The organism is Bradyrhizobium sp., from assembly GCF_035935975.1.
Classification (GTDB): domain Bacteria; phylum Pseudomonadota; class Alphaproteobacteria; order Rhizobiales; family Xanthobacteraceae; genus Bradyrhizobium.
On sequence record NZ_DASYWN010000024.1, the window covers coordinates 341,683 to 390,158 of the forward strand.

Consider the following 48,476-nt stretch of genomic DNA (forward strand, 5'->3'; position numbering starts at 1 on the left):
TTAATCCGAAATCGTAGTTGAGGTGAAAATAGTCGCTCTCCACCATGCGACCATCCGGCGCACGGCCGGCAGGATGACGGACAAATTCGCGGATCAGGCTGTCCTTGACGCCGAACACCACGTCGCTGTCGAGATATTTGTCGCCGGCGACGAACACGTGCGTCACGAGCTGCTCGAAGCCGGGCGCCGAGATCATGAAGTGCACATGCGCGGGGCGCCAGGGATGGCGGCCCTGCACCTCGAGCATGTCGCCGACAGGGCCGTCATGCGGAATGGGGTAGGCAGCCGGCTTGATCGACCAGAAATGGAAGCGGCCATTGGCGTCGGTGTGGAAGCGCGCCCGCATTGCGAGATCGCCGATGTCGTCGAGTTGCTGCACGTCGTAATAGCCGTCATCGTCGGAGTGCCAGACATCGACGGTGGCGCCCGCCAGCGGCTTGCCGTCGACCGTGGATACCGAGCCGGTGACCAGCATCGGATCGCCCTCCATCGGGCCGGAGATATCGGCGCCGCTATCCTTCTCCGGCGCGGCCTGGACGAAGAACGGGCCGAGCACGGTGGTCTCGGTCGCGCCCTCCGGTACCGGATGGTTGATCGCGTCGACCAGCATGGAGACGCCGAGCGTATCCGACAGCAGGATGAACTCCTGGCGCTTGTCGTCGCACATGTGCCCGGTGCGGGTCAGGAAGTCGATGCCGTATTCCCATTCCTTCTGGGTCGGCCGCACCTCGCGGACGAAGGCATGGAGGTGGCGCACCAGCGCTTCGCTGACCTGCTTGATGCGCGGATCGGTCGCGTCCTTGATCCGCTCCAGCACCGCGTCGGTGATCGTGTTCTCGTTGAAGTTACGCATTGTGATCTCCGCGATCAGAGTTTGGGTTCGCCAAGCCCGGACAACCGTTCCAGGTGCTTGACCGTCGCGATGAAGTCGGTGTCGCCATCACCCTGCGCGACCAGCGAGCCATAGGTCTCGCGCACTTGGGCGGCGAGCTGAAGCGGTACGCCGACGGCGTGGCCGGCCCCCAGGATGAGGTCGAGGTCCTTGGCCATCTGCTTGCAGGAGAAGGTCGATTCGAAGTCTCGGGTACGCAGCGGTGCGGTCTTGTACTTCACCATGGGAGAAGCGACCGCGCTGTCGTCGAGCACCTTCAGAATATCTTGCCAGGCGATTCCGCCCTTGCGCGCCAGCGCCAGGCTCTCCGCCATCATCGCGGCGGATACGGCAATCATCAGATTGACCGAAAGCTTGGCATAGCGCGCTTCCTCGGCCGGCCCGAGATAGGTCTGGGCGCGGGTGAAGGCGGCGAACAGCGGCTTTGCGGTCTCGAAGGCGTCCTTCGGCCCTGAGACGAAGCAGGTCAGCGCGCCAGTGTGAACGATGCTGGCGTTGCCGGAGACCGGCGAACGAAGGTAGGCGATCCCGCGCGCCTGTGCCGCGGCCGCCACTTCGGTGGAGGCTTCGACGCTCACGGTGCTGGTCTCGATCAGAACGGTGCCGGGCGTCATCGCGGCGATGAGACCGGTCGTGCCAAGCAGCGCGCCACGCAAGGCCGTGTCGTCGGGCAGAGATGTGATGACAGAAGCCTTGCCGCTCACGGCTTCGGCCGGCGAAGCGGCAATCGAAATGCCCTGGGCGCGTGCCTCGCTGATCCGCGCTGCGCTCTGGTCGAACGCGGTCACGGCATAACCGGCCTTGGCGACGAGCGCCGACATCGGCAGGCCCATCTTGCCGATCCCGATGAAAGCGACGTTCTTTGCAGTGTTTGTCATTGGTCTGGTCCGTAGGCGCCCTTCAGGCGGCGCGTCCTTGTCGTTCGATGTTCTGAACCAGCCGCCGGCCGGATTGCGCCAGCAGCTCCTTCTTCGTCTCCAGCCCTTTGACCAGCAGCCGTCCGTTCCGCTTCTTCCAGGTGCCGCCGATCATGACCGCCTCGATGTTGGCGAGGCTCGTCTGCATCACGACGGTCGCGACGGCATCGTGCACCGGATGGAGATTGAGATCGGAGGCGTTGATGATAACGAGATCGGCGAGCTTGCCGGGCGTCAGCGACCCGATCTGGTGCTCGCGACCGAGCATGCGGGCGCCTTCCGTGGTGATCCAGCGCAGCGCCTCGCGCACGGGGATCGTGGTCGTCGCCGGAATGGTGCCGCTGACCTTTCGCGACTCTGCGTTGTCGAGCGCCCGCTGCATCGACAGCGCGACGCGCGCGACGGAGAGGAGGTCGCCGGCCAGCACCGACTCAAGGTCGATGCCGATCGTCGGTCGCACGCCGCGCTTGAGCAGCCGTCCGGTGATCGGAAAGCCGTGGCCCTGGATCATCTCGTTCTCGGGCGTGACGGAGAAGGACACGCCGAGATCGACGAGGCGATCGAGCAAATCATCCGGCAAGTCATTGCCGTGAACGATGTTGATGCCCGCGCCGACCAGGCCGGCCTCGATCAATTTCTCCCAGCCGCCAGGCGTTTTGGCCGGGCCACCACCCTGGTGCATCGAGGCGATCAGGTTGAGTTCGCGCGCGAGACGGAAATCGTGCATCGCGACGTCGAGCGTCGAATAATGCGGACCCAGGATCGCGAGCCCGAGCGTAACGAGGCCGTCGCGATCGGCGAGGGGGCCGGCCAGCAGCCGCTCGACCTCGCGGCGCGGATGCGGGATCTCGGAGAAATGCGGCTCGCCCGGTTTCGGCTCCGGCTTGGGCGAGCCGTGGAAGAAGGCGGCGCGGATGCCGCTCTCGATCAGGCCGCGCACGGCCGCGTCGGTGTGATCGGGTGTCGGATTGTTGTGGCACCAGTCCACCAGCGTGGTGGTGCCGCAATTGATCTGGTTCAGGGCGCCGACGAGGGTCGCGATATGAATGTCCTCGGGCCGGAACACGGTGGCGAGCCCGGCATGCATGCGGCGGAAATATTCCAGCAGCGTCCAGTTGGCGGCATAGCCGCGCAAGGCCGTCTGCCAGGTGTGCATATGCGCGTTGATCAGGCCCGGAATAACGATGCGATCCTTGCCGTCGATGATCTCGGTCTCGGCCGCGCCGCTGCCGATGTCGATCGACGGACGCACGTCGACGATGCGGCTTCCCTCGACCAGCACGTCGCCGGTGCTGAGGTCGCCGATCGCGTCATCCATGCTGATGACGGTGGCCGATCTGATCAGCGTGCGCCGCATCGTCTTACGCCGCCGCTTTGACGGCGCCGGGCGGCTCGCCGGCCCAGGCGCGCGCGATCAGGTCGCGGATGGCATTGCGCTCAAGCGGGCGCGGGTTCCAGTAGGCGTTGGTGACGGCAAGATCAGCCGCCTTGTCGATGCCGCTCTCGGGCATGCCGACATCGCGCAGTGCAACCTTCGCACCCAGCCGCTTGGCAAGTTCGAAAAGTCCCTGCGAGGCATCGGCAGCACCGATCGCGCGCGAGATGCGCGTCATCGCGTCGGGCACGGCCGGCGCGTTGTAGGCGAGCGCATGCGGCAGCACGATAGTATGCGTCTCGGCATGCGGCAGGTCGAAGGTGCCGCCGAGCGTATGGCAGAGCTTGTGATGCAGCGCCATGCCGACGGTGCCGAGGCAGACGCCGCACAGCCAGGCGCCATAGAGCGCTTCGGTGCGGGCCTCGCGATCGTCGCTCTTCACGGCAATGGCGGGCAGGGCGCGGGCGAGGGCGCGGATGCCTTCTTCCGCCATCAGCGATGTCACAGGATTGGTGTCGCGCGCATAGAGCGCTTCGACCGCATGCGCGATCGCGTTGATGCCGGATGTCGCGGCCAGACTCGCCGGCAGCGTCAAGGTGAGATCGACGTCGTAGATCACGGTCTCCGGCAGCACGGCCGCATCGCGGACAGTGGTTTTCAGGCCGTTCTCGGTCTGGCCAACGATCGGCGTCATCTCCGAGCCGGCATAGGTGGTGGGGATGCAGAGCTGGTTGACGCCGGTGCGCAAGGCCAGCGCCTTGCCGAGCCCCGTGGTCGAACCGCCGCCGAGCGAGACGACGCAGTCAGCCTCGAACGCTTTCATCGCGACGAGCGCGCGCTCGGTAACCTCGACCGGCGTGTGCATGGTCGCGCCGGGAAAGATGCCGGCATAGAGCGGGCCGAGCGCGGTCCCGAGGCTCTTTCCTTGCGCCTCCTGCTGCGGCGTCGTCAGCACCAGCGCGCGCCTGCCGCCGAGCCGCTCGATCTCGGCTTTCGCGCTCGCCAGCGTTCCGCTGCCGAACACGACGCGGCAGGGCAGGTTTTCAAAGGTGAACGAACCGATCATGCGCCGGTCTCTTTGATGGGATAATCGACCTGGAAGCGTCCGATCCGCAAGTCGCCGAGCGCCTCGCGAACGCGCAAATGTTCCGGGTGGTTGGCATAGGCCGCAAGCGCAGCCTGGTTGGTAAACTCGGAGAACAGCACCACGTCGCAGGCATAGTCGACCGCGCTGACGTCCATGCCGACTTCGATATGGGTGAGGCCGTCGATCCGCCCCTTGAGACCCTCGAACAGGGTTTTGACCTTGACCCGGGCGGCGGACCGCTCCTCGGGGGTCTCCCCGCGCAGCCGCCACATCACGATGTGCCTGATCGGGCCCGACATTTCCTGATTTCCTCGCCTGCCATTGTGCTTTGTTGAGGCTATTTTGCCTTGCAGAAATCGGAAATAAAGGACAATCTTCGCAAGTCTCTTTTCCGTATTCTGCAAAAATGGACCGGCTGCTCCAACTCGAAGTCTTCTCCAAAACCGCCGAGCTCGGCAGCCTGTCCAAGGCTGCCGAAATCCTGCGGATGTCGAACGCGGCCGCCAGCCGCCATCTCAGCGCGCTGGAGGAGCGGCTTGCGGTCCGGCTGATCGAGCGCAACACGCGCCGGCAATGGCTGACCGAGGCAGGGCAGGAGCTGTTGCAGCGCTGCAGCACGCTTCTGAACGAACTCGCCGAAGCCGAGGATGCCGTTTCCGACCGCGCGCTGTCGCCAAAGGGCATGCTGCGCGTGACGTCTTCGCTGTCCTTCGCGATGATCTATCTCGCGCCGATGCTGCCGGCCTTCCGCGCGCTCTATCCCGATCTCAGCGTGCAGATCATCAGCGCGAACCGCTATCTTGATTTCATCGAGGCCGGCATCGACGTCGCGATCCGCACGCGCGAGCACGAGCCGGATTCCAACATCGTCGTCCGGCGCATCGGCCAGATGCACCGCGTGCTCGCGGCTGCTCCGTCCTATCTGGAGAAGCACGGCCGGCCGGAGCAGCCCGCCGATCTCGCCCGCCACAACATGCTGATCTACAATCTCGCCAACGATCCCTATTCGTTGCGGCTGAGCAAGGGCAGCACGACGCAGACGATCCGGGTTGCGCCGACGCTCGACAGCAATGACGGCCAGATCATCTGCGGCGCGGCGCGTGCAGGGCTCGGCATCCTGATCCAGCCGCTCTACATCGTGCAGAGCGACATCGCGGCCGGCCGGCTGGTGCCGGTGCTGATGGGCTGGGAGCTGCCGTTGCTCACCATGAACATCGCCTATCAGAACCGCGTCAGGCTGCCCGCCAAGATCAGGGTCTTTTCCGACTTCCTGGTCAGCTATATTCGCGAGCATTCGCCGCCGGGCATCTGGATCGACACGGCGAAGTGAGCGGAGAGCATCCATGTATCTCGGCATCGATCTCGGGACTTCCGCGGTCAAGACCGTTCTCGTCGACGATACCCAGCGCGTGATCGCAAGCGAGAGCCGGCCGCTTGCGACGGTCTCGCCGCAAGCGGGCCATTACGAGCAGGACCCTGCGCAATGGATCGATGCGGCCTTTGCCACGCTGGATGCTCTGAAGGCGAGCCATGCCGGTGCGTTGGCGGCCGTCGAAGGCATCGGACTGTCCGGCCAGATGCATGGTGCCACGCTGGTCGATGCGAGCGGAAAGCCGCTCCGGCCCTGCATCCTCTGGAACGACGGACGCGCGGCCGCAGAGTGTCGTATTCTGGAACGACGCTGGCCTGCCTTGCGTGCGACCACGGGCAACAAGGCGATGCCGGGCTTCACCGCGCCGAAGCTGTTGTGGATTGCGACGCACGAGCCTGAAGCATTTGCGGCGACCAAGCTCGTTCTGCTGCCAAAGGCCTATTTGCGCCTGGTGCTATCGGGCGAGGCCGTCGAGGACGTCTCGGATGCATCGGGATCGCTGTGGCTCGACGCCGCGCGCCGGGACTGGTCGGACGCCGCATTGGCGGCGACCGGCCTGTCGCGCGATCACATGCCGCGTCTGGTCGAGGGATGCGCGCCCGCAGCAGGACTGCGGGGAGAACTCGCCCGGCGTTGGGGCATGCGCGGGCAGCCCGTGATCGCGGGCGGCGCCGGCGACAATCCGGCGGGCGCCGTCGGCATCGGCGCGATCCAGCCTGGAACCGCATTCGTGTCGTTGGGAACTTCGGGGGCCTTGCTGGCGCCGACCAGCGCCATCGCCGCCAACCCGGATCGCGCGGTGCATACATTCTGTCACGCCATTCCCGGCATGTGGATTCAGGCCGGTGCGATTCTTTCGGCCGCCTCCTGCCTCGCCTGGATCGCGCGCCTGTTTGGCGCCAGCGAGGCCGAGTTGCTGGCGCCGCTTGGATCGCACCCGCGGGCGCCGTCTCCGGTGAGCTTCCTGCCTTATCTCGCCGGCGAGCGGACGCCGCATGACGATCCCTTCGTCCGGGGTATGCTCGACGGCTTGAGCCATGGCACCGATCGCGGGAGTATCGTGCAGGCCGTGCTCGAAGGCGTTGCCTTCGCGCTGGCCGACTGCCGCGACGCGCTCGCCGATGCCGGCATCGCGATTGCGGAGGCCGATGCCATTGGTGGCGGTTCGCGGTCCCCGTTCTGGCTCTCGCTGCTGGCGAGCGTGCTGAATGTTCCGGTCCATCGTTTTGCCGGAGGCGAGACCGGCGCGGCGTTCGGTGCGGCGAGATTGGGGCGGCTTGCTGTCACCGGTGAGGCGGTCGCCGCCGTGTGCACGCGGCCGCAGCGCATCGAGACCTTCGAACCCGACACTGAGCTGGTCGCTGCTTATGCCGAGCGGCTTCCCGCCTGGCGCGAACTGTATCGGCCGCGCCACTAGCGCCGCTTCGATGTTGCGTTTCCGTGTGTTCGGTATTGCCCTGTGCCGCGGCCTTTTGTTTAATGCGTGAACCGCGCTGACAGCCAATTGAGACGCGGGTAGGAAACGCATTGTGCGTCGGGAGGCACGATGGACGATCCGATCCTCGAGATGCGCGGGGTCTCGAAATCCTTCTTCGGCATCAAGGCGCTGCGTGCCGTCGATCTCACCGTCTATGCCGGCGAAATTCATGCTTTGATGGGAGAGAACGGCGCCGGCAAGTCGACGCTGATGAAGATCCTGTCCGGCGCCTACCGGCCTGATCCCGGCGGCGAGGTCCGCATCGAAGGACATCCGGTCCGGATCGAAGGTCCGCTCGGCGGCCGCGCGGCGGGCATTTCCATCATCTATCAGGAGCTGTCGCTGGCGCCCAATCTCAGCGTTGCCGAGAATATCTATCTGGGGCGGGAGCTATCGCATGCAGGCTTGCTGGCCCGCGGCGAGATGCGTGAGGGCGTCGGGCCCATACTGACGCGGCTCGGCGCAGACTTCCTGCCATCGACGCTGGTGGCGCACCTGTCCATGGGCCAGCGGCAATTGGTCGAGATCGCCCGAGCGCTGCACGCCAGATCAAAGATCCTGATCATGGACGAGCCGACAACCTCGCTGTCAGCCGCCGAAAGCGAGCGGCTGTTCGCGCTGATCCGCCAGCTTCGCGCCGAGGGGCTTGCCATCATCTACATCTCGCATCGCATGGACGAGGTCTACGCGCTCGGCGACCGCGTCACGGTGCTGCGCGACGGCCGGCTGGTCGGCTCGCTCGACAAGCAGGACATCCGCGCCGACACCATCGTCCGCATGATGGTCGGGCGCGATGTCTCCTCGTTCTACAAGAAGGAGCACGATGCCGAAGCGGGACGGGGACATCCGGTGCTTGCGGCGATCGATATGGCTGACGGGCACCGCGTCAAGGGCTGCTCGCTCACCGTGCATGCAGGCGAGGTGGTGGGGCTCGCCGGCCTGATCGGCGCCGGCCGCACCGAGCTTGCGCATCTCATCATCGGCGCGGCGCCGAAGACTGCAGGCCGCCTCGAGCTGGAGGGACGCCCGATCGACATACGCACGCCGGGCGAGGCGCTCGCGGCCGGCATCGCTTACCTGACGGAAGACAGGAAGGCGCTCGGCCTGTTTCTCGACATGTCGTGCCTCGACAACATCAATCTCGCCGTGCTCGGGCGCGATGCGAAGCTCGGCTGCGTCCTGGATCGCGACAAGGCGCGTGACCGCGCCGACCGAGCCTTCGCAGGGCTCAGCATCCGCGCTGCCGATGTCGGCGTCGCCGCAGGCAGCCTGTCCGGCGGCAACCAGCAGAAGGTGCTGCTGTCGCGGCTTCTCGCCATTGCGCCGAGGGTCCTGGTCCTCGACGAGCCGACGCGCGGTGTCGACGTCGGCGCCAAGTCGGAAATCTATTCGATCATCGACAATCTGGCCAAGGCCGGCACGGCGATCCTCGTCATCTCCTCCGATCTGCCCGAGATCATCGGCATCTGCGACCGCGTCGTCGTGATGCGCGCCGGCCACATCGCCGGCGAAGTCACGCGCGGCCCACATTCGCCGCTGGCGCAGGAAGACATCATGGCGCTTGCCACGGGGATGGAGCATCTCGATGCCTGACAACGGTGCCTCGAAGGCCAGTCCCGCTCCGACGACGACCAACGGTGCGGCCGCAGAGACGAGGCGTCAGCGGGTGAGGATGCTGATCAGCGCGCTCGGCATGCTGCCGGTGCTGCTGATTCTCTGTATCGGTTTCCACATGCTGTCCGAGGGGCGCTTCTTCACCGGGCAAAATCTCGGCATCGTGTTGCAGCAGGCCGCGGTGAACACCGTGCTCGCCGCCGGCATGACCTTTGTCATCCTCACCGGCGGCATCGACCTCTCGGTCGGCTCGATCCTGGCGGCCTCCGCGATGGCCGGGTTGACGCTCTCCAAGCTGCCGGAGCTTGGCATGCTGTGGCTGCCGGCCGCGCTGCTCACCGGCCTTGGCTTCGGCCTCGTCAACGGCGCGCTGATCGCGCTCCTGCGCCTGCCGCCTTTCATCGTGACGCTCGGCTCGCTCACCGCCGTGCGCGGTCTGGCGCGACTGCTCGGCGCCGATACCACCGTGTTCAATCCTTCCATTCCCTATGCGTTCATCGGCAACGGCTCGCTGACGCTCGTTCCAGGCGTCGCGTCGATCCCGTGGCTCTCGGTGATCGCCCTGTTCGTCATCTTCGTCTCGTGGCTGGTGCTGCGCCGGACCGTGCTCGGCGTGCACATCTATGCGGTGGGCGGCAACGAAAGCGCGGCGCGGCTTGCCGGCATCAAGGTCCGGGCCGTGCTGATCTTCGTCTACGGCGTCTCGGGACTGTTCGCCGGGCTCGGCGGCGCGATGCAGGCGGCGCGCCTCTATGCGGCCAATGGTCTGCAGCTCGGCCAGTCCTATGAGCTCGACGCGATCACCGCCGTGATCCTGGGTGGCACCTCGTTCGTCGGCGGCATCGGCTCGATCTGGGGCACGCTGGTCGGCGCGTTGATCATCGCGGTGCTGTCGAACGGCCTGATCCTCATCGGCGTCTCCGACATCTGGCAATATGTGATCAAGGGCCTCGTCATCATCGGCGCCGTGGCGCTCGACCGCTACCGCCTGCAAGGGTCGGCCAGAACGTGATGCGATGTTCCGTTGCGGCAACTGGTCTGCCGTGCCGGGGATGAAGACAGACCAGGGAGGAAGCCAATGTTGAAGACGATCACGTTCGCCGGCGCTGCCATGGCGCTCGCCCTAAGCACCGCGCCATCCTTCGCCAAGGAGCTCAAGTCGATCGGCGTCTCGCTCGGTTCGATGGGCAACCCGTTCTTCGTCGCGCTGTCGAAGGGCGCCGAGTTCGAGGCCAGGAAGACCAATCCCAATGTGAAGATCACGGCGGTCGGCTTCGAATACGATCTCGGCAAGCAGGTCACCCAGATCGACAATTTCATTGCTGCCGGTGTGGATCTGATCCTGCTGAACCCGGGCGATCCCAAGGCGATCGGTCCGGCGATCAAGAAGGCGCAGGCGGCAGGCATCGTTGTCGTCGCGGTCGACACCGCGGCCGAAGGCGCCGATGCCACCGTGACGACCAACAACGTGCAGGCCGGCGAGATCTCCTGCCAGTACATCATCGACAAACTGGGAGGCAAAGGCGACGTCGTCATCGAGAACGGGCCGCAGGTCTCCGCCGTGATCGACCGCGTCGTCGGCTGCAAGAATGTCTTCTCGAAGAATCCCGGCATCAAGGTGCTGTCCAGCGACCAGGACGGCAAGGGCTCGCGCGAAGGCGGTCTCAACGTGGCGCAGGGCTATCTGACGCGCTTCCCCAAGATCGACGCCATCTTCGCCATCAACGATCCACAGGCGATCGGTACCGATCTTGCGGCACGCCAGCAGAACCGCACGGGCATCATTATCACCGCGGTCGACGGCGCACCCGACATCGAGGCCGCGCTGAAGGATCCGCAGTCGCCGCAGATCCAGGCCTCCGCTTCGCAGGACCCGTTCTTCATGGCGCGGCGGGCCGTGCAGGTCGGCGTCGGCATTCTCGACGGCCAGAAACCGGCCTCCACCGTCGAGCTCTTGCCGTCCAAGCTCGTAACCAGGGACAACGTCGCGGAGTACAAGGGCTGGACCTCGGATCGCTCGCAGTAGGACGTCGCCCACTGCCGAGACCGCTCGAAACACGCCATGGCAGGCGGCGTTCTCATGAACGCCGGCTGCGGCCTCATGTGTTAGCCTTGCGCGATCTCGATCGGTCGATTCGGAAAGCAGATCCATTGAAAGCCAGGACATCCGGCACGGCGTGGCGGCATGCCAATATCGGTCGGCTGCTCAACAACGCAGTGCGCCGCTTCGAGGGCCGCGTGCTCGAACTGATGAGCGAGAAAGGCCACGACGAGACGCGCATCGCCCATGTCAGTCTGACCCGCAACCTCGACGTGGAGGGGACGCGGCTCACCGAGCTCGCCCGCCGCGCATCCATGAGCAAGCAGGCGATGGGCGAGCTGGTCGATCAATGTGCCGAGCTCGGCCTCGTCGACCGCATCGCCGATCCGACCGACCGGCGCGCGCGCATCGTCATGTTCACGCCGGCCGGGCGCAAATGGCTCGATGCATTCCGCGACGCGGTCGACATCGCCGAGCAGGAGATGCGCGCCGAGCTCGGCAAGCCCGCGATGGACGCGATCCTGAAGGGGCTGGCGGTCTATGGCGAGAGGTTCGACACGCTCGGCGATGTCTATTAGTCAGGCAGCTTGACGAATTAGTCAGGTAACCTTACCATACAGGATGCTGGTAAGGAGAAGCGTCGTGGAAACGCGTCTGACGGCCTCGGTGCTTATCGTGGGTGGGGGGCCTTGCGGGCTGATGCTGGCCAATGAACTCGGCCGGCGCGGCGTCTGCTCGATCCTGGTCGACGAGAAGCCAGGCACCGCATTCAATCCTCAAGCCAATGCGACCCAGGCGCGCTCGATGGAGCATTATCGTCGGCTGGGCTTTGCCGACGAGATCAGGCGCGAAGGCCTGCCCGCCGATTATCCGACCGACGTTGCCTATTTCACCCGTTATGCCGGCTACGAGCTGGCGCGCTTTGCGTTGCCGTCATCGTCACGCGCGGGTGAGCTCATCAAGGGCATGTCCGGGTCCTGGAGCGCGGCGGAGCTGCCGCATCGGGTTTCGCAGAAATATGTCGAGGCGGTGCTGCGCCGGCACGCCGAACGGCTTTCCGGAATAAACCTCAACTACGGTCATCGGCTGATCGGCTACGTCGAAGGCGATGACGGCATCGTTGCCGACATCGAACGTCGCGACGATGGTCATCGCTTCCAGGTCCGGGCCGGCTTCCTGGTTGGCGCCGACGGGCCGCGCTCGATGGTGCGGCAGTCGCTTGGCATCGTCTATGGCGGCGAGACCGGAACGCAGCGCGATTTCATGGGCGGCCGCATGCTGGCGGTCTATCTCCGTGCGCCGGAGTTTTATGCGAGCATCCCGCACGCCAAGGCGTGGATGTATAATTGCTTCAACTGCGACCGCCGCGCCTTCATGGCATCGGTCAACGGCCGCGATGAATTCGCGTTTCACACCCAGCTTCGACCGGGTGAGGACGAGAGCGCGATCACGATCAACGATGCCAAAGCCGCGTTCCAGCGTGCCTGCGGCGCGCCGATCGATTGCGAGGTGCTGTCGTTCCTGACCTGGACAGCGGGCCATGCGCTGGTTGCAAATGGCATGCAGCGGGGCAGGGTGTTTCTCGGCGGCGATGCGGCGCATCTGTTCACGCCGACCGGCGGGCTCGGCTACAACACTGCGATCGAGGATGCCGTCAATCTCGGCTGGAAGCTCGCAAGTGTCCTCAAGGGCGTGAGTCCGTCCGCGCTACTCGACAGCTACGAGATCGAGCGGCGCCCGGTGGCGCTCCGCAACACCGATTATGCGCGGCGCTTTGCGGACTCCCTTGGTCTGTTCGCGCCCGCGCCGGAGATCGAAAACGACACGGATGCAGGGCGCGAGGCACGGCGGGCCGCGGGTACCTATCTCGAACGACACGCGCGTGCCGAATTCAATATCCCAGGCGTCACCTTCGGCGGACGTTATGACGGCTCGCCGATCATCGTGTCCGATGGCAGCACGCCCCCGCCCGATGCAGCGAATGTCTACGTTCCGAGCGCTTGTCCCGGCGGCCGCGCGCCGCATGCATGGCTGGAAGACGGCGTGTCCTTGTATGATCTGTTCGGGTTCGAATGGACACTGCTCCAGTTCGGCGAGGTCACCCCGGCTCACGCTCCGCTCGCCGAGGCCGTCCGCACGCTCAGGGCCGACGTGAAGCTTGTGACGCTGCCGGGATCCCTGCGCGCTCTCTATGACGCCGACTTCGCCCTGATACGTCCCGACCAGATCGTGGCCTGGCGCGGCAACGCATCGCAGGCCGAGGCGATCGGACGCGTCCTTGCCCGCGCTCTCGGGCACTCCAATCCGACCGGACACGAGCGGATCCGCGGTGTCGTCGATGAAGGATCAGGGCTTCTTTGATGCGCGATTGGTGAATTCGTTGCCTGGCGCGGGCCCGGCATTCACTCCACCGGGACTGGCGGGATCGGCAGCGCCGTGATCGATTTGATCTTCTCCATCGCGAAGCGCGAGGTGACGTTCTTGAGCGGAACGGCGTGGATCAGCTTCTTGTAGAACACGTCGTAGCTCTGCATGTCGGGGATCACGACGCGCAGCATGTAGTCGACATCGCCGGCCATCCGGTAAAATTCCATCACCTCGGGCATGGCGCGGACCGCCTCGGCGAAACGCTTCAGCCACGCATCGGAGTGATCCGCGCTCTCCACGGAAACGAAAACCGAAAGGCCGAGCCCGATCTTGTTCTGGTCGACCAGCGCGACGCGCTTGAGGATGACGCCGTCGGCTTCCAGCCGTTGAATGCGCTTCCAGCACGGCGTGGACGACAGGCCGACCCGGTCGCCGATCTCGGCCACCGAGAGCGAGGCGTCCTCCTGAAGCACCGTCAGGATCTTGCGGTCGATGGCATCGAGGCGGCGGCCGGTCTCGGCGAGCTGCAGCGCAGCGTCGGTCATGTCGTGTTACCTTTGTGTCAGGGAAGGCGCAGGGCTGGCACTTGCGCGGAATTGTCAGCCGTGAGGCCCGAACAGGAAAATCTCGTAAAGGTCGTCCTGCGGGGTGTCCGGGCCGCCTGTCTGCGGCCGCAGCGAGCGCCGGAACCATCCGCGTGCTTGTTCGATCAACCGAACAAAGCCTGACTGCAGCGAGATGACGTAGCTCATGTTCACTCCGGACGACGGTGTAGGGCGAGAACCCGGAAAAGCTATCACGGCGGGGATGGCGTTGAACATTGCTACACGTTGATCGGAATCAGTTTGGTTGAATCGTGCTGGTCTCGTCGCCAGCGCGGCTGGAAAATTCCACGGCGTTTGGCGGCGATGGATGATTTTGATGTCCGTTGCCGGAACAGAAGCATGGCTTGGCTGCTAGTCAGCCGTCAGGAGCGCGAGCACGTCGGCATGCCGGAGCTGTGCTGCGGACCCGGGATTCGGTGATCTGTGACAGGATGCCGACTTTGGATAGAGCATGGGCATGCCCATCCCCACGCTCATGCCTGCGAACGCCGCAGACAGCAGCGCTCGCTCGGTCTGCCCGTGCAAATGCGCGCCCGTCATGACGCCCAGTGCGAAGAGGAAGGTGAGCAGCGGGACTCCCGGGAAGATAACGGCCTCGCGGAAGCGGAGCCGGTCGGTGACCGCCCGCGCGTCGATCGCGCGCTGGGCAACGGAACGGCGGCTGGCCCATTCCAGCGTGAACTCGAACATGCGTTCCGCTCACTTCATGTAGTCGGGCAGGGTGAAGCCGTCATAGAAACGGTCAGCCAGGATCGCCGTCTTGAACGTCGGCGATTTGTAGCCGGCGACGATGTCCTGAGCCCACTCGGCATTTGCGTTGCTCTTCTTTACCGCCAGCACGTTGATGTAGGGCGTCGTCATCTTCTCGAGCGCGAAGGCGTTGGTCAGCTTCAACCCGCTGAAGATCGCGAAATTGCCCTGAATGGCGGCGAAGTCGACGTCGTCGAGCGCCCGTGGCGCCTGCGCGGCTTCGAGCGGAACGAGCTTAGACCATGCAGAAGACGCTCGGGGTCGGCAGCAATGGCGGCACCGCCGCGGGGCTGGTCGGCAGTTACGACGAGGTCGCGGCGCGCATCGAGGCGTTCCATGCCGCCGGCATCGGGCTCTTCATGCTGCAGTTCCAGCCGTTCGAGGCCGAGATGCGGCGGTTTGCGGAGGAGATTATCCCCCGTGTCCGGACGAGGCAGTCGACCGGGCCTTCCGAGAAGTTCGCCCGGTCCCTTGCGTAAATCAGGCCGACGCGACCTCCGGCGCTCGCTTCGCGAAGCGGTTCGCCGGCCGCGTCAGTCCAAAATGGTCGCGCAATGTCGTGCCGGTGTATTCGGTCCGGAACAATCCGCGTCCTTGCAGGATCGGGACGACGGTATCGACGAAGGTCTCCAGCCCCGTGGGCAGAACGTCCGGCATCAGGTTGAAGCCGTCGGCAGCGCTGGCCTTGAACCAGGCCTCGATATCGTCGGCGATCTGCTCCGGTGTGCCGACGATGATCCGGTGGCCGACGCCGCCGCCGAGCGCGCGGATCAGTTGGCGGACGGTCAGATTGCCGCGGCGGGCGATGTTGACGGTGCCCTGGAACATGGTGTGGTTGGCGTTGACCGGTAGCGGCAGAGGCTCCGGCAGGGGCTTGTCGAGTTCGAGCAAAGCGGGGTCGATCTGAAGCGTGCCGGCGAGACGCGCCAGGCTGTATTCGATCGGGACCATCTGGCGCGGAAAGGAACGAACATTCTCCTGTGCGCCGCGCATGAAGAATGGAGTTGTCTGACCGGCAGGACCGCGGGTGCGCGGCAGATTGCAGCTAGTGCTTGGCCGCAGTGGCCCGGATCGCAGCCGTCAGGGTTCTCAGGGAATGTTTGGTCTGCTGATCCCCGGGACTTGCATGCAGCACCACGTCGCGCGACGGAAGCGCTGGCGGCCCCAATTGCGCGCCGACATCGATTGTATCGGCAGGAGCGACGCGTCGCCCGAGCGCCGCCACCGCAAGACCCGCGGAGATCGCCGCGCCGATGGTGGCGACGCCGCCGCCGAGGTCGATGCACCCCGGCAAAGCGACGGCGTCCAGGTTTGCACTGCCGGCTGGATGGGCTTTCGCTCTCTTGAACTGTCCGTGACCGATTTGCGCATTGCGCCTGTCGCGCAGGCCGCGTCCTCGTCCGACGGAACACGCCGCGTGGAGCGATCTGCCCGACGATGTATCACGTCGTGAATGCACTTGCCGAATTGCCCGTCATCGAGCCGCGCGGAGGACGGGTGCAGCATTCGCGAGGCGGAAAGCCCTATCTCGACCAGAAAAGACTGTCGTGAAGAGCCGTTCTGCTTGCGATGGCCGATGCGTGGTAGCGCCCCGGGTCGATCGGGCCGCTATTCGGCAGCGTCGACTTGGCGAACGTCTGCCGCGCTGGTCGGCAGGCGTCGGAAACTCGCGCCGGGATGCGTGCTGTGCAGTCGCGGGCCGCGTCCCGGGAACAGCTTTTCGCGCAGCGTTCCCTCGCGATAGGCGGTCTTGTAGACGCCGCGCGATTGCAGCTCCGGGACCACGAGATCGACGAAGGCGTTCAGCGATTCCGGCGCGACCAGGCGGAACAGGTTGAAGCCGTCGACGTCGGTCTCATCCGCCCAGGCGATCAGTTCGTCGGCGACGTCCTGCGGCGAGCCGACCACGAAGGGCGAACGGGCGCCGGCGCGGCTTAGCCTCGCGAGGTCGCCGACCTTGACCGGCCGGTCGCTCCGCACCGTAAAATTCTCGACCATCGACTGAATGGCGTTGCTCTCGACATACTCGATCGGCTGGTCGGGCCGATAGGTCGAGAAGTCGATGCCGGTCCAGCCCGACAACAGGGCGAGCTGGCCGGTCTGGTCGACATGCTGCGCGTAATCCTCGAGCAGATCGTTCGCCTCGGCACGGGTCGGCGCCACGATCACGGTCGCGCCGGCAAACAGGCGGATGTCATAGGGATCGCGGCCATAGGCCCTGGCTGCCTGCCGGATCTCGCGCACGGCGCGCGCAAGGATGGGCTTGGTCTGGCCATTGAGAAAGATCGCTTCCGAATGCTGGGCCGCGAAGGCGCGGCCGCGCTTCGAGGTGCCGGCCTGATACAGCAACGGCGTTCGCTGCGGCGAGGGCTCGGCGAGATGGATGCCGTCGACCTTGAAATAAGGGCCGTCGTGCCGCACCCGATGGAGCTTCGCTGGATCCGTGAAAATGCGGCGGTCGCGGTCCCGGCGAACGGCGTCGTCCTCCCAGCTTCCTTCCCACAGCTTGTAGGTTGCGGTGAGAAAGTCCTCGGCCGCGTCATGGCGGTCGTCATGGGCGCGGTTGGCTGGCAGGCCCATGCCGCGCGCGCCGCTGTTGAGATAGCCGGTGACGATGTTCCAGCCGATCCTGCCGTTGGTGATGTGATCGAGTGTCGAAAACGTGCGGGCCAATTGATAGGGATGTTCGAACGTCAGGTTCGAGGTGATGCCGAAGCCGAGATGGTGGGTGACGAGTGCCATGGCGGACACGAGCAGCGTCGGATCCGCGTTGGGAAGCTGCACGGCATGTAACGCGGCGGCATCGGCATTGCCGCTATAGACGTCGTACACGCCGAACACATCGGCCAGGAAGATGCCGTCGAGCAGCCCGCGCTCCGCGGTCCTGGCGTAGTCGGCCCAATATTCGAGCGTGTTGTAGTCGATCGACGCATCGCGCGGATGAGACCAGAGGCCGGCCCAATTGTGGCTCGGCGCGGTCATGTTGAAAGCGTTGAAGCGCAGCTCGCGCGGTCTCGTCATGGTCTGGGCCCGATCATCAATTGCGAAGCCGATCCGCTTCGCGTGACCATTTTTTATCATTTTGCGCGAGCGAGTTTGTTTCCAATTCAACGAAGGACCGGAAACAAACGCATCACAAAGCGGCGTCGTTGCAGCACGCGCATCGCTATTTCTCCGACCGGCTCGACAGCCGCGGAATCCGACCGCATCCTTTTCGACGACAAGCACGGCTTGCCGCGCACGATGCGCTCTCTCGAGATCGAAAGGTAATTGCAGATGGCGTTGGAGACCCGGAACTTCGAGACGCTCGCGTTGCATGGTGGATCGTACCGCGCCGACCCCGCGACAGGCGCGGTGGCCGTTCCAATCTACCAGACCACGTCATTCCAGTTCGAAAACACCGATCACGCCTCGCGCCTGTTCGCGCTCGAGCAGCTAGGCCCGATCTACACCCGGATCGGAAATCCGACCCAGCAGGCGTTTGAGGATCGGCTTGCTGCGCTCGAGGGCGGTGCAGCTGCCCTCGCTGTCGCCTCCGGACAGACGGCTTCCGCCTTCGCGATCTTCAACATCGCCCAGGCCGGCGACAACATCGTGTCCTCGACCGATCTCTATGGCGGCACCTGGACACTGCTGTCGCAGACCCTGAAGCAATTCGGCATCGAGGTCCGGTTTGTCGACCCGGCCGACCCTGAGAACTTCCGCCGCGCGACCGATGCGAAGACAAGGGCCTATTTCGGCGAGACGCTCCCGAATCCCAAGCTGAATGTCTTTCCGATCAAGGAGGTCGCGGATATCGGACGCTCGCTTGGCGTACCGCTCATTCTCGACAATACGGCCTCGCCACTGATCGCGCGTCCGTTCGAGCATGGTGCCGCGGTGGTGGTCTATTCCACGACCAAATATATCGGTGGCCACGGCACTGCGATCGGCGGCGCCATCGTCGACGGCGGCAATTTCGACTGGGCCGCGCACGCGGATCGCTTTCCGCTGCTGAACACGCCTGATGAGGCCTATCACGGCGCCATCTGGACCGAGGCGGCGAAGCCGCTTGGCCCGATCGCCTACATCCTGCGCGCCCGCGTCAAGCTACTGCGCGACCTCGGTGCATCGATCGCGCCGCAGAATGCCTTCCAGTTCATCCAGGGGCTCGAAACCCTGCCGCTGCGCATCCGCCAGCACAACGAGAACGCGGTCAAGGTCGCGAACTTCCTCTCCAAGCACGCCTCGGTGTCGAACGTGATCTTCCCCGGCTTGCAGAACGGGGAGAACCGGCGCAGGGCCGATGTCTATCTGAAGGGCGGCTATGGCGGGCTGGTCGGCTTCGAGCTGAAGGGTGGCGTGGAAGCCGGGCGGCGCTTCATCGATGCGCTAAAACTGTTCTATCACGTCGCCAATATCGGCGACGCCCGCTCGCTGGCCATTCATCCGGCATCGACGACGCATCAGCAACTCACCTCGGCCGAGCAACTCGCCGCGGGCGTTACGCCCGGCTACGTCCGCCTCTCGGTCGGGATCGAGCATCCCGACGATATCCTGGCGGATCTCAGCCAGGCGCTGGCGCAGGCCGATGCCGGCGCGCGCAAGGCCGCGTGAGACATTTCCCACGAATTGAAAACGGAATTTCGAAATAATGAAGATCCTTCGTCGTACCGCCCAGGCCGCCGGTCTTTGGCTGGCATTCACCGCGGCTGCGTTCGCCGCCGAACCCCTGAAGATCGCAACCAGCGCCGGCCCTGTCGGGCAGTTGGCGTCCTTTGCCGCCAAGCTCGCCAAGGACAAAGGACAGGACGTCAAGATTGTCGAGCTGTCGGACTGGGTGGCGTTGAACGAGGTCGTGAACAGCGGCGAGGTCGATGCCAATCTGTTCCAGCATGCGACCTATCTTGCGCTTCAGAACAAGCAGCGCGGCTTCAACCTGGTGCAGGCCGACAAGGTCGGTGTGATCGCGCCGGTCGGGCTGTTCTCGAAGAAGGTCAAGACGCTCGACGAGATCAAGTCCGGCGATAGCGTTGCCATCCCGAACGAGCCGCTCAACGGTGCGCGGGGCCTGATCCTGCTGGAGCGGGCCGGGCTGATCAAGCTCGCGCCAGGCAAGGGCTTCTCGGTCAGCAAGTTCGACATCACCGACAATCCCAGGAACCTCAAGATCGTCGAGCTCGACCCGGCGCAGACCTATCGGTCGCTCGACGACGTGACGCTGGCACTGGTCAACATCACCTATCTCATTCCGGCTGGCGGCGATCCGAAATCCGCACTGATCATCGATCGCACCGTCGACGAAGGCCTGGTGCTGCGCTTCACGGCCCGGCCGGACAAGAAGGATGATCCGCGGCTGAAAGCCTTCATCCAGGTGTTCAATTCGCCCGAGGTGAAGCAGTTCATCGAGGAGAAGCTGCCGGCGTTCATTCCTGCGGGTTTCAGCAGCTAGGGGGCCGCGCTGCGAGGGGACAGGGTCGTTGGCTCTGTCGTGACCGACGCGACAAGACACGTTAGATGGTGCCGCGTGCAGCGCGTGTACGGCGAGAGCCGAGGATTGCGCGCTAAAACCGCCTCGCCATGTCGGAGAGACGGCGGTGCGCGGTATCGCGGGCGGCGCGGACCGGTTCGGCGGGGCCCGCCGTCGGTCCGATCGGCACGAAACGCACATCGCTGATGCCGATGAAGCGGAGCGCCTCGCGCAGGTACGGTGTCGCCATGTCGATGCGGCCGCGGTTCATGCCGGTGGCAAAGTCGCTGCCGGAGGCGAGGATGACGATGGTTGGCCGGTCCTTCAGCAAAGGAAGATAGCCCTGCGCCGGATCGAAGCGGAACGTCAGGCCGGGCTGGATGATGATGTCGAACCACTGCTTCAGCTTGTAGGGGATGCCGAAATTCCACATCGGGGTCGAGATCAGCACGCGATCGGCCAGCGAGAAGCGTAGCGCCATCCGCTCGGCCTCGGCAAAGCTCTCGCGCTGCGCGTCGTTGAAGCTTTGCGCTTTCATGCGCGCATATTTGGCTTCGACGATGGGGCCGGTAAATTCCGGCATCCGCTCGCGCCAGAGATCGACGACGTCGATGTCCCAATCCGGCCGCGCCTGACGAAGGCCTTCGAGGAAGACCTGCGCGCCGGCGCTCGACTCGGAGTCAGGGCGCGGCGAGCAGGAAAGGTGCAGGAGCTTCGCCACCGCTCATCCCAGCGCTCTGATGACGGCGTCCGCGCGGGTGACGACGGCGACGTTCTGCATGGCAAAGTTGATCGAGGCCGAGTGCCAGTCGGCATTCATGGTCGAGCAGCAGTCCTCCGGTACGATCATGAAATAGCCCTTGTCGGCACCGGTGCGCGCGGTGTGCTCGACCGACATGTTGGTCCAGGCGCCGGTGTTGATGATCATGTCACGGCCGGTCGCTTTCAGGATCGTCTCCAGCCGCGTGCCTTCCCAGGCGCTCATCCGCATCTTTTCGACGACGAAATCGCCGGGCCGCGGCTCCAGGCCGGAAACCGGCGCCGCGCCCCAACTGCCGCGTACCATGGCCTTGCTGTCGACGAGCCCCTCGAACAGCGGCGCGTTCAGCGTGACGCCGGGTGCGCCGGGCTCGACCACGAACCAGACATGGATGATGGCGACGCCGCGGGCCCGCGCCGTCTCGGCAAGGCGGCGGACGTTCTCGACGACATGCTGCTGCTTCGCATGGCCAGGCGCACCTGATTCAGCGAATGCGCCGCCATCCATGATGACGTCGTTTTGAAGATCCTGGATAATCATGGCGCAACGGCTTGGATCGAGCCGCATCTCGCCGTCGGCGAGGATCGGTGCCGCGGCCGCAGGGCCCGCGCTCACGGCACCGCCACTGCTGCGCCTGCCGTTCATATAGGGCTCGTGGCGCGGACCGGCCTTGGTGGGGACGGCATAGACCGAATGCGTCGAGGTCAGGTACAGGGTGCGAAAGTCCGGTCCGCCCCAGGCGAGGTTCGCGACCATCTCGGGCACCCGCACCTTTCCGAGCAGCTCACCGCGGGGCGAATAGACCCAGACTCCGCCGGGCGCGGTAACCCAGACATTGCCGTGCTGGTCGCACTTCATGCCGTCGGGCAGGCCCGCCTCGAGTTCGGAGCGAATACCGCTTGCGAACACGCGCGCGTTCGACAGCGTGCCGTCGGCATTGACGTCGAACACGCGGATCAGCGCCTGCACGGTGTCGTTGACATAAAGCAGCTTTTCGTCGGGCGAGAAGCACAGCCCGTTCGGCTGGTCGAACAGATTGCGTTCCACCACGAGCTTCGGCTCGCTGCCGGGCACGACACGATAGACGCCTTGGAAGCCGAGCTGGCGCGGGCGCTCGACGCCATAGACCGGCATGCGGCCATACCAGGGATCCGAGAAATAGATCGCGCCTGAGGAGTGGACGCAGACATCGTTCGGGCTGTTGAGCTCCTGCCCCTGGAAGTGCGAGGCCAGCACCTCGCGCCGCCCGTCCGGCCGTTCGCGGATCAGCGACGAGGTCGCGTGCTCGCAGACGATCAGATTGAGCTCTGCATCATATGTCATGCCGTTGCATTTGTTCGAGGGCCGCTTGACCTCGGCGACGCCGCGCCGCGCATCCCAGCGCCGGCGCACGTCGCCCGGCATGTCCGAGAACAGCAGATAGTGATCGGCCGGGTGCCAGATCGGTCCTTCCGTGAAGTCAAAACCCGTGCCGACCTGCGCGACCGGCGCATAGGGGTCGATCAGGGTTTCGAATTCGGAGCGCAGGGTGACGTGCGTCATCGGTCGATCCACAAGATCATCTTAGGCCGGGAACCAGTTGCGCGCGGGCAGCGACTGCACGATGGGGCCGGGGACCTGGTCGTGCAGCCGGCCGACGACGTTGCCGCCTTCGATCTTGGCCGGGCGGTCGTGCACGGGCAGCAGATAGCGCGAATTGCTGAGCAGCTTCTTGATCGCGGCCTTTTCCGCGCGCTTGCTGGTGCCGTGGTTGCCGGTGGTGCGCGGCTCCCAGTCGTGGATCTCGTTGAAGGGCGTCACGATCTGGTCGTTGAAATCGTAGATGACGTCGCCGCAGATGGTGGCGATGCCGTCCGCAGTTTCGACGATGATGTTCATGGAGCCCTCGGTGTGGGCGCCGGCGGCGTCGCAATAGACGCCGGGCATCAGCTCGATCGGGCCGGTGATCTCGAGATCAAGGAAGCGCAACGCGCTCTTGGTGTGCAGGCGGTCGATCAGGTGCTTGATGTCGGGCGCCGGATATTGCGGATGCATCAGGCCGGAGACGGAGTATTCCAGCTCCTTGCGGTTGAGCACGACGGTCGTGTTCATCGGGAACAGATCGTCCTTGCCCGCGTGGTCGATGTGCAGATGGGTGTGGCAGACGAAGCGGACATCGCCCATGCGGACGCCGTGACGGGCAAGCTGGTTCTCGATCATGTTCTCGTGGTACTGCAAGCCGCGCATGCCCAGCGTCTCCATGATCTGGTTGGAGCGGTAGCCGGTGTCGACCACGACCGGATATTTGCCACCGAGGATCAAAAAGCCCAGCGTAAGGACGCGGCGGGTGCGGCCGCAATCGCGGCCGAGCACCAGAAAGCTCGATTCCAATTCGATATCGCCATAGTCCAGGATCTTGATCTCCAGCGCCATTCGTTTCCCTCCCTGATCTGTTTCTTGTCGGTCAAAGCCGGTAGACGCGCGTCGCGGTGCCTCTGAAGATCGCGTCCTGTTGCGCAGAGCTCAGTGGCGCGGCGGCTGCGCGAAACGCGTCGACGAGCTCGCGATAGCTGGTCCACAGTTTCTCGATCGGAAAATTGGAGCCGAACATGCAACGCTCGGCGCCGAAGATTGCGACGGTGTCCATGACAACAGCGGCAATATGGGCGGGATCGTTGCGGTGGATGAAGGTGCCGAGGCCCGAGAGTTTTGAAACAATGTTAGGGCAGGCCGCGAGCCGGGCCATTCCGGCGCGCCAGGCCGCGCGTCCCGCAGGCGAGAGGTCTTCGAGCATGCCGGCATGCTGCAGGATGAAGGTCACCTTGGGGCATGACTCCGCGAGCTGCGCGGCATCCGGCATCTGCGGCGTGAAGACCTGCAGGTCAAAGCTCCAGCCGTAATCGGCGAGATGCGCGATGTTGCGGCGGACCAGGGGATCGAGGCAGAGGTCGGGCCTGGCCGCGAAGCGATAGAGCGGGTTTTCGTGCCAGTGCAGCTGCATGCGCACGCCACGCACCAGGGAATAGCGTTTCAGCCGGTCGAGCTGCGGGCGCACATCGTCTACGGCAAAGTTGGCATAGGAGACGATGGCGTGCGGCCAGCCATGTTCGTCGGCGGTCTGCTGCACCCAGGCCGCTTCGTCCTCGAAACGGTCGTTCGCCCAGTTGGTCTGGACGTAGACCGAGCGGCTCACGCCGGAGCCTCTGAGGTCGTCGAGATATTCCTCGATCGGATAGTCGCGCCGGATCGGCTCGTAGGGTCCGAAGATGCGGGGCTGCATGGGGCCGGTCAGCCAGGGCAGGTCGGCCTGCCGCCAGATGTGATGATGCCCATCGACAATCTCGGTCACGCAACTCTCCTTCGTCCCAGTGCCAGTACATGCGCGACGATCGACGCGCTCGATCCGCCGTCGACGAGGTCGTCGACGAAGCGCTCGATGGCGACGAGCGCCTCGGTCTGCGGACGGAAACCCGGGCCTGTCGCGAGCGGCGTCAGCCAGCTCAGGCGCCAGGCCCGCCGCGACAGCTTTGCCACGGCGTCGCGCAGTGCATCCGGCTCGCCGCGCTCCAATCCATCCGAGACGATGACCACGGCTGCGCCGCGCGCATAGCCGCCGAAACGAGGCACCGCGAGGAAGGCCTGCAATGCATCGCCGATGCGGGTGCCGCCATCCCAGTCGCTGACGAGGTGGGCGGCCGCGCTCAGCGCCTGCTCGCGGCGCTTCAGCCGCAGCGCGCGGGTGACGCGGGTCAGGCGCGTGCCGAAGGTGAAGACCTCGACATTGGGCGCGGCCTGAACCAGCGCGTGCGCCAGCTTCATGTTGTCCTCGGTGCGGCTCTTCATCGAACCGGAGACGTCGATCAGCAGCAGGAATTTTCGCGGGCGCCGGCGCCGCTTCATGTGACCGAGCCGCAGGATCTCGCCATCGCTGCGGACGCTGTCGCGCAAGGTACGGCGGAGGTCGGCGAAAGGACCGCGGCGGGCGCGCATGCGGCGGTGGCCGCGCCGCCGGGGCAGCCGCCGCGGGGCCTCGCGCGCCAAACGACGGAGGGCGTCCGTGGCGGAGAGCTGGGTGAAGCGGCGCTCGACCAGCGCCTCGGTGCGCGTTGCGGTCAGGCCGGACTCAATGGCCTCGTCGGACAGCAGCGGCTCGTCCTCGCCGCGGCCTTCTTCCTGAAGCCGGACGGTCTCATCATCCTCGCCGTCGTCGGCGCGCTCGATCGCCTCGCTGCCGCGGAAGTGCAGATCGAACAGCCGATCGAAAGTGGCGCGGCGCTCGGGCGGCGGGGCGAGGGTGGCTAGCGCCGCCTGCTTGATGTCCCTGAGGTTGCGTGGCCCGAGCAGCTCGATCGCGGTGAGGAACGCGGTGGTCTGCTCTGGCGCAACGGCGAAGCCGTTGGCACGCAGCAGTCCGACAAAGGAGATGAATATGCGGGCTGCCCGCGGCAGCTGGAGTTCTGTGCTCATGCGGTCGCCTCCGCGAGCATCGTATCGAGACGGGGCGATATGAAGTGCAGGTCCTCCTCATCCTTCAGCGCCACGCCAATCGAACGCTTGAAGGCGTCGGGCCAGCGCGCGCCACCCTTGTTGAGGAGCGTTGCGGCCTCGGCCCAGTCGACAGCTTCGGCGATACCCGGTGCCTTGCTGAGCGGTTCGCGCCTCAGCCTGCCGACAGCCGCGACGACGGCACGTGCAGTCGCCTCGGCAACACTGGAGGCCCGCAGCATGATGATGCGGGCCTCACGTTCTTCCGTGGGATAATCGATCCAGTGGTAGACACAGCGGCGACGCAAGGCTTCGTGCAGGTCTCGTGTCCGGTTTGACGTCAGCACGACGACGGGCCGCTCGGCGGCACGCACCGTTCCGCGCTCCGGGATCGAGATCTGGAAATCGGACAAGAATTCGAGCAGGAATGCCTCGAATTCCTGGTCGGCACGGTCAATTTCGTCGATCAGCAGCACGGTGGAGTCAGGCGCGCGCAGTGCCGCCAGCATGGGACGCTCGATCAGAAAGGTCTCGCCATAGATATCGATGCTCTCGTCGCCGGCCTGGCGGATCGCGAGCATCTGGCGCGGGTAGTTCCACTCATAGAGCGCAGCGGAGGCGTCGATCCCCTCGTAGCACTGCAGGCGGATCAGCCGGCGGCCGAGCACCGCGGCGATGGCCTTTGCCGCTTCCGTCTTGCCGACACCCGGCGCGCCCTCGAGCAGCAGCGGCTTGCCGAGCGCAAGGCCGAGATAGGCAGCGGTCGCAAGGCCTTCGTCGGCGAGGTAATAGGCCGCGCGCAGCGCCTTCTCCAGCGCCTCCGGGCTGTCGATGCCGACGATGTTGCTGCGGACCGCCATGAACCAAGACCTCTAGCGCCGCGCCTGTGGCCGCGCGCCGCCCTGGGCTTTTATCGCGCGCAAGACCTTTTCCGGGGTGATCGGCAGATCGTCGATGCGCACGCCAACCGCATTGAAGATCGCGTTCGCAACGGCGGGCAGCACCGGGTTCGCGCACATCTCGCCGGGACCCTTCGCGCCGAACGGGCCATCAGGAGCAGGGCGCTCCAGCACGGCGATATCGTGCGGGCAGATGTCGCCGGGGCCGGGCATCAGATATTCGACGAAGTCGCGCGGGCCATGAACGGGCTCGGGATAGTACGGCTCCGGCGTCTCGTAGAGCGCGTGGCTGACGCCCATCCAGGCGCCGCCGACGAGCTGCTGCTCGACCAGGCGCGGATTGAGCGCGCGGCCGAGCTCGTAGGCCGAATCCATCCGCACCATCGCGACCTCGCCGGTCTCGTCATCGACATCGACCTCGGCGACGAGACAGGCATGGGCGTAGCAGGTGGCCGGCGACATCTCGCCGGTCTCCGGATCGACATTGGAAAGCGGCACCAGAAAGATGCCGCGGCCGGAAATGGTCTTGCCCTGCTTGAACTGCGCGGCGATCGCGACGTCCTTGGTCGAGATCGAACGGTGCGGGGCGCCCTTGACGTGGATGTTGCCGCGTCCGTCTGTGTCGAGATCGGCGGCGTTGACCTCCAGCTCCTCGGCCGCGGCTTCCATCATCACGCCACGCGCCTCGCGGGCGGCGGCCATCACGGCATTGCCGACGCGGTGGGTGCCGCGCGAGGCAAACGAGCCCATGCAGTGCGGGCCGGTGTCGGAGTCTGCCGTATCGACATAGACGTCCTCGACCGGGACGCCGAGCGTCTCCGCGCAGATCTGGCGCGTCACCGACTTCATGCCCTGGCCGAGGTCGATGGACGACAGCGCCACCGTGAACTTGCCACTCGGGTTGGAATGCACCAGCGCCTGGCTGGGGTCACCGCCGAGATTCATGCCGATGGGATAGTTGATCGACGCGATGCCGCGTCCGCGATGCCTGGCCATCTAGCGCCTCCTGGTGCCGAAGACGGAGGAGAAACGGGTTGCGCCATGCGAGGGGGCGGCCGGCCGCGGCGAGGGCGGCGGCGGAGCGGGTGGTGGCGGCTCGCGCGGCGGTTCGCGGGTGACGGTGGGCGGAAGCCGGTCATAGCTCGTGCGCTGCTGGACCGGGGTGGTCGGCCTCGCGCGCGACGAGTTCGTCGGCGTCGGCGGGATCACGGCGCGGCTGCCGCCGCCGTCCTTGCGTGACGACGCTCGCTTGAACTCCTCGCGCAGCGGCCATTTGGCTTTCTCGGCCGCGACCTGGACACACTCGATCAGCGCCGTGTTCTTGGCCTCGCGACGGTGCGCTTTCATGTCGCCGTCACGATAGGCGTTCAGGATCCTGAACTCCATCGGGTCCATGTTGATCAGATGCGCCAGCTTGTCCATCTGGCACTCGATCGCAAAGTCCATCGCAGTGACGCCGAAGCCGCGCATGGCAGTGGCCGGCGTACGGTTGGTGAAGACGCAATAGACGTCGCCATAGACGTTGGGGATGGTGTAGGGCCCCGGCAAATGCGCGGCGCATTTCACCGCCGCGTAGCTGGACAGCCGCGTATAGGCGCCACTGTCGAAATAGGCGCGGATCTTGCGCGCGACGACACGGCCATCGCGCATCACGCCGTCCTTGATGTAGATGCGCTCGGCACCGCGCGGAGGACCGTATTGCATTTCCTCTTCGCGTCCGAACACGTAGCGCACGGGCCGTCCGGTCAGCATCGCGCCGAGGATGGCGAGCGGCTCGGTCAGCGTATCCACCTTGCCGCCAAAGCCGCCGCCGACGGTGCCGCCGATGAAGTGAAAGGTGTTGGAGGGCACGTCCAAAATCTTGGCGCAGGTGTCGACCGAGAAGAACAGCGCCTGCGTTGAGGTGTAGACGACATAGCGGCCGTTGGTGTCGGGCGCCGCGATCGCGCCGTTGGTCTCGGTGGGCGCGTGCTCGATTGGCGACATCTGATAGCGCTGCTCCAGCACGTGATCGGCAGTCGCCAGCGCCGCGTCGGCATCGCCGAAGCGAAGCCTCTGGTGATCGTAGGTCTCGTGATAGGTGAACGTGTTCTTCGGATAGGTCTCGTTGACAACGGGCGCGCCGGGCTTCAGCGCCTCCTCGACGTCGAAGACCGCCGGCAGCGGCTCGTAGTCGACCTTGACTTTCGCGACTGCCTCGAAGGCCTCGCGCTCGCTGTCAGCGACGATCGCGACGATCGGCTCGCCTTTGTAGCGGACCTTGTCGACGGCCAGCGACGGCTCGTCGTCCTTGCCGAAATTGATCAGGCTGAGAAGCGTGTTGAGATTGACCGGCACATCGGCGCCGCGGATGATCCGGCGCACGCCCGCGGAACGCTCGGCCTCGGTGGTGTCGATCCGGCGAATCCGGGCATGGGCCTGTGTCGAGCGCACCACCTTCAGATGCAGCATGCCCTGCGGCTTGTGGTCGTTGAAGTAACTGGACGTGCCCGTGACGTGGCCGAGCATGTCCTGGCGCTGGGTGCCCTTGCCGATTTCCTTGAGATTATCGTCGCGTTCGTCGGCGAAGATGTCCTTGCGCAGTTCCAGCATGGTCGCGTTCCCTTACGCGCTGACCCGGCCGCCGGCGGCGGCGAGGATGGCATTGATGATGGGCTCGTAGCCGGTGCAACGGCAGATGTTGCCGGAGATGGCCTCGATGACCTCGTCACGGCTCGGGGCGGGATTGCGGTCGAGCAGGGCCTTTGCGGCCATCAGCATGCCCGGCGTACAATAGCCGCACTGGGCCGCAAAATTGTCGGCAAAGGCGCGCTGCAGCGGATGCAGGTTGGGGCCCTGCTTCATGCCGTCGAGGGTCTCGACGGAGCGGCCGGCGACCGTCTCGGCCAGCGTCAGGCAGGACAGGTGAAGCTCGCCGTCAATCAGCACGCTGCAGGTGCCGCAGCCGCCCTGGCCGCAGCCGAATTTCGGCGTCATGTCGCCGATCAGCTCGCGGAGCGCGACGAGGAGATTGGTGCCGCCGTCGACGAAGATGGCGACGTCGCGGCCGTTGTGGCGAAATTGCAGGGGGATCTTGGACATGGGGCTCTATTCCTGTCCCGACAGCAGGCGTCGCAGATGCACGCCGACGATCTCGCGGCGATACCACGCGCTGCCGAGCGCGTTGTCGGAGGGCGATGTTCCTTCAGTTGCGGCAGAAGCAGCCGCCGCGATGGTCGCCGCATCCAGCGAGCGGCCCTCCAGCGCCCGCTCGGCGGCGCGGGCGCGGATCTGCGTCGGCGCCATCGAGCCCAGCGCGATGCGCGCGCCCGCGATCCGGCCGCCGGAGATCGGCAGATGCGCCGCGAGCGTGATGACCGAGCCGCCCTTCGGCTTGATGCGTGCGATCTTGCGATAGCGAAATGCATCGGAGCTGGCCGGGCGGGTGCACGAGATTGACAGAACCAACGTGCCGGCCTGGCGGTCACGGGCCTGCAAAAACTCGTCGATCGGGATGTCCCGCGAGCCAAAGCCGCCTTGCACGGCGACGGTGGCATCGAGCGCCAGCAGTGCGACGGTGAAATCGCCGTAGGGATTCGGAGCGAAGAGATTGCCGCCGACTGTTCCCATGTTGCGCACCGCTGGGCCGCCGATCGAACGAGCAGGGGCGTGGAGGAAGCCGAGGTCACGCTCGGCGAGGACGCGCGCGAAGGTGACGCCGGCGCCGAGTGTGATGCGCGGGCCGGAGGCGTCGATCCGGGTCAGCGCCTGGTCCTGGGCGCGGACCACGGTCGAGATCGAGACGTCGCCCTCGTTCAGCGCCCGCATCACCAGCGTACCGCCGCCGAGATAGCGCGCGGTGCGGTCCGAGGATAGCGCCCCGGCCGCCTCGCTGGCGCTGGCAAAAGTCTTCACTGTCACGGCCATCTAGGCGGCCTCCTTCAGATGCCGGCGGATTGCTTCGAAACCGGCCTGGTAAATGTCTTCGGCGACCATGTGGGTGATGCGGTCGCGATCCTCGGGCCTGGTGGTGAAACGGGATTCCCAATGCCAGAACGTGCGATCGCCATCGGTGACCGGCAGCAGGCGGACATGGGCGACGTAGTTGAACATCGGGATCGGGGTATCGAGCAGGCAGTAGCTGAAGCTCTGCTCGAGATCGCACAGCGCCAGCAATTGCTCGCGCAGCTCGGCGCCGTCCTTCAGCTTGAACCGCCTGATGCAGCCGATCTTGTCGGAGGCGTGCGCGCGCTCGATTGACGAGGTCGCGACCGCCGGGTGCCAGCGGTCATGCCCGTTGAAATCGCGCAGCATGGCCCACGCCGCATCGGTCGGCGCGTCCAGGATCGTGCTTTTGACGATATGGGGCACCAGCGTCAGCCTCCGAACACACGCTTGAGGGCGTCGAACCCGCCCTGGAACACGCCGCCGCCGATGTTTCCGACCAGCTCGGTCTCGCGCTCCGGCGCGCAGTCGAACTCGGCGGTCCATTCCACGAAGGTCTGGTCGCCGTCGGTGACGGGCGTCAGCCGCAAGGTTGCGACGTAGTTCTCGACGCCCATCGGGGATTCCAGGATCGAGTAGGTGCAGAACATGTCGTAGTCGGAGAGGCCCAGCAGCTTTTCGCGGATGCGGTCGCCGTTGCGCAGGCGAAAGTCGCGCACACAGCCGATCTTGTCGGAGGGCTCGCCGCCCTCGATGCGGCTTTCGGCGATCGCGGGGTGCCAGTTCGGCAGGCCGTTGAAATCGCGCACCCGCGCCCAGACGCGATCATTGCGCGCATTGACGACGGTGGAGACGTAGACGCGGGGCATGGGGCAGACCTCAGCTCTTCTTTCGTGGACCGCGCTCGGCCGGTGGTTCGCCGCCGCCCTCAGCTGCCGGCGGAGAGGCAGCCGGCTTGTCACCACCGCCCTTGCGCGCGGAATCCTTGATGCCTTGCATGTCGCGGGCTTCGCGGATCAGGCCGGGCATCTTCGCGAGGCTGCCGCCCTCGACGCCGATGTCGGAGAGGATGGAGTCGATCAGCGGCGCCTGCACGCGATAGCGCAGCGCCGAGTCGATCACCTCGTCGGTGGCGCTGCGGCCGCCATTGCCCCCATGGCCGTTGCCGTTGAGGCCGTCGACCTGGAGGATGCGAATGCCCTCGATCTTCTCCATCGGCTTGACGCTCTCGCGCACGATGCCCTCGATGCGGTCGAGCAGTTTTCTGCGGAACAGCGAGTAGCGGGCCTGGTCGGTGAGCACGTTCTCGGCCTCGTTGAGCATCCGCTGCGCTTCGGCCTCGACGGCGGCGCGCACACGTTCTGCCTCGGCGGCAATCCGCGTCTCCTCGGCCTGCTTCTCGGCAATCATGACTTCGACGGTCTTGCGGCGCTTGGCGATCTCGCTTTCGCGGGCCGTGATGACGCGCTCGGTCGCCTCAGTGGCCCGCATCCGCGCTTCTTCTGCCATCGCCTTGGCCGCGGACTCCTCCAGCGATTTCTGGTGAATGGCGATCGCCTTCTCCATCAGGACGGTCTCGACCTCCTTCTCGCGATTGACCTCGAGCTTGCGCAGCTCGCGCTCGCGGCCGATGCGGGCCTCGTCCAGGCCGCGGTCGGATGCGATGCGCGCGCGTTCGACTTCCTCGCGCGAAGCGATCTCGGCTTCCTGCAGCGACTGGACGCGGGCGACCTCGAGCTGCTCGATTGCGCGGCGGCGTTCGAGCCGGGCCGCTTCCAGCGCCTGCTCGCGCGAGACGTCGGTGGTCTCGACCTCCTTGCGGGCGACGATCTCGGCCTGCCTGACCTGGCGGTCGGCGTCGATCCGCTCGGACTTCTTGGCGGAGAGCGCGATGACGCGGTCCTCATCGGCGATCTCGATCGCCTTCTTCTGCTCGATATTGAGCACCTCGCGCTTCTTGGACGAGTTGATCCGTTCGGCCTCCAGCGCGAGATCGACGGTGATGCGCTGGCGTTCGATGGCGTCGCGCCGCTTCAGCTCGGCGGCCTCCAGAATGCCGGTCCGCTCGATCTCCAGCGAGCGGGTATCGCGCTCGGCCTGGATGCGTTCGGCCGCGACCGCCTTCTCCTGCGCGATGCGGGCGGCCTCGATCGCTTCGCGGGAGGCGATGTCGGCTTCCTCGACGGCGCGGTTGCGGGCGATCTCCAGCGAACGGACGCGTTCTTCCTGGGCGATGCGCGAGGCCTCGGTGGTCTCGCGCGCGGCAATTCCGGCGACTTCGAGGGTCTGGTTGCGCTCGATCTCCAGCTGCCGCGTATTCTGCTCAGCCGCGATGCGTTCGGCGGCAAGCGTCCGTTCGCGGGCGATCCGGGCGGCCTCGACGGCGCGTTGCGCCTCGATCTCGGCCTCCTGGATGGTTCGGACCTGCTGGATCTCCAGCGCGCGGGTGCGCTCATCGGAGGAGATGCGCTCGACATTGACGATCAACGTCTGGGCGATGCGGGCCTTTTCGGTGGCTTCGCGCGCGGCGATCTCGGCTTCGTCGACGGCGCGGGTGCGCTCGATCTCGCGGCGGCGCGTCTCTTCTTCATTGGCGATACGGGCGTCGGTGACGACGCGGTCCTGCTGGATGCGGGCCTTCTCGATGGCCTCGCGGGCCGCGATCTCGGCTTCCTCGACGGTACGCATCCGCTCGATTTCGCGCTGGCGGACCTCGCGTTCGGATGCGATCCGCGTCGTGTCGATCGAGCGCTGGTTGGCGATCCGGGTCTTCTCGATCTCCTCGCGCGCCAGCAGCTCCTTCTCCTCGATGGTGCGGGTGCGCTCGATCTCCTTCTGGCGGGTCTCGCGCTCGGATGCGATGCGCGCCTCCGCGATCGCCTGCTCATTGGCGATCCGCGAGCGCTCGATGGCCTCGCGCGCCGAGATCTGGGCCTGCTCGGCCTCGGTCTCGCGCAGCGCGCGCTCGCGGGCGACTTCCGTGCGCTGCAGCGCGCGGCGCATCTCGATGTCGCGTTCCTGCTCCAGCCGCGCGGTCTCGCTCTCGCGCTCGATTTCGAGCGCCTGCCGCTCGGCTTCGAGATTGCGGGTGCGGATCTTGATCATCGAGTCCTGCTCGATGTCGTTGCGCAGCTTGCGCCTCGCCTCGATGTCCTGCATCAGCTGGGTCAAGCCCTCGGCGTCAAAGCGGTTCGAGGGGTTGAAGAATTCGAGGTCGGTCTGGTCGAGATCGGTGATGGCGACGGATTCGAGCTCGAGGCCGTTCTGGGCGAGGGCTTCGGCCGCATTGGTCTTGACACGCACGACATAGTCGCCGCGGCGCTCATGCATTTCCTCCATGGTCATTTCGGAGGCGACGGAGCGGATCGCCGAGATGAACTTGCCGGCCAGCAGTGCGTGCAACTGTTCCGGCTCCATGGTGCGGCGGCCCAGGGTGGCGGCCGCGATCGAGACGGCCTCGCGGGTCGGCTGCACGCGCACATAGAAGTCGGCTTCGATGTCGACGCGCATGCGATCGCGGGTGATGACGGCGTCCTGCCGCGAACGCACGATGCCCATCGGCAGCACGTTCATGTTGACGGGGGTGTAGGCGTGGATGAACGGCAGCACGAAAGCGCCGCCGTTGATCACCACCCGCTCGCCGAGGAAGCCGGTCCGGACGAACGACACCTCCTTTGAGGAGCGGTGGTAGAGCCAGTTGACGATGTACACGCCAACGACGATCACGATGATCGCGACGATCAGCCAGAGGATGAGCTCGCCGACCAGGATCCCTGACATGTTTCCCTCCCTCAATCTTACAGGCGTTATCGTGCGCCGATCGCCTTGAATTTGCGTACCTGTTCCGTCAACGCCCGCTCGACCGGCAGCCGCTCCATCGAGGACGCCCCGTAGAAGCCGTGGCAGTAGCGGGTGTTCTTCATGACGAAGTCTGCATCGGCGGGGTCCGCGATCGGGCCGCCATGGGCGAGCACGAGAATGTCGGGATTGACGCTGAGCGCCGCCGAGGCCCAGGTGTCGATGCGCGCCGGGCAATCCTTCAGTTTTGGCGCGGTCTGGGCGCCGATTGTGCCGCCGGTGGTGAGTCCGAGATGGCAGACGATGATGTCGGCGCCGGCGATCGCCATCGCGGCCGCCTCCTTCTCGCTGAAGACGTAGGGCGTCGTCAGCAAATCCTTCTCGCGTGCCTTGGCGATCATGTCGATCTCCAGCGCGTAGGACATGCCGGTCTCTTCGAGATTGGCCCGGAACACGCCGTCGATCAGGCCGACGGTCGGAAAGTTCTGCACCCCGGCGAAGCCGAGCGCCTTGAGCTGGTCGAGGAACACGTCCATGTCGCGGAACGGATCTGTGCCGTTGACGCCGGCGAGCACGGGCGTCTTGCTGACCACAGGCAAGACTTCGCCCGCCATCTCGAGTACGATGGCGTTTGCGTCGCCATAGGGCATCAGGCCCGCGAGCGAGCCGCGGCCGGCCATGCGGTAGCGGCCGGAATTGTAAATGACGATGAGATCGACACCGCCGGCTTCCTCGCACTTGGCCGACAGGCCGGTGCCGGCGCCACCGCCGACAATGGGCTCGCCGCGCTTCGCCATCTCGCGAAACCGCTTCAGGAGGGTAGCGCGTTCAAACCGGGCCATCGGTCACCTCGCTAGTCTCCGGCGCGCCCCGGCGCGGCCGAACAGCGTTCGGAACGCGCTTACAATGGTCGAGGCGAACTCGGGATCGTTGATGTTCTGCTTGACGCGGATCAGTTGGCGGTTGCCGGTCGCGCGCACCGTGCGCTCCAGCGCGCGGAACAGGGCGGCATCGGCATCGGGGTCCCAGAACGGCTGGCCGCGGGCATCGAGGGCGGAGACACCGCCCTCGGGCATGAAGAATCGCACCGGCCCGTCCATCTGGTTGAGCCGCTCGCCGATCCAGCGGCCCATGCGCTCGTTTTCCTCGGCCGTGGTCCGCATCAACGTGACCTGCGGATTGTGGACGTGGAATTTGCGACCGCGATAACGCTCGGGGATGGTGTCGGGCGCGCCGAAATTGACCATGTCGAGCGCGCCGACCGAGCCGATATAGGGCACGCGGGTACGGATGATCGCGCCGAAGCGGTCGTCGGTGGCCGGGAATACGCCGCCCATCAGCAGATCGCAGATCTCGGTCGTGGTGAGATCGATGATTCCGGCGAGTTGGCCGGAGTCGACGAGCTTCTCCATCGAGCGGCCGCCGACGCCGGTGGCGTGGAAGACGAGGCATTCGAAATCATCGCGCAGATCGGCCGCGATCTTCTGCACCGCCGGCGTGGTGACGCCGAACATGGTGATGCCGACCGCCGGCAGCGCAGCGCTTGCGGCACGCCCATTGGCCCCGCGCTGGTCGAGGCGGGCCTTGACCATGCCGGCGATTGCGTTGGCGCCGTTCGACAGCACCGCGCGCGAGATCGAGTTGAGCCCCTGAACGTCGGTGACCGAGTACATCATGGTGATATCGGCGGGACCGACATAGGGCGCGACATCGCCCGAGGCGACGGAGGAGATGATCAGCTTAGGCACGCCGACGGGGAGGCTGCGCATGCCGGGCGCGACCAGCGAGGCGGCACCGGAGCCGCCGGCCGAGATGACGCCGGCTATGTTACCCTGGCGCTTGATCCAGTTGGCGAACGCATCGGCCATCGCGGTGACCGCAGCGCCGCGGTCGGGGCCGAACACCGCCGAGCCGCCGCGGCCGTGGTTCAGGGCGATCTCCTGCGCGGAGACATCGCAGGTCGCATGCTTGCCGCCAGTGGAGACATCGACCAGCCTGGTCCGGAGGCCGCTCTCCGCAATGATATCGCGGATGAAGCGGAGTTCGGTTCCCTTGGTGTCGAGCGTGCCGACGACCAGGACCACCGGTGGCCCGGAGGTCTGGGCCGTCATCGGCTCGCGCTTGCGCCGCGCGGTTTCGTCGAGGCGCGCGACCTGCGTCGACAATGTCCGCGCCGCCGCTTCGATCCGTCCGATCGGGACCGGCTGCGACCAGCGTGTCGGCGGCGTCGGGTTGGAGATGTAGATCCGGATCGGGCCGCTCGCGCGCGCGGGTTGCGGAGCCGGCTTTGCGTCACCGCCGGCCGCCGGCACATCAGGGTCGGGCTCGAGCTCGGCGTGCAGTCCGACGCCGAGCAGCCGCTGCTGGAGCTCGCGATCGGCGGCGAGCCGCACCGAATCGATGATGCGGTTGATGCGGCCGTTGACCATGATCGCGACATTGCGCGAGATCGCGGTGGCGACGCCGATGTTCTGCTCGATCACGAGCACGGACATGTCGCCGTCCTCGCCAAGCTGCAGCAGCATCTCTTCGACCTGGGCGACGATGACGGGCGCAAGCCCTTCGGTCGGCTCGTCCATGATCAGGAGATGCGGATTGGTCAGGAGTGCGCGCGAGATTGCGAGCATCTGCTGCTCGCCGCCGGAGAGCTGGCCGCCGCCATGATCCTTGCGCTCGGCGAGCCGCGGAAAGGTGTCGTAGATGCGCTCGACGGTCCAGGCGCCGGGCCGCATCCCGCCGGCCAGCCGCAGATGCTCGTCGACGCTGAGCGAGCGCCAGAGCCGGCGGCCCTGTGGCACATAGCCGACGCCGAGCCGCGCGATATGGGCCGGCGGCCGCCGGGTGATGTCTTCGCCGCGGACGCGGATCGAGCCGCCGCTGACCGGCACCAGGCCCATGATCGCCTTGCACAGCGTGGTCTTGCCCATGCCGTTGCGGCCGACGACGGAGAACACGCCGGCATCGAGCGTGAGGTCGACGCCTTGCAGCGCGTGCGAGTGGCCGTAATAGACATCGAGGCCGCGGACCTCGAGCGCTGCGGTAGAGCGGCGGACCTCACTCATGGCCGCCTCCGAGATAAAGTTCCTGCACCTCGGGGTCGGACTGGATTTCTTCCGGCAGACCTTCCTTGAAGATGCGGCCGTTGTGCATCATCGTCACGCTCTCGACGACGCGCAGCGCCACGTCCATGTCGTGCTCGATGATGATGTAGCCGATATGGGCCGGCAGCGAGGTCAGGATCTCGACCAGCTCGGCCCGCTCGGTCGGCGAGAGGCCGGCGGCGGGCTCGTCGAACAGCACGAAGCGCGGCGCACCGGCAAGCGCCAGCGCGATCTCGAGCTGGCGCTGCTGCCCGTGCGCGAGCTCGGCGACGCGATGGTCCTTCACGGCGGTGAGATGCACGGCCTGCACCAGACCGTCGGCCGCGTGCATCAGCGCGTCGTTCTGTCCGGGACGCAGGAACGAGAAGCGTCCGCGCGAGACGCCGCGGCAGGCGAGGTAGACATTGTCCTGGACGGTCAGCCCTGGAAACAGCGCGGAGATCTGATAGGTCCGCCTGAGCCCGCGGCGGATGCGCTCATAGGGCGGGAAGTGCGTGACGTCCTCGCCGAAGAAGCGGATCGTGCCGGAGGAGGGCGGGAAGTCGCCGGTGATGCAGTTGAACAGCGTGGTCTTGCCGGCGCCGTTGGAGCCGAGCACCGCGCGGCGTTCACCTGGGCGCACGGTTATGGTGACGTCGGTGAGCGCTGCCAGGGCGCCGAACAGCCGGGTGACTCCGCGCAGCTCGAGCGCTGCACCGGCACCGACGGCGGAGAGGCGCTGGGCGACGCTATCCATGGCCGCGCCCTCCGCCCGGACGATCCGCCTCGCGACGTTGGCTCTGACGCCAGCGTTGCCACAGGCCGATCACGCCGTCCGACGACCAGAACACGATGGCGAGGAAGCCGAGCCCGATCAGCAGGCGGAAGCGGTTGCCGTCGAGCCCGATCTTGACCAGGAAGTCGAGCGCGAAGGTGCGCAGGAGGACGAAGACTAGCGCGCCGATATAGGGCCCGATCGGCCGCGTGATGCCGCCGACGATGGCAATGATGAGGACGTCGATGCAGGCGCCGACGCTGACCGTGCCCGGTGAGATCTGGCGGTAGTTCCAGACCTGCAGCACGCCGGCGAGACCCGCGATGAAGGACGCCACCGCATAGGCCGCAACGCGGTGCGCATTGACGTTGAAGCCGAGTGCGGCCATGCGGCGCGGGTTGTCGCGCACGCCCTGGAGCGCGAGGCCGAACGGCGCGCGCGAGATGTAGTCGACCGCGAAATAGCAGAGCGCGGCGACCGCGAGCACGATGTAATAGAACGGAATGTCGGCGCGCCAGTTGACGCCCCAGAAATGCGGCGTCGAGACGTTATTGATGCCGGTGTGGCCGTTGAAGATCGCCCAGTTCTGGTTGGTGAAATAGTAGAACGCCGCGCCGATCGCCAGCGTGATCATGATGGTGTAGATGCCCTCGGTGCGCACCGCGAGCGCGCCGCCGAGCGTGCCGAAGATGGTCGCGAGCGCCAGTGCCATCGGCACCGCCAGCCACCACGGCCAGCCGAGGCTGATATTGGCGTTGCCGCTGACGCCGAACACCGCGACCATGTAAGCGCAGAAGCCCGCGATGGTGAGCTGCATCAGGCTGACCATGCCGCCATAGCCGGCCAGGAACATCAGGCTGAGGGCGATGGTGCCGAGGATGAGCGTGGTCGCGAAGATCTCGATCAGGAAGAAGCCGTTGGCGATCAGCGGCATGATCAGCAGGATGACCGCCACGATCCAGGCAGCGGGATTGTTGATGTCGGGCCAGCCGTGCACGGCCGGGCGCTGCGCTGTTGCGGCGGGGCTGCGGACCTGAATGCGAGCGTCGTGGGTGACCGACATGTCAGCGCCTCGCAAGCAGGCCCTGCGGCCGAAGCGCCAGCACCAGCACCATGATCAGGAACGTCACGACGATGGCGTAGGTCGGGATGTAGACCGAGCCGAGTTGCTCGGCGAGGCCGATGATCAGCGCGCCGAGCGCGGCACCGGGGATCGATCCCATGCCGCCGACGATTACGACGACGAGGGAGGCAAGCAGGAAGCGGATGTCCTCGCCGGGCGAGAGTGACTGGAAGGTGCCGCCGACCACGCCGGCGATTCCGGCAAGGCCGGCGCCGAGCGCGAAGACCAGCACGAAAACGATCTGGATGCGCACGCCCGTTGCAGCCAGGATGTCGCGATCGTCGACGCCGGCACGGATGATCATGCCGATCCGGGTGCGGTTGAGCGCGAGCCACATCGCGATGCCGATGATCGCCGAGGCCAGGAAGATCACGAGCCGCACCAGCGGATAGCGCAGATAAACCGGCTCGCCGGAAGATTTGATGGCCGTGAGCAGCGGCAGCTCGATCGGACCGACCAGCCAGCTCGGGGTCTGGATCTGATAGAAGTCGCCGCCGCAGGCCCACAGCATCAGGTCGGCAAACACGATCGAAAGCCCGATCGTGACCATGGTCTGGCGCAGATCCTGTCCCTCCATGCGGCGGAACACGAGGACCTGGAGCAGGACGCCGACCAGCGCGGTGAGGATAAAGGCAACAATGAACGACAGGATCCAGGAGCCGGTCGAGGCGCTGATGGCGTAGCCGACATAGCCGCCGAACAGGTAGAGCGAGCCATGCGCGAGGTTGACGTTGCGCATCAGGCCGAAGATCAGCGTGAAGCCGCTGGCGACGAGGAAATAGAGACCGCCAAGCGTGATGCCGTTGAAGAGGGCGTTGAGGAACACGCGCTTGCGGCCGATCGCCTCTTCGAGGCCGGGCGGCCACACCGCGAAGATCAGCCAGAGCGCGACCGCGACCGCGATGATGATGACCAACGCCCAGGCGGGATGGCGCTCGACAAAGCGGGTCATGATCGCCGCTCCGTCGTCACGTCATTCAAACCCTCTCCCTGCAAGCGAGGTGAGGGGGCACGCAGACCGTTGCCGGCCGCAAGCCCTGCCATGAACGTGCGCTCCCTATCGATCGCGAATCCTCGTGTCGGGATCGCGTTGCGCACATCCTAATAGGGCTGATGGGGGCGCATTTGATCGTGAGTATCTTTTCGCGCGCCCGTCAGCCGCGCAAAACCTTGGCCGCGCGGCGATAATCGGTCGGCGCCATTCCGACATTGGCGGCGAAGAAGCGGGTGAAACCGCTCTGCGAGGAGAAGCCGAGATCGAAGCCGATATCGGCGATGGGGGCTTCGCTCGTCACCAGTGCCTCCAGCGCCTGCTCCATCATCAGCGTGTTGAGATAGAGGTGCGGCGTGACGCCGGTCTGGGTGCGGAACAGCCTGTAGAAATGCGGTCGCGACAGGCCGGATTCGCGCGCGATGGTATCGAGCTCGATCTCGGCGCCGGGACTCTCCGACATCATCTTGATGCACTTGCGCACGCGAAAATCGGTGACGGAGCCGTTGGCGCGCGGATCGCGCGTGAGCTCGGCCTGCTGCCAGCTCTCGTCGTAGCAGACGTCGATCAGTCGTCTCAGTTCGCCATCGAGGCTATTGAGCGAAGGTGCACCGCACACAAGGGCTGCTGCGTGCCTGATCTGCTTGTCCAGCGCAACCGAGCGCGTGAACTGGGTTCGGCCGAAGCGCAGGCGATCGGCGCCAGGCGCATCGGGCGCGAACCACTCCGAGTTGACATAGAGCACGAAGAAGACGGCACCACCGTCGAGGTCGGACGGCAGGAAATTATGCGGTTCCCACGGATTGATCGCGACGACGGAGCCCTCGGTGAGCTCATAACGTCCGTCGTTGACATCGATGCATGCGGGACGGCCCCCGACATGGAAGATCAAATGACCTTCGCGATGCGCGTGGATGTTGAAAGGGCGGTTCAACTGATAAACCGTCGCCCGGCCGAAGCGGCCGTGGAAGACGGCGAGCGCCCGGCTCATGCCTTCCCTCCCAGAAGCTTTTGTCTTTTTTTGATAGCGTTCAACAACCGGGGAGAGAATGCAAGGGCGCACGTGTCGCGCTCTTGCAAATCTCTCCCCGGCCAGTCATGGCGTCGCTGATGCGACTACGTCAGTACTTCTTACATTCCGGTACTGTACGGCTCGGTAAACCGATTTTGGCGAACACCGCGGGATCGTAACCCAGCGTCTGGTTTACGTTCGGGATCACCTTCACGACCTTGGAGAACAGCGCGCCCTTGCCGTCGTCGACGACCTCGGTGACGAAGTTGGTGCCGATCGCCTGGCGGTTGGAGTCGAGCCTGATCTTGCCGTTGGGCGCGTCGAGCTCGATCTTCGCGAGCGCGGCCTTGTACTTGGACTGGTTGTCGCTGAGGTCGCCATTGACCTGACGCAGTGCGAGGATCAGCGCCATGGTCGAGCCGTAATAGTTGGTGGCGAGCAGCGACGGGCTCGGGAAGCGCTTGTTCGGCGGGAACGCATCCTGATAGTCCTTCACGAATTTCTGCCAGCCCGGATCCTCCCAGGTGTCGGCCTGGCCGCTCGCAGCCAGCGTGCCGACCAGCGCGCTCTTGGCATTGCCCTTGGACGACAGGATGGTCTGGTCGATCATGATCGAGCCGCCCATCAGATGCGCCTTGCCGCCGGCCTGCTGGTACTGGTTGAGGAAGTTGACGGCGTCGGCGCCGCCGAGGCCGAGATAGATCGCGTCGACATCGTCGGGCAGGGCGGCGATGACGGACGCAAAGTCCTTGGTGCCGAGCGGCACCCATTGCCGATTGGTGATCTGTCCGCCGGCGCCGCAGAACTCGAGCACGAGCCCGAACACCTGGGTGTAGATGAAGGAATAGTCCTCGCCGACGGTCGCGATCTTGCGATACTTCTTTTCGTCATAGGCGTATTTGCCGAGGCCGACCTGCCACTGCGCGCCGTCCATGTTGTAGCGGAAGAAGTTCGGCGCCGGATCGACATAGGTCGTTTCCTGGGCGCCGGAGGCGGCATTGATGAAGGTCAGCTCCGGATGGGTTTTCGCAAAGTTCTTGACCGCGATGCCCTCGTCGCCGGACAGCGGCGACAGCAGTATCTGCACCTTGTCCTGCTCGATCAGCTTTCGCACCGCGCGGACCGCCGAGTCCGGCGTCGCGTCGGTCGAGGCGATGATGAATTCGAGCTCCTTGTCGCCGACCTTCTTGCCGAGCACGTTGAGTGCCGTCTGGAAGCCGCGGATGCCATCCTCGCCGAGCACGGTGTAGGTGCCTTCGAGCGTCGCGGTGACGCCGACCTTGATCTTCTCCTGCGCGAATGCGGTGCCCGACAACAACAGGCTGCTCAACGCGATCAGTCCTAGACTGCCTTTCAACATTGCTCTCCTCCCTGGGGCGTTTGTGTCGCTGTTTTTCACCGCGCGCTCGCGCATCGCCGCGCGGTGCGGCGTTTTGGCAAGGCGTGCGGTTCAAGGCGTGCGGTTCTTGGGATGGAGGCTAACCGAACTCGGATGCAGCGCACGCGTCGGAGCCATCTGCGGCTTAACGGGCAGTCTCATTTTGAATGGTGCGTCGCAAATCGTTCCGCGGTGCAACAGGTGCGGCCGTATGCGTGCGGAACCTGCCGCCGTAGCCAAGCGCGTTACGCCGCGTCCGGCCTGTGTCGCCCTGCTGTCAACGCTGTCCGGCAAAAAGATTTCGCTTTACAAGAATTCGGATTTATCGTATTCGTCGCCCATCCCGGCTCGACCTGGAGGGGCGATCGTACGTCGTCACTGATCGAGAGCCGGGCTTGCGGTGGACGCGGCAGCGTCGGCACGAGATGGTGCGGGCAGGGCGGGTAGTCCCTGTGAGCTCGAAACCGCGTGTGGATGAGCGGCGCTGAAGGTTCGTCTCGCCAATATTTTCCCGGCAACGTCGACAGCGCCGGGAAACCCTGTGGCGTCGGGCGAATGCGCGTACGGCAAAACCGTGTGGTCCTGGCCGTCGTTGCTACGGTCAAGCCTGTCGTGGAGGTGTCAGCGAGCCCAACCGGGCGGACGGCATCGTCAATCTGCGAGGCGAGGGAGGCCAGAGGGAATTCGGCTCCCGGGAGAGCACGGCATAAGCCGTCAAACCACTGCGCAGGGAAGGCCGAGTGATTGGCTACACCTGTATGCTGCTGTGCGGTTTTCCTGCGCCACACTTTCGCGCAGCGGACCGCGGGTGCCAGCCGGCACCCGGCCTTCCCTGCGCCCTCTTGGTCAAGAGGGTGGAGTGACCAGGCAAAGCTCGGGCGAACTGCGCCGCGAGGCTGCGGACGTGTGTCTACCTATTGAACTGCGTGCTGGAGATGGCGATGTCGCCGGGTCGTTGGGAGCCTATAGCGAGCGGCCGTTCGGCAGGATGCGGCACACAGGGCACGATTGGATCGTGTCTGACGGCACTAATTCTGCTTGAATGAACAGTTCGGGATGACCGATGAGCACTCATCGAGGACACGTTTGACGGAGCGGGAGCACTGGCCGCACCGCACGATGCAGCCCAGGCAGTCGTAGACCTGCGCGGTCGAGGAGAGCCTTGCCTCCGTGGACGTGACGATGTCCCTGATGGCGCGATCACTGATGACGTTGCAGGAGCATATGATCATGAGAGAAGCGCCGGATGTTGCTTGGAGTTGGATGGGTTGCGATGACAGGCGCCTATTGGTGCAAATCTTCAGATGCGATGGCCCGCCAGGGAGTGGATCGCCGGCGTGTCTTTCGTTGCGGCAGCATGCGAGCCGACCGCCATCTGCACGGCTCGTGCAATTGACCGGCCGCGCTCGTCGGTGCCGGTCCATTGGGCATGGCGCCCGCGCGGATCGATTTCTAGCAGCTTGACGCCGGCCGGGATCTCGCTGCCGTCACGCACGATGCCGCGCAAAATGCCGTCGCGCGGCGCGAGTACGGGGATGCCGGAGAGATGGCCGAGCACGAGACCCTTGTAGACGCGGGTGCCGATCTCGACAGGCGTGCGCCAGCGGCCGGCGAGCTGAGAGTAGACAAAACGTTCCGCTCCGACATTGCCAAGCGAGCTCGCAACGCCGTCGGCGGTGTCGGTCCAGCTCCGGTCGGCGGCGAGGCCGATCTTTCCCGGTCGGGTCTCGACGGCCACGTCGCAATTGAAGCTCGAGGAGAAGCCGGGGCCCAATCCGATGCTCAGGCGAGCCAGCCGCCGCAGGTCGGGCGTAACCCGTCGCTTCTGCAGGCGCGCATCGATCAGCAAGTCGATGTGACGAACCGGAAGCAGGTCGAGCAGGCCGAGCCAGGTGACCATGATCTGCGGCGGCCGGCTGAGGGCCCGATAGACCTGCATGCCGTCGTCCACGCGCTCCGCGACGACGTCCTCGAGCTGCGCGGTGTCGGTGTAGAGCGCGTCGTGAAAGGCCATCTTGCGCCGGATCACCGGCGGATCCGGATCATGCGATAGCACCACGCAATATCCGGCGCGCATCAGCTGGATGCCGATCGCGGATGCGATCTCGTTGGTGCCGAGGATGACGGCGAAGAGTCGATGGTCGTTCGGCTGGGGCATTTGAAACCACATTGCAGAATCGGGTGCAGCAGGGCGCGATCAGGTTTGGAACAGGGGGAGAGCAAGAGCCGGGCCATTTGGAACGATTGAAAAACAGCTCTCAACTGCCGGTCAGCGCTGAGAAAGATGCGACGCGCATCGATGGACCGACCTGGTCCGGAAGCCAACGCGGCGATGTTGCGAACCTTGCAATGTGTCGCGAAGCCGACATTCACCGGCGAAAACCGCAGCGATTGAGCTGCCGCGCGTGGCCCAAATCCTGCAAAGTTGCGCCTATGGTCATTGTCAGGCGTCCGGTCGGATGCGGCGAGGAGCTCAGGTGACGCTCGATCTTCTGGATCGCGACGGTGTGACGGCCGGTAGGTCGGCAGGCGATGTCGCGCTGTGCCCGTTTCACGGCGACAAGTCGCATGCGCAACGCGGCGAGCGAAAGACGCTGGTGCTGACCGGCGCTTCGCGCGGCATTGGTCATGCGACGGGAAAGCTGTTTTCCGAAGCCGGGTGGCGGATTATCACCTGTTCCCGGCAGCCGTTCGACGGTGATCGATGTCCCTGGGATTCGGGGACTGATAACCATGTGCAGATCGAGTTGAGCGACCATCGCGCGCTGCCGCGCGCGGTCGCTGAAATCAAGGAGAGGCTCGATGGCGGGCCGCTGCATGCGCTGATCAACAATGCCGGCATTTCGCCGAAGGCCGCGGACGGCTCAAGGTTGAACTCGCTGACGACGCCGGTTGAGACCTGGATGAGCGTGTTCCATGTCAACTTGCTCGCGCCGGTGCTGTTCGCGCAAGGTCTGGTCGACGAGCTGAAGCGCGCCGCAGGCTCGATCGTCAACGTCACCTCGATCGTGGGTTCACGGGTGCATCCCTTCGCTGGAACCGCTTACGCGACGTCGAAAGCCGCCCTTACATGCCTCACCCGGGAGATGGCGCACGACTATGCGCCGTTCGGAATTCGCGTCAACGCGATCGCGCCCGGCGAGATCAAGACCGACATCCTGTCGCCGGAGACCGAAGCGCAGCTCGCGCCGATCATCCCGTTGCATCGCGTGGGCACGCCGGACGAGGTCGCCAAGGTGATCTTCTTCCTGTGCTCGGATGCGGCGAGCTACGTCACGGGGGCGGAGGTGCCGATCAACGGGGGGCAGCACGTGTGACCGGGCGGCCGCCTGCGGGTCGCGGAGAAGTTTTGTGAATTTGCGCTGGATCAATGCGGAGATCGCGATCTTGAGCATGTCACGCAAATCGACGGTAAATTCCGTGAATCGGATGACAAAGCGTGCAGGTGCGACGGAATCTTTTTGCAGCAATGCCGACAAGTTGAGCGCGACTCTGGATACGACATGAATGAGAATAAGACAAATTCCAGAGAATGCGGCCGGGAGGATGTCACAGGCAACGGAGATTCCGTCATGCTGAATGCTGCTCCCTCGGTTGAACGAGACAAGGCCGATCAGACCGCGCCGATCGTGCCGCTGAACGAGATCGCGCTGACCGGCATCTTCGAGATTTCCAAGATCCTGACGGCGCCGACTCGGCTGGAGACGACGCTTGCCAACGTCGTCAACCTCCTGCAATCGTTCCTCCAGATGCGTCACGGCATCGTCGCGCTGCTCTCCGACGACGGCGTTCCGGACCTGGCGGTGGGCGCGGGCTGGAGCGAGGGCAGTGACGAGCGCTATCGCGGTCGCTTGCCGCAGCGGGCCATCGACCAGATCGTCGCGACCGCGATGCCGCTGGTCGCGGAGAACGTCGCGACCCATCCCGCCTTCAGCCCGGCGGACGTGGAGAGCCTCGGCGCCTCGGAGACGACGCGGGTGTCGTTCATCGGCGTGCCGATCCGGATCGACGCCAGGGTGGTCGGGACGCTGACGATCGACAGGGTCTGGGACGAGCGGCCGCTGTACCGGCTCGATTCCGACGTCCGCCTGCTGACGATGATTGCCAATCTGGTCGGCCAGACCGTCAAGCTGCACCGCGTCGTCGCGCAGGATCGCGAGCGGCTGATGCACGAGAGCTATCGCCTTCAGAAGGAATTATCCGAGCTCAAGCCGTCGCGGGATCGCCGCAGGGTTCAGGTCGAGGGGATCATCGGCGACAGTCCGGCGTTGAGAGGGCTGCTCGAAAAGATCGCGGTTGTGGCCAAATCGAACTCGACGGTGCTGCTGCGCGGCGAATCCGGCACAGGCAAGGAGCTGATCGCGAAGGCCATTCACGAGCTGTCGCCGCGGGCCAAGCGCCCGTTCATCAAGATCAATTGCGCCGCGTTGCCGGAATCGGTGCTGGAGTCCGAACTGTTCGGCCACGAGAAGGGCGCCTTCACGGGGGCGCTCAATTCCCGCAAGGGCCGGTTCGAGCTCGCCGACAAGGGCACCCTGTTTCTGGACGAGATCGGCGAGATCTCGGCATCGTTCCAGGCCAAGCTTCTGCGGGTGCTTCAGGAACAGGAGTTCGAGCGCGTTGGCGGCAACCAGACCATCAAGGTCGATGTGCGCGTCATCGCCGCGACCAACCGCAATCTGGAAGAGGCGGTCGCGCGCAATGAATTCCGGGCCGACCTCTATTACCGTATCAGCGTCGTGCCGATGATGTTGCCGCCGCTGCGGGAACGGCGCAGCGACATTCCGCTGTTGGCCAACGAATTCCTGAAGAACTTCAATAACGAGAACGGCCGCGCACTGAGCTTCGACCGGCACGCGATCGAGGTCCTGATGAGCTGCGGCTTCCCCGGCAACGTGCGCGAGCTCGAGAACTGCGTACAGCGCACGGCGACGCTCGCGCCGGGTCCCGAGATCGTCCGGAACGATTTCGCGTGCTGTCACAGCCAGTGCCTGTCCGCGATGTTGTGGAACGGCGGATCCGAGCTCGCACCGCAACGCTCCCTGCCGATCGTGCCGCTCTCCGTCCTTCCCGCCGCAGCCCCGCGCGTGGCCGCCGGCGCATCTCCGCCGGCCGTCGAGCCGGTGGCGCCAGGGTCGAACGTTGGCGCCGAGTCGCTGATGGGGAGCGTTGCTGACCGTGATCGCGTCATTGCGGCCATGGAAAAGTCCGGGTGGGTCCAGGCCAAGGCGGCGCGTCTGCTGGGCTTGACGCCGAGGCAAATCGGCTACGCGCTGAAGAAGTACGGCGTCGAGGTCAAGCGGCTCTGACGGCGACTGTCGCAGATGCGACATGCTGTCGGAGCCATGACAAAGGCTCAGCGCAAATAGTCGTTGAATTTCCAACTCTTCACGATTGGCACGGCGCTTGAAAGGAGATGTTCGACGGCATCACCTGCTCAAGGAGTCGAACACATGTCCTACAAGATCGTCGCCTCACAATGCACGGTTTGCGGCGCATGTGAGTTCGAGTGCCCGAACGCCGCGATCAGCCTCAAGCGCGACATGTACGTGATCGATCCGAAGAAGTGCACGGAGTGCGAAGGCCATTTCGACACGGCGCAGTGCGCGGTCGTCTGTCCGGTGCCCGACACCTGCATTCCGGCCTGAGGTCAAGCCGATGGTGCATGCTGTGAAATCTGCCTTGCGAACGGAGCGATAGATGGCTGCGGTCCAGGAGACGATCGAACGGGTCCGCGGGATTGACGTCGACCAATATCGTTATGGGTTTGAGACCCTGATCGACACCGAGAAGGCTCCCAAGGGGCTCTCGGAAGAGATCGTAAAGTTCATCTCACAGAAAAAGAACGAGCCCGCCTGGATGCTCCAGTGGCGGCTGGAAGCCTATCGGCGCTGGCTGACCATGACCGAGCCGACCTGGGCGCGCGTCGATTATCCCAAGATCGACTTCCAGGATCTCTATTACTACGCGGCGCCGAAGCCGAAGAAGACGGTCTCCTCGCTCGATGAGATCGATCCGGAGATTCTGAAGACCTACGAGAAGCTCGGCATTCCCCTGCGGGAAGTCGCCATGCTCGAAGGCGTCGAGCCCAAGCCCGGCGAGGAAGATCCGGCGCGCCGCAAGATCGCGGTCGACGCCGTGTTCGATTCGGTCTCGGTCGCGACCACGTTCAAGGCCGAGCTGAGGAAGGCCGGCGTGATCTTCATGCCGATCTCGGAAGCGATCCGCGAACACCCCGAACTGGTGCAGAAGTATCTCGGCTCGGTGGTTCCGACGTCGGACAATTTCTACGCGACGCTGAACTCGGCGGTGTTCTCCGACGGCTC

At 65.3% G+C, this 48,476-nt stretch carries 44 protein-coding genes and 4 pseudogenes (1 of these 48 running past the window's edge); 15 read left to right on the forward strand and 33 right to left on the reverse strand.

The annotated features are described in order from the left end of the window. The 5 genes in view from VGR99_RS13230 to VGR99_RS13250 are tightly spaced (at most 22 nt apart) and all read right to left on the reverse strand, a layout consistent with a single transcriptional unit that may run on beyond the window. Positions 1–853, reverse strand: the 5' portion of a protein-coding gene (locus VGR99_RS13230; RefSeq protein WP_326898807.1) for an intradiol ring-cleavage dioxygenase. Its footprint begins 32 nt before the window's first position; the window shows 853 of its 885 coding nt (coding positions 1–853); the start codon lies at positions 851–853; its stop codon lies beyond the left edge, outside the window. A gap of 14 nt (positions 854–867) precedes the next feature. Next, positions 868–1,770, reverse strand: a complete 903-nt coding sequence (locus VGR99_RS13235) for an NAD(P)-dependent oxidoreductase (protein ID WP_326898808.1) — start codon at positions 1,768–1,770, stop codon at positions 868–870. 22 nt (positions 1,771–1,792) lie between these two features. Continuing rightward, positions 1,793–3,166, reverse strand: coding sequence for an amidohydrolase family protein (locus VGR99_RS13240; RefSeq protein WP_326898809.1), 1,374 nt, complete (start codon positions 3,164–3,166; stop codon positions 1,793–1,795). Positions 3,167–3,170: 4 nt separating this feature from the next. Beyond that, positions 3,171–4,250, reverse strand: a complete 1,080-nt coding sequence (locus tag VGR99_RS13245; RefSeq protein WP_326898810.1) for a maleylacetate reductase — start codon at positions 4,248–4,250, stop codon at positions 3,171–3,173. Continuing rightward, positions 4,247–4,570 (reverse strand): Dabb family protein, encoded by a 324-nt coding sequence (locus tag VGR99_RS13250; RefSeq protein ID WP_326898811.1) that lies wholly within the window; start codon positions 4,568–4,570, stop codon positions 4,247–4,249. Before VGR99_RS13250 ends, VGR99_RS13245 begins: the two co-directional genes overlap by 4 nt. A 107-nt stretch (positions 4,571–4,677) precedes the next feature. Here VGR99_RS13250 and VGR99_RS13255 point away from each other — a divergent pair, with 107 nt between their 5' ends. The 7 genes from VGR99_RS13255 (at position 4,678) to VGR99_RS13285 (ending at position 13,136) form a co-directional block, all read left to right on the forward strand. After that, positions 4,678–5,601 (forward strand): LysR family transcriptional regulator, encoded by a 924-nt coding sequence (locus VGR99_RS13255; protein WP_326898812.1) that lies wholly within the window; start codon positions 4,678–4,680, stop codon positions 5,599–5,601. Between the two features lie 13 nt (positions 5,602–5,614). Continuing rightward, complete coding sequence (gene xylB / locus VGR99_RS13260; RefSeq protein ID WP_326898813.1) at positions 5,615–7,060, forward strand: xylulokinase; 1,446 nt, start codon at positions 5,615–5,617, stop codon at positions 7,058–7,060. A gap of 129 nt (positions 7,061–7,189) precedes the next feature. Continuing rightward, positions 7,190–8,713: a sugar ABC transporter ATP-binding protein gene (locus tag VGR99_RS13265; protein ID WP_326898814.1), complete on the forward strand. Its 1,524-nt coding sequence runs from the start codon at positions 7,190–7,192 to the stop codon at positions 8,711–8,713. Beyond that, positions 8,706–9,746, forward strand: coding sequence for an ABC transporter permease subunit (locus tag VGR99_RS13270; RefSeq protein ID WP_326898815.1), 1,041 nt, complete (start codon positions 8,706–8,708; stop codon positions 9,744–9,746). The genes VGR99_RS13265 and VGR99_RS13270 overlap by 8 nt, the downstream gene beginning before the upstream one ends. Positions 9,747–9,812: 66 nt before the next feature. Then, positions 9,813–10,760, forward strand: a complete 948-nt coding sequence (locus VGR99_RS13275) for an ABC transporter substrate-binding protein (protein ID WP_326898816.1) — start codon at positions 9,813–9,815, stop codon at positions 10,758–10,760. A 125-nt stretch (positions 10,761–10,885) separates the two neighbouring features. Further along, positions 10,886–11,353 (forward strand): MarR family winged helix-turn-helix transcriptional regulator, encoded by a 468-nt coding sequence (locus VGR99_RS13280; RefSeq protein WP_326898817.1) that lies wholly within the window; start codon positions 10,886–10,888, stop codon positions 11,351–11,353. A gap of 43 nt (positions 11,354–11,396) precedes the next feature. After that, the gene (locus tag VGR99_RS13285; protein ID WP_326898818.1) at positions 11,397–13,136 is read left to right on the forward strand and encodes an FAD-dependent oxidoreductase; all 1,740 of its coding nucleotides are present in this window, start codon (positions 11,397–11,399) and stop codon (positions 13,134–13,136) included. A gap of 41 nt (positions 13,137–13,177) precedes the next feature. On the opposite strand, the gene VGR99_RS13290 is transcribed toward VGR99_RS13285, so the two are convergent. The 4 genes and pseudogenes from VGR99_RS13290 to VGR99_RS13305 all read right to left on the reverse strand — a co-directional run. Continuing rightward, positions 13,178–13,687 carry an Lrp/AsnC family transcriptional regulator gene (locus VGR99_RS13290; RefSeq protein ID WP_326898819.1) on the reverse strand — a complete coding sequence of 170 codons (510 nt, stop codon included), beginning with the start codon at positions 13,685–13,687 and terminating at the stop codon, positions 13,178–13,180. A 54-nt stretch (positions 13,688–13,741) separates the two neighbouring features. Beyond that, a complete protein-coding gene (locus VGR99_RS13295; RefSeq protein ID WP_326898820.1) occupies positions 13,742–13,894 on the reverse strand; it encodes a hypothetical protein in 153 nt (50 codons plus the stop codon). Positions 13,895–14,098: 204 nt separating this feature from the next. Then, a complete protein-coding gene (locus VGR99_RS13300; RefSeq protein WP_326898821.1) occupies positions 14,099–14,437 on the reverse strand; it encodes a hypothetical protein in 339 nt (112 codons plus the stop codon). Between the two features lie 9 nt (positions 14,438–14,446). Continuing rightward, positions 14,447–14,734: pseudogene (locus tag VGR99_RS13305) on the reverse strand (MetQ/NlpA family ABC transporter substrate-binding protein); the annotation flags it as partial. 2 nt (positions 14,735–14,736) lie between these two features. Here VGR99_RS13305 and VGR99_RS13310 point away from each other — a divergent pair. After that, positions 14,737–14,976: pseudogene (locus VGR99_RS13310) on the forward strand (alkanesulfonate monooxygenase); the annotation flags it as partial. Between the two features lies 1 nt (position 14,977). Here VGR99_RS13310 and VGR99_RS13315 read toward each other — a convergent pair. Further along, positions 14,978–15,451 (reverse strand): annotated as a pseudogene (locus VGR99_RS13315) (LLM class flavin-dependent oxidoreductase); the annotation flags it as partial. A 142-nt stretch (positions 15,452–15,593) separates the two neighbouring features. Between VGR99_RS13315 and VGR99_RS13320 the strand changes: the two are divergent. After that, positions 15,594–15,950, forward strand: a complete 357-nt coding sequence (locus VGR99_RS13320) for a hypothetical protein (RefSeq protein ID WP_326898822.1) — start codon at positions 15,594–15,596, stop codon at positions 15,948–15,950. Positions 15,951–16,105: 155 nt separating this feature from the next. Here the strand turns inward: VGR99_RS13320 and VGR99_RS13325 are convergent, their stop codons facing one another. Then, positions 16,106–17,518, reverse strand: a complete 1,413-nt coding sequence (locus VGR99_RS13325) for an LLM class flavin-dependent oxidoreductase (protein ID WP_326898823.1) — start codon at positions 17,516–17,518, stop codon at positions 16,106–16,108. A gap of 255 nt (positions 17,519–17,773) precedes the next feature. Between VGR99_RS13325 and VGR99_RS13330 the strand changes: the two genes are divergently transcribed. Together VGR99_RS13330 and VGR99_RS13335 are read left to right on the forward strand one after the other, a co-directional pair. Beyond that, positions 17,774–19,093 carry an O-acetylhomoserine aminocarboxypropyltransferase/cysteine synthase family protein gene (locus VGR99_RS13330; protein ID WP_326898824.1) on the forward strand — a complete coding sequence of 440 codons (1,320 nt, stop codon included), beginning with the start codon at positions 17,774–17,776 and terminating at the stop codon, positions 19,091–19,093. A gap of 37 nt (positions 19,094–19,130) precedes the next feature. Continuing rightward, a complete protein-coding gene (locus VGR99_RS13335) occupies positions 19,131–19,928 on the forward strand; it encodes a MetQ/NlpA family ABC transporter substrate-binding protein (protein WP_326898825.1) in 798 nt (265 codons plus the stop codon). Positions 19,929–20,040: 112 nt separating this feature from the next. Here the strand turns inward: VGR99_RS13335 and VGR99_RS13340 are convergent, their stop codons facing one another. From VGR99_RS13340 to VGR99_RS13445, 22 genes are all read right to left on the reverse strand, one after another. After that, positions 20,041–20,667: an NAD(P)H-dependent oxidoreductase gene (locus VGR99_RS13340; RefSeq protein WP_326898826.1), complete on the reverse strand. Its 627-nt coding sequence runs from the start codon at positions 20,665–20,667 to the stop codon at positions 20,041–20,043. A 3-nt stretch (positions 20,668–20,670) separates the two neighbouring features. Continuing rightward, entirely contained in the window at positions 20,671–22,248 is a 1,578-nt protein-coding gene (locus VGR99_RS13345; protein ID WP_326898827.1) for an isochorismatase family protein, read from the reverse strand. 21 nt (positions 22,249–22,269) lie between these two features. After that, complete coding sequence (locus VGR99_RS13350; RefSeq protein WP_212300604.1) at positions 22,270–23,118, reverse strand: MBL fold metallo-hydrolase; 849 nt, start codon at positions 23,116–23,118, stop codon at positions 22,270–22,272. A gap of 31 nt (positions 23,119–23,149) precedes the next feature. After that, a complete protein-coding gene (locus tag VGR99_RS13355; RefSeq protein ID WP_326898828.1) occupies positions 23,150–24,034 on the reverse strand; it encodes an amidohydrolase family protein in 885 nt (294 codons plus the stop codon). Beyond that, complete coding sequence (locus tag VGR99_RS13360; RefSeq protein ID WP_326898829.1) at positions 24,031–25,152, reverse strand: vWA domain-containing protein; 1,122 nt, start codon at positions 25,150–25,152, stop codon at positions 24,031–24,033. Before VGR99_RS13360 ends, VGR99_RS13355 begins: the two co-directional genes overlap by 4 nt. Further along, positions 25,149–26,030 (reverse strand): MoxR family ATPase, encoded by an 882-nt coding sequence (locus tag VGR99_RS13365; protein WP_326898830.1) that lies wholly within the window; start codon positions 26,028–26,030, stop codon positions 25,149–25,151. Before VGR99_RS13365 ends, VGR99_RS13360 begins: the two co-directional genes overlap by 4 nt. A gap of 12 nt (positions 26,031–26,042) precedes the next feature. After that, positions 26,043–27,065: a xanthine dehydrogenase family protein molybdopterin-binding subunit gene (locus VGR99_RS13370; protein WP_326898831.1), complete on the reverse strand. Its 1,023-nt coding sequence runs from the start codon at positions 27,063–27,065 to the stop codon at positions 26,043–26,045. Further along, positions 27,066–28,661 carry a xanthine dehydrogenase family protein molybdopterin-binding subunit gene (locus VGR99_RS13375; protein ID WP_326898832.1) on the reverse strand — a complete coding sequence of 532 codons (1,596 nt, stop codon included), beginning with the start codon at positions 28,659–28,661 and terminating at the stop codon, positions 27,066–27,068. A 12-nt stretch (positions 28,662–28,673) separates the two neighbouring features. Next, positions 28,674–29,150, reverse strand: coding sequence for a (2Fe-2S)-binding protein (locus tag VGR99_RS13380; protein ID WP_326898833.1), 477 nt, complete (start codon positions 29,148–29,150; stop codon positions 28,674–28,676). Positions 29,151–29,156: 6 nt separating this feature from the next. Then, positions 29,157–29,975 carry an FAD binding domain-containing protein gene (locus VGR99_RS13385; protein ID WP_326898834.1) on the reverse strand — a complete coding sequence of 273 codons (819 nt, stop codon included), beginning with the start codon at positions 29,973–29,975 and terminating at the stop codon, positions 29,157–29,159. Then, on the reverse strand, positions 29,976–30,419 hold the full coding sequence (locus VGR99_RS13390) for an SRPBCC family protein (RefSeq protein ID WP_326898835.1): 444 nt from the start codon (positions 30,417–30,419) through the stop codon (positions 29,976–29,978). It lies immediately after the preceding gene. A gap of 5 nt (positions 30,420–30,424) precedes the next feature. Next, a complete protein-coding gene (locus VGR99_RS13395) occupies positions 30,425–30,862 on the reverse strand; it encodes an SRPBCC family protein (RefSeq protein WP_015686997.1) in 438 nt (145 codons plus the stop codon). Positions 30,863–30,872: 10 nt separating this feature from the next. After that, on the reverse strand, positions 30,873–33,773 hold the full coding sequence (locus tag VGR99_RS13400) for a flotillin family protein (RefSeq protein ID WP_326898836.1): 2,901 nt from the start codon (positions 33,771–33,773) through the stop codon (positions 30,873–30,875). Positions 33,774–33,799: 26 nt separating this feature from the next. Further along, entirely contained in the window at positions 33,800–34,633 is an 834-nt protein-coding gene (locus VGR99_RS13405; protein WP_326898837.1) for a phosphoenolpyruvate hydrolase family protein, read from the reverse strand. A 3-nt stretch (positions 34,634–34,636) separates the two neighbouring features. Next, on the reverse strand, positions 34,637–36,853 hold the full coding sequence (locus VGR99_RS13410) for an ABC transporter permease (RefSeq protein ID WP_326898838.1): 2,217 nt from the start codon (positions 36,851–36,853) through the stop codon (positions 34,637–34,639). After that, a complete protein-coding gene (locus tag VGR99_RS13415; protein WP_326898839.1) occupies positions 36,846–37,628 on the reverse strand; it encodes an ABC transporter ATP-binding protein in 783 nt (260 codons plus the stop codon). Before VGR99_RS13415 ends, VGR99_RS13410 begins: the two co-directional genes overlap by 8 nt. Beyond that, positions 37,621–38,709: a branched-chain amino acid ABC transporter permease gene (locus tag VGR99_RS13420; protein WP_326898840.1), complete on the reverse strand. Its 1,089-nt coding sequence runs from the start codon at positions 38,707–38,709 to the stop codon at positions 37,621–37,623. The genes VGR99_RS13415 and VGR99_RS13420 overlap by 8 nt, the downstream gene beginning before the upstream one ends. Before the next feature lies 1 nt (position 38,710). Next, on the reverse strand, positions 38,711–39,721 hold the full coding sequence (locus tag VGR99_RS13425) for a branched-chain amino acid ABC transporter permease (protein ID WP_326898841.1): 1,011 nt from the start codon (positions 39,719–39,721) through the stop codon (positions 38,711–38,713). A 202-nt stretch (positions 39,722–39,923) separates the two neighbouring features. Next, complete coding sequence (locus VGR99_RS13430) at positions 39,924–40,751, reverse strand: AraC family transcriptional regulator (RefSeq protein WP_326898842.1); 828 nt, start codon at positions 40,749–40,751, stop codon at positions 39,924–39,926. A gap of 130 nt (positions 40,752–40,881) precedes the next feature. After that, positions 40,882–42,132, reverse strand: a complete 1,251-nt coding sequence (locus tag VGR99_RS13435; RefSeq protein WP_326898843.1) for an ABC transporter substrate-binding protein — start codon at positions 42,130–42,132, stop codon at positions 40,882–40,884. Between the two features lie 1,046 nt (positions 42,133–43,178). Beyond that, positions 43,179–43,382: a (2Fe-2S)-binding protein gene (locus tag VGR99_RS13440; protein WP_326898844.1), complete on the reverse strand. Its 204-nt coding sequence runs from the start codon at positions 43,380–43,382 to the stop codon at positions 43,179–43,181. A gap of 68 nt (positions 43,383–43,450) precedes the next feature. Further along, entirely contained in the window at positions 43,451–44,308 is an 858-nt protein-coding gene (locus VGR99_RS13445; RefSeq protein WP_326898845.1) for a xanthine dehydrogenase, read from the reverse strand. A gap of 319 nt (positions 44,309–44,627) precedes the next feature. Here VGR99_RS13445 and VGR99_RS13450 point away from each other — a divergent pair, with 319 nt between their 5' ends. From VGR99_RS13450 to VGR99_RS13465, 4 genes and pseudogenes are all read left to right on the forward strand, one after another. After that, on the forward strand, positions 44,628–45,467 hold the full coding sequence (locus VGR99_RS13450) for an SDR family oxidoreductase (protein WP_326898846.1): 840 nt from the start codon (positions 44,628–44,630) through the stop codon (positions 45,465–45,467). A 255-nt stretch (positions 45,468–45,722) separates the two neighbouring features. After that, positions 45,723–47,459 carry a nif-specific transcriptional activator NifA gene (gene nifA / locus VGR99_RS13455; protein WP_326898847.1) on the forward strand — a complete coding sequence of 579 codons (1,737 nt, stop codon included), beginning with the start codon at positions 45,723–45,725 and terminating at the stop codon, positions 47,457–47,459. A 144-nt stretch (positions 47,460–47,603) separates the two neighbouring features. Continuing rightward, entirely contained in the window at positions 47,604–47,798 is a 195-nt protein-coding gene (locus tag VGR99_RS13460; RefSeq protein WP_092184483.1) for a 4Fe-4S dicluster domain-containing protein, read from the forward strand. 52 nt (positions 47,799–47,850) lie between these two features. Next, a pseudogene (locus tag VGR99_RS13465) lies at positions 47,851–48,476 on the forward strand (Fe-S cluster assembly protein SufB); the annotation flags it as partial.

Excerpts from the sequence above, each read along its gene's own strand:
- VGR99_RS13235 (WP_326898808.1), bottom strand. The coding sequence starts at position 1,770 with ATGACAAACACTGCAAAGAACGTCGCTTTCATCGGGATCGGCAAGATG.
- VGR99_RS13240 (WP_326898809.1), bottom strand. The coding sequence starts at position 3,166 with ATGCGGCGCACGCTGATCAGATCGGCCACCGTCATCAGCATGGATGAC.
- VGR99_RS13245 (WP_326898810.1), bottom strand. The coding sequence starts at position 4,250 with ATGATCGGTTCGTTCACCTTTGAAAACCTGCCCTGCCGCGTCGTGTTC.
- VGR99_RS13250 (WP_326898811.1), bottom strand. The coding sequence starts at position 4,570 with ATGTCGGGCCCGATCAGGCACATCGTGATGTGGCGGCTGCGCGGGGAG.
- VGR99_RS13255 (WP_326898812.1), top strand. The coding sequence starts at position 4,678 with ATGGACCGGCTGCTCCAACTCGAAGTCTTCTCCAAAACCGCCGAGCTC.
- xylB (WP_326898813.1), top strand. The coding sequence starts at position 5,615 with ATGTATCTCGGCATCGATCTCGGGACTTCCGCGGTCAAGACCGTTCTC.
- VGR99_RS13265 (WP_326898814.1), top strand. The coding sequence starts at position 7,190 with ATGGACGATCCGATCCTCGAGATGCGCGGGGTCTCGAAATCCTTCTTC.
- VGR99_RS13270 (WP_326898815.1), top strand. The coding sequence starts at position 8,706 with ATGCCTGACAACGGTGCCTCGAAGGCCAGTCCCGCTCCGACGACGACC.
- VGR99_RS13275 (WP_326898816.1), top strand. The coding sequence starts at position 9,813 with ATGTTGAAGACGATCACGTTCGCCGGCGCTGCCATGGCGCTCGCCCTA.
- VGR99_RS13285 (WP_326898818.1), top strand. The coding sequence starts at position 11,397 with ATGCTGGTAAGGAGAAGCGTCGTGGAAACGCGTCTGACGGCCTCGGTG.
- VGR99_RS13290 (WP_326898819.1), bottom strand. The coding sequence starts at position 13,687 with ATGACCGACGCTGCGCTGCAGCTCGCCGAGACCGGCCGCCGCCTCGAT.
- VGR99_RS13295 (WP_326898820.1), bottom strand. The coding sequence starts at position 13,894 with ATGAGCTACGTCATCTCGCTGCAGTCAGGCTTTGTTCGGTTGATCGAA.
- VGR99_RS13300 (WP_326898821.1), bottom strand. The coding sequence starts at position 14,437 with ATGTTCGAGTTCACGCTGGAATGGGCCAGCCGCCGTTCCGTTGCCCAG.
- VGR99_RS13320 (WP_326898822.1), top strand. The coding sequence starts at position 15,594 with ATGTTTGGTCTGCTGATCCCCGGGACTTGCATGCAGCACCACGTCGCG.
- VGR99_RS13325 (WP_326898823.1), bottom strand. The coding sequence starts at position 17,518 with ATGACGAGACCGCGCGAGCTGCGCTTCAACGCTTTCAACATGACCGCG.
- VGR99_RS13330 (WP_326898824.1), top strand. The coding sequence starts at position 17,774 with ATGGCGTTGGAGACCCGGAACTTCGAGACGCTCGCGTTGCATGGTGGA.
- VGR99_RS13335 (WP_326898825.1), top strand. The coding sequence starts at position 19,131 with ATGAAGATCCTTCGTCGTACCGCCCAGGCCGCCGGTCTTTGGCTGGCA.
- VGR99_RS13345 (WP_326898827.1), bottom strand. The coding sequence starts at position 22,248 with ATGACGCACGTCACCCTGCGCTCCGAATTCGAAACCCTGATCGACCCC.
- VGR99_RS13350 (WP_212300604.1), bottom strand. The coding sequence starts at position 23,118 with ATGGCGCTGGAGATCAAGATCCTGGACTATGGCGATATCGAATTGGAA.
- VGR99_RS13360 (WP_326898829.1), bottom strand. The coding sequence starts at position 25,152 with ATGAGCACAGAACTCCAGCTGCCGCGGGCAGCCCGCATATTCATCTCC.
- VGR99_RS13365 (WP_326898830.1), bottom strand. The coding sequence starts at position 26,030 with ATGGCGGTCCGCAGCAACATCGTCGGCATCGACAGCCCGGAGGCGCTG.
- VGR99_RS13370 (WP_326898831.1), bottom strand. The coding sequence starts at position 27,065 with ATGGCCAGGCATCGCGGACGCGGCATCGCGTCGATCAACTATCCCATC.
- VGR99_RS13375 (WP_326898832.1), bottom strand. The coding sequence starts at position 28,661 with ATGCTGGAACTGCGCAAGGACATCTTCGCCGACGAACGCGACGATAAT.
- VGR99_RS13380 (WP_326898833.1), bottom strand. The coding sequence starts at position 29,150 with ATGTCCAAGATCCCCCTGCAATTTCGCCACAACGGCCGCGACGTCGCC.
- VGR99_RS13385 (WP_326898834.1), bottom strand. The coding sequence starts at position 29,975 with ATGGCCGTGACAGTGAAGACTTTTGCCAGCGCCAGCGAGGCGGCCGGG.
- VGR99_RS13395 (WP_015686997.1), bottom strand. The coding sequence starts at position 30,862 with ATGCCCCGCGTCTACGTCTCCACCGTCGTCAATGCGCGCAATGATCGC.
- VGR99_RS13400 (WP_326898836.1), bottom strand. The coding sequence starts at position 33,773 with ATGTCAGGGATCCTGGTCGGCGAGCTCATCCTCTGGCTGATCGTCGCG.
- VGR99_RS13405 (WP_326898837.1), bottom strand. The coding sequence starts at position 34,633 with ATGGCCCGGTTTGAACGCGCTACCCTCCTGAAGCGGTTTCGCGAGATG.
- VGR99_RS13410 (WP_326898838.1), bottom strand. The coding sequence starts at position 36,853 with ATGAGTGAGGTCCGCCGCTCTACCGCAGCGCTCGAGGTCCGCGGCCTC.
- VGR99_RS13415 (WP_326898839.1), bottom strand. The coding sequence starts at position 37,628 with ATGGATAGCGTCGCCCAGCGCCTCTCCGCCGTCGGTGCCGGTGCAGCG.
- VGR99_RS13420 (WP_326898840.1), bottom strand. The coding sequence starts at position 38,709 with ATGTCGGTCACCCACGACGCTCGCATTCAGGTCCGCAGCCCCGCCGCA.
- VGR99_RS13425 (WP_326898841.1), bottom strand. The coding sequence starts at position 39,721 with ATGACCCGCTTTGTCGAGCGCCATCCCGCCTGGGCGTTGGTCATCATC.
- VGR99_RS13430 (WP_326898842.1), bottom strand. The coding sequence starts at position 40,751 with ATGAGCCGGGCGCTCGCCGTCTTCCACGGCCGCTTCGGCCGGGCGACG.
- VGR99_RS13435 (WP_326898843.1), bottom strand. The coding sequence starts at position 42,132 with ATGTTGAAAGGCAGTCTAGGACTGATCGCGTTGAGCAGCCTGTTGTTG.
- VGR99_RS13440 (WP_326898844.1), bottom strand. The coding sequence starts at position 43,382 with ATGATCATATGCTCCTGCAACGTCATCAGTGATCGCGCCATCAGGGAC.
- VGR99_RS13445 (WP_326898845.1), bottom strand. The coding sequence starts at position 44,308 with ATGCCCCAGCCGAACGACCATCGACTCTTCGCCGTCATCCTCGGCACC.
- nifA (WP_326898847.1), top strand. The coding sequence starts at position 45,723 with ATGCTGAATGCTGCTCCCTCGGTTGAACGAGACAAGGCCGATCAGACC.
- VGR99_RS13460 (WP_092184483.1), top strand. The coding sequence starts at position 47,604 with ATGTCCTACAAGATCGTCGCCTCACAATGCACGGTTTGCGGCGCATGT.